55 protein-coding genes (1 of these 55 running past the window's edge) are annotated in these 57,671 nt (G+C 39.2%); 42 read left to right on the forward strand and 13 right to left on the reverse strand.

Going from position 1 to position 57,671, the window contains the following annotated elements; translation table 11 throughout:
* The first annotated feature begins 31 nt into the window (after positions 1-31).
* The 4 genes from AC3WR0_RS21065 (at position 32) to AC3WR0_RS21080 (ending at position 2,685) form a co-directional block, all read left to right on the forward strand.
* A complete protein-coding gene (locus AC3WR0_RS21065) occupies positions 32-400 on the forward strand; it encodes a group II intron maturase-specific domain-containing protein (RefSeq protein WP_492554181.1) in 369 nt (122 codons plus the stop codon).
* 285 nt (positions 401-685) lie between these two features.
* Positions 686-1,168, forward strand: a complete 483-nt coding sequence (locus tag AC3WR0_RS21070) for a DUF2975 domain-containing protein (RefSeq protein ID WP_492554126.1) — start codon at positions 686-688, stop codon at positions 1,166-1,168.
* Positions 1,169-1,179: 11 nt separating this feature from the next.
* The gene (locus AC3WR0_RS21075; protein WP_492554127.1) at positions 1,180-1,410 is read left to right on the forward strand and encodes a helix-turn-helix domain-containing protein; all 231 of its coding nucleotides are present in this window, start codon (positions 1,180-1,182) and stop codon (positions 1,408-1,410) included.
* A gap of 27 nt (positions 1,411-1,437) precedes the next feature.
* Positions 1,438-2,685, forward strand: a complete 1,248-nt coding sequence (locus AC3WR0_RS21080) for a DUF4153 domain-containing protein (protein ID WP_492554128.1) — start codon at positions 1,438-1,440, stop codon at positions 2,683-2,685.
* 821 nt (positions 2,686-3,506) lie between these two features.
* Here AC3WR0_RS21080 and AC3WR0_RS21085 read toward each other — a convergent pair.
* Positions 3,507-5,204 carry a M3 family oligoendopeptidase gene (locus tag AC3WR0_RS21085; RefSeq protein WP_492554129.1) on the reverse strand — a complete coding sequence of 566 codons (1,698 nt, stop codon included), beginning with the start codon at positions 5,202-5,204 and terminating at the stop codon, positions 3,507-3,509.
* A 627-nt stretch (positions 5,205-5,831) separates the two neighbouring features.
* Here AC3WR0_RS21085 and AC3WR0_RS21090 point away from each other — a divergent pair.
* Positions 5,832-6,392 carry a class I SAM-dependent methyltransferase gene (locus AC3WR0_RS21090; protein ID WP_492554130.1) on the forward strand — a complete coding sequence of 187 codons (561 nt, stop codon included), beginning with the start codon at positions 5,832-5,834 and terminating at the stop codon, positions 6,390-6,392.
* Between the two features lie 24 nt (positions 6,393-6,416).
* Here the strand turns inward: AC3WR0_RS21090 and AC3WR0_RS21095 are convergent, their stop codons facing one another.
* Positions 6,417-7,112 (reverse strand): response regulator transcription factor, encoded by a 696-nt coding sequence (locus AC3WR0_RS21095; RefSeq protein ID WP_492554131.1) that lies wholly within the window; start codon positions 7,110-7,112, stop codon positions 6,417-6,419.
* A 329-nt stretch (positions 7,113-7,441) separates the two neighbouring features.
* Here AC3WR0_RS21095 and AC3WR0_RS21100 point away from each other — a divergent pair, with 329 nt between their 5' ends.
* The 4 genes from AC3WR0_RS21100 (at position 7,442) to AC3WR0_RS21115 (ending at position 16,730) form a co-directional block, all read left to right on the forward strand.
* Positions 7,442-9,070: a flavin-containing monooxygenase gene (locus AC3WR0_RS21100; RefSeq protein WP_492554132.1), complete on the forward strand. Its 1,629-nt coding sequence runs from the start codon at positions 7,442-7,444 to the stop codon at positions 9,068-9,070.
* Between the two features lie 70 nt (positions 9,071-9,140).
* Entirely contained in the window at positions 9,141-10,085 is a 945-nt protein-coding gene (gene lipP1 / locus AC3WR0_RS21105; protein ID WP_492554133.1) for a LipP1 family hormone-sensitive lipase, read from the forward strand.
* A 587-nt stretch (positions 10,086-10,672) separates the two neighbouring features.
* A complete protein-coding gene (locus AC3WR0_RS21110) occupies positions 10,673-13,426 on the forward strand; it encodes an alkaline phosphatase family protein (RefSeq protein ID WP_492554134.1) in 2,754 nt (917 codons plus the stop codon).
* Positions 13,427-13,631: 205 nt separating this feature from the next.
* The gene (locus AC3WR0_RS21115) at positions 13,632-16,730 is read left to right on the forward strand and encodes an efflux RND transporter permease subunit (protein ID WP_492554135.1); all 3,099 of its coding nucleotides are present in this window, start codon (positions 13,632-13,634) and stop codon (positions 16,728-16,730) included.
* Between the two features lie 131 nt (positions 16,731-16,861).
* Here the strand turns inward: AC3WR0_RS21115 and AC3WR0_RS21120 are convergent, their stop codons facing one another.
* A complete protein-coding gene (locus AC3WR0_RS21120; protein WP_492554136.1) occupies positions 16,862-17,698 on the reverse strand; it encodes an RMD1 family protein in 837 nt (278 codons plus the stop codon).
* 152 nt (positions 17,699-17,850) lie between these two features.
* Between AC3WR0_RS21120 and AC3WR0_RS21125 the strand changes: the two genes are divergently transcribed.
* The 9 genes from AC3WR0_RS21125 to AC3WR0_RS21165 all read left to right on the forward strand — a co-directional run bounded on the left by AC3WR0_RS21125 (position 17,851) and on the right by AC3WR0_RS21165 (position 28,082).
* On the forward strand, positions 17,851-18,171 hold the full coding sequence (locus AC3WR0_RS21125) for a ribonuclease E inhibitor RraB (protein ID WP_492554137.1): 321 nt from the start codon (positions 17,851-17,853) through the stop codon (positions 18,169-18,171).
* 220 nt (positions 18,172-18,391) lie between these two features.
* Positions 18,392-19,525, forward strand: coding sequence for an MGDG synthase family glycosyltransferase (locus AC3WR0_RS21130; RefSeq protein ID WP_492554138.1), 1,134 nt, complete (start codon positions 18,392-18,394; stop codon positions 19,523-19,525).
* Positions 19,526-19,617: 92 nt separating this feature from the next.
* Complete coding sequence (locus AC3WR0_RS21135; RefSeq protein WP_492554139.1) at positions 19,618-21,036, forward strand: MFS transporter; 1,419 nt, start codon at positions 19,618-19,620, stop codon at positions 21,034-21,036.
* Positions 21,029-22,966 carry a lipoteichoic acid synthase gene (ltaS, locus tag AC3WR0_RS21140; RefSeq protein WP_492554140.1) on the forward strand — a complete coding sequence of 646 codons (1,938 nt, stop codon included), beginning with the start codon at positions 21,029-21,031 and terminating at the stop codon, positions 22,964-22,966. The genes AC3WR0_RS21135 and ltaS overlap by 8 nt, the downstream gene beginning before the upstream one ends.
* A 268-nt stretch (positions 22,967-23,234) precedes the next feature.
* A complete protein-coding gene (locus AC3WR0_RS21145; protein WP_492554141.1) occupies positions 23,235-24,446 on the forward strand; it encodes an MFS transporter in 1,212 nt (403 codons plus the stop codon).
* A 204-nt stretch (positions 24,447-24,650) separates the two neighbouring features.
* The gene (locus tag AC3WR0_RS21150) at positions 24,651-25,835 is read left to right on the forward strand and encodes an aminotransferase-like domain-containing protein (RefSeq protein ID WP_492554142.1); all 1,185 of its coding nucleotides are present in this window, start codon (positions 24,651-24,653) and stop codon (positions 25,833-25,835) included.
* 118 nt (positions 25,836-25,953) lie between these two features.
* Positions 25,954-27,336 carry a chloride channel protein gene (locus tag AC3WR0_RS21155; RefSeq protein ID WP_492554143.1) on the forward strand — a complete coding sequence of 461 codons (1,383 nt, stop codon included), beginning with the start codon at positions 25,954-25,956 and terminating at the stop codon, positions 27,334-27,336.
* A gap of 138 nt (positions 27,337-27,474) precedes the next feature.
* Positions 27,475-27,801, forward strand: a complete 327-nt coding sequence (locus AC3WR0_RS21160) for a PadR family transcriptional regulator (protein WP_492554144.1) — start codon at positions 27,475-27,477, stop codon at positions 27,799-27,801.
* The gene (locus tag AC3WR0_RS21165) at positions 27,798-28,082 is read left to right on the forward strand and encodes a permease prefix domain 1-containing protein (RefSeq protein WP_492554145.1); all 285 of its coding nucleotides are present in this window, start codon (positions 27,798-27,800) and stop codon (positions 28,080-28,082) included. Before AC3WR0_RS21160 ends, AC3WR0_RS21165 begins: the two co-directional genes overlap by 4 nt.
* A gap of 22 nt (positions 28,083-28,104) precedes the next feature.
* Here AC3WR0_RS21165 and AC3WR0_RS21170 read toward each other — a convergent pair whose 3' ends face one another.
* On the reverse strand, positions 28,105-28,305 hold the full coding sequence (locus tag AC3WR0_RS21170) for a hypothetical protein (RefSeq protein WP_492554146.1): 201 nt from the start codon (positions 28,303-28,305) through the stop codon (positions 28,105-28,107).
* A gap of 144 nt (positions 28,306-28,449) precedes the next feature.
* On the opposite strand from AC3WR0_RS21170, the gene AC3WR0_RS21175 reads away from it, so the two are divergent.
* The 10 genes from AC3WR0_RS21175 to pcp all read left to right on the forward strand — a co-directional run bounded on the left by AC3WR0_RS21175 (position 28,450) and on the right by pcp (position 38,519).
* A complete protein-coding gene (locus AC3WR0_RS21175) occupies positions 28,450-29,766 on the forward strand; it encodes a TolB family protein (protein WP_492554147.1) in 1,317 nt (438 codons plus the stop codon).
* A gap of 75 nt (positions 29,767-29,841) precedes the next feature.
* Positions 29,842-30,078 carry a hypothetical protein gene (locus AC3WR0_RS21180; protein WP_492554148.1) on the forward strand — a complete coding sequence of 79 codons (237 nt, stop codon included), beginning with the start codon at positions 29,842-29,844 and terminating at the stop codon, positions 30,076-30,078.
* 145 nt (positions 30,079-30,223) lie between these two features.
* Positions 30,224-32,383 carry an outer membrane protein assembly factor BamB family protein gene (locus AC3WR0_RS21185; RefSeq protein WP_492554149.1) on the forward strand — a complete coding sequence of 720 codons (2,160 nt, stop codon included), beginning with the start codon at positions 30,224-30,226 and terminating at the stop codon, positions 32,381-32,383.
* Between the two features lie 155 nt (positions 32,384-32,538).
* Complete coding sequence (locus AC3WR0_RS21190; protein WP_492554150.1) at positions 32,539-33,255, forward strand: hypothetical protein; 717 nt, start codon at positions 32,539-32,541, stop codon at positions 33,253-33,255.
* A gap of 425 nt (positions 33,256-33,680) precedes the next feature.
* Positions 33,681-34,361, forward strand: a complete 681-nt coding sequence (gene pxpB, locus AC3WR0_RS21195; RefSeq protein ID WP_492554151.1) for a 5-oxoprolinase subunit PxpB — start codon at positions 33,681-33,683, stop codon at positions 34,359-34,361.
* Entirely contained in the window at positions 34,358-35,359 is a 1,002-nt protein-coding gene (locus AC3WR0_RS21200; protein ID WP_492554152.1) for a 5-oxoprolinase subunit C family protein, read from the forward strand. The genes pxpB and AC3WR0_RS21200 overlap by 4 nt, the downstream gene beginning before the upstream one ends.
* A gap of 18 nt (positions 35,360-35,377) precedes the next feature.
* Positions 35,378-36,139 carry a 5-oxoprolinase subunit PxpA gene (gene pxpA / locus AC3WR0_RS21205; protein WP_492554153.1) on the forward strand — a complete coding sequence of 254 codons (762 nt, stop codon included), beginning with the start codon at positions 35,378-35,380 and terminating at the stop codon, positions 36,137-36,139.
* A gap of 40 nt (positions 36,140-36,179) precedes the next feature.
* Positions 36,180-36,869 carry a DUF969 domain-containing protein gene (locus AC3WR0_RS21210; protein ID WP_492554154.1) on the forward strand — a complete coding sequence of 230 codons (690 nt, stop codon included), beginning with the start codon at positions 36,180-36,182 and terminating at the stop codon, positions 36,867-36,869.
* A gap of 15 nt (positions 36,870-36,884) precedes the next feature.
* Positions 36,885-37,847 (forward strand): DUF979 domain-containing protein, encoded by a 963-nt coding sequence (locus AC3WR0_RS21215; RefSeq protein ID WP_492554155.1) that lies wholly within the window; start codon positions 36,885-36,887, stop codon positions 37,845-37,847.
* Positions 37,848-37,871: 24 nt separating this feature from the next.
* On the forward strand, positions 37,872-38,519 hold the full coding sequence (pcp, locus tag AC3WR0_RS21220; protein WP_492554156.1) for a pyroglutamyl-peptidase I: 648 nt from the start codon (positions 37,872-37,874) through the stop codon (positions 38,517-38,519).
* A 204-nt stretch (positions 38,520-38,723) separates the two neighbouring features.
* On the opposite strand, the gene AC3WR0_RS21225 is transcribed toward pcp, so the two are convergent.
* A complete protein-coding gene (locus AC3WR0_RS21225; protein WP_492554157.1) occupies positions 38,724-39,662 on the reverse strand; it encodes a sigma-70 family RNA polymerase sigma factor in 939 nt (312 codons plus the stop codon).
* 447 nt (positions 39,663-40,109) lie between these two features.
* On the opposite strand from AC3WR0_RS21225, the gene AC3WR0_RS21230 reads away from it, so the two are divergent.
* Positions 40,110-40,703, forward strand: coding sequence for a YdeI/OmpD-associated family protein (locus AC3WR0_RS21230; protein WP_492554158.1), 594 nt, complete (start codon positions 40,110-40,112; stop codon positions 40,701-40,703).
* Between the two features lie 126 nt (positions 40,704-40,829).
* Here AC3WR0_RS21230 and AC3WR0_RS21235 read toward each other — a convergent pair whose 3' ends face one another.
* Positions 40,830-41,657, reverse strand: coding sequence for an endonuclease I family protein (locus AC3WR0_RS21235; protein WP_492554159.1), 828 nt, complete (start codon positions 41,655-41,657; stop codon positions 40,830-40,832).
* On the reverse strand, positions 41,657-42,619 hold the full coding sequence (locus AC3WR0_RS21240; RefSeq protein ID WP_492554160.1) for a S8 family peptidase: 963 nt from the start codon (positions 42,617-42,619) through the stop codon (positions 41,657-41,659). The genes AC3WR0_RS21235 and AC3WR0_RS21240 overlap by 1 nt, the downstream gene beginning before the upstream one ends.
* A 538-nt stretch (positions 42,620-43,157) precedes the next feature.
* On the opposite strand from AC3WR0_RS21240, the gene AC3WR0_RS21245 reads away from it, so the two are divergent.
* A complete protein-coding gene (locus AC3WR0_RS21245; protein WP_492554161.1) occupies positions 43,158-45,212 on the forward strand; it encodes a Na+/H+ antiporter in 2,055 nt (684 codons plus the stop codon).
* A gap of 416 nt (positions 45,213-45,628) precedes the next feature.
* On the opposite strand, the gene AC3WR0_RS21250 is transcribed toward AC3WR0_RS21245, so the two are convergent.
* A complete protein-coding gene (locus AC3WR0_RS21250) occupies positions 45,629-46,081 on the reverse strand; it encodes a hypothetical protein (protein ID WP_492554162.1) in 453 nt (150 codons plus the stop codon).
* A gap of 504 nt (positions 46,082-46,585) precedes the next feature.
* On the opposite strand from AC3WR0_RS21250, the gene AC3WR0_RS21255 reads away from it, so the two are divergent.
* From AC3WR0_RS21255 to AC3WR0_RS21285, 7 genes are all read left to right on the forward strand, one after another.
* Positions 46,586-47,344: a DeoR/GlpR family DNA-binding transcription regulator gene (locus AC3WR0_RS21255; protein ID WP_492554163.1), complete on the forward strand. Its 759-nt coding sequence runs from the start codon at positions 46,586-46,588 to the stop codon at positions 47,342-47,344.
* A gap of 19 nt (positions 47,345-47,363) precedes the next feature.
* The gene (locus AC3WR0_RS21260; protein WP_492554164.1) at positions 47,364-48,074 is read left to right on the forward strand and encodes a glucosamine-6-phosphate deaminase; all 711 of its coding nucleotides are present in this window, start codon (positions 47,364-47,366) and stop codon (positions 48,072-48,074) included.
* A gap of 37 nt (positions 48,075-48,111) precedes the next feature.
* Positions 48,112-48,585 (forward strand): PTS galactosamine transporter subunit IIB, encoded by a 474-nt coding sequence (gene agaB, locus AC3WR0_RS21265; protein ID WP_492554165.1) that lies wholly within the window; start codon positions 48,112-48,114, stop codon positions 48,583-48,585.
* A gap of 59 nt (positions 48,586-48,644) precedes the next feature.
* On the forward strand, positions 48,645-49,442 hold the full coding sequence (gene agaC, locus AC3WR0_RS21270; RefSeq protein ID WP_027322351.1) for a PTS galactosamine transporter subunit IIC: 798 nt from the start codon (positions 48,645-48,647) through the stop codon (positions 49,440-49,442).
* Positions 49,432-50,235: a PTS galactosamine transporter subunit IID gene (agaD, locus tag AC3WR0_RS21275; RefSeq protein WP_492554166.1), complete on the forward strand. Its 804-nt coding sequence runs from the start codon at positions 49,432-49,434 to the stop codon at positions 50,233-50,235. The genes agaC and agaD overlap by 11 nt, the downstream gene beginning before the upstream one ends.
* A 4-nt stretch (positions 50,236-50,239) precedes the next feature.
* A complete protein-coding gene (locus AC3WR0_RS21280; protein WP_492554167.1) occupies positions 50,240-50,680 on the forward strand; it encodes a PTS sugar transporter subunit IIA in 441 nt (146 codons plus the stop codon).
* Between the two features lie 251 nt (positions 50,681-50,931).
* Positions 50,932-51,714 carry a Cof-type HAD-IIB family hydrolase gene (locus tag AC3WR0_RS21285; protein ID WP_492554168.1) on the forward strand — a complete coding sequence of 261 codons (783 nt, stop codon included), beginning with the start codon at positions 50,932-50,934 and terminating at the stop codon, positions 51,712-51,714.
* 358 nt (positions 51,715-52,072) lie between these two features.
* Here the strand turns inward: AC3WR0_RS21285 and AC3WR0_RS21290 are convergent, their stop codons facing one another.
* On the reverse strand, positions 52,073-52,594 hold the full coding sequence (locus tag AC3WR0_RS21290) for a hypothetical protein (protein ID WP_492554169.1): 522 nt from the start codon (positions 52,592-52,594) through the stop codon (positions 52,073-52,075).
* 234 nt (positions 52,595-52,828) lie between these two features.
* Here AC3WR0_RS21290 and AC3WR0_RS21295 point away from each other — a divergent pair, with 234 nt between their 5' ends.
* From AC3WR0_RS21295 to AC3WR0_RS21305, 3 genes are all read left to right on the forward strand, one after another.
* Complete coding sequence (locus AC3WR0_RS21295; RefSeq protein ID WP_492554170.1) at positions 52,829-53,185, forward strand: hypothetical protein; 357 nt, start codon at positions 52,829-52,831, stop codon at positions 53,183-53,185.
* A gap of 286 nt (positions 53,186-53,471) precedes the next feature.
* The gene (locus AC3WR0_RS21300; RefSeq protein WP_492554171.1) at positions 53,472-53,687 is read left to right on the forward strand and encodes a hypothetical protein; all 216 of its coding nucleotides are present in this window, start codon (positions 53,472-53,474) and stop codon (positions 53,685-53,687) included.
* 103 nt (positions 53,688-53,790) lie between these two features.
* Positions 53,791-54,372 carry a DUF4256 domain-containing protein gene (locus tag AC3WR0_RS21305; RefSeq protein ID WP_492554172.1) on the forward strand — a complete coding sequence of 194 codons (582 nt, stop codon included), beginning with the start codon at positions 53,791-53,793 and terminating at the stop codon, positions 54,370-54,372.
* A gap of 356 nt (positions 54,373-54,728) precedes the next feature.
* On the opposite strand, the gene AC3WR0_RS21310 is transcribed toward AC3WR0_RS21305, so the two are convergent.
* From AC3WR0_RS21310 to AC3WR0_RS21320, 3 genes are read right to left on the reverse strand one after another with little or no spacing between them, the layout of a single operon-like run.
* Positions 54,729-55,127, reverse strand: a complete 399-nt coding sequence (locus AC3WR0_RS21310; RefSeq protein WP_492554173.1) for a cupin domain-containing protein — start codon at positions 55,125-55,127, stop codon at positions 54,729-54,731.
* A gap of 24 nt (positions 55,128-55,151) precedes the next feature.
* Complete coding sequence (locus AC3WR0_RS21315; protein WP_492554174.1) at positions 55,152-55,292, reverse strand: hypothetical protein; 141 nt, start codon at positions 55,290-55,292, stop codon at positions 55,152-55,154.
* On the reverse strand, positions 55,270-56,025 hold the full coding sequence (locus tag AC3WR0_RS21320; RefSeq protein WP_492554175.1) for a carboxymuconolactone decarboxylase family protein: 756 nt from the start codon (positions 56,023-56,025) through the stop codon (positions 55,270-55,272). The genes AC3WR0_RS21315 and AC3WR0_RS21320 overlap by 23 nt, the downstream gene beginning before the upstream one ends.
* Before the next feature lie 167 nt (positions 56,026-56,192).
* Here AC3WR0_RS21320 and AC3WR0_RS21325 point away from each other — a divergent pair, with 167 nt between their 5' ends.
* Entirely contained in the window at positions 56,193-56,741 is a 549-nt protein-coding gene (locus AC3WR0_RS21325; protein WP_492554176.1) for a TetR/AcrR family transcriptional regulator, read from the forward strand.
* Positions 56,742-56,944: 203 nt separating this feature from the next.
* Here AC3WR0_RS21325 and AC3WR0_RS21330 read toward each other — a convergent pair whose 3' ends face one another.
* A complete protein-coding gene (locus AC3WR0_RS21330) occupies positions 56,945-57,361 on the reverse strand; it encodes a MerR family transcriptional regulator (RefSeq protein WP_492554177.1) in 417 nt (138 codons plus the stop codon).
* Between the two features lie 299 nt (positions 57,362-57,660).
* Between AC3WR0_RS21330 and AC3WR0_RS21335 the strand changes: the two genes are divergently transcribed.
* Positions 57,661-57,671 carry the 5' end (the start) of an NAD(P)-dependent alcohol dehydrogenase gene (locus tag AC3WR0_RS21335; protein WP_492554178.1) on the forward strand. 1,030 nt of this gene lie beyond the right edge of the window, so the window shows 11 of its 1,041 coding nt (coding positions 1-11); it begins with the start codon at positions 57,661-57,663; its stop codon lies off the right edge, out of view.

Consider the following 57,671-nt stretch of genomic DNA (forward strand, 5'->3'; position numbering starts at 1 on the left):
TGATTTCCTCGGGTTTACACACTATTGTGGGATAAGTAAACACGGGAAGTTCCGAGTAAAGAGGAAAACCAGCAGGAGGAAAGTCCAAGGCAAACTAAGAGAAACTAAAGAATGGCTGAAGAATAATAGGAATAAAGATATTCATATGATTATGGATAGATTTAAACGCTCACTAATAGGTTATTACAACTATTATTGCATCACAGATAATACCCAAACTGTTAACAACTTTAAAGAGAAAATTGAGAGCTTACTATTTAAATGGCTAAACAGAAGAAGCCAAAGGAAATCCTTTACTTGGGATAAATTCAGGCTCTTTCTTAATAAATATCCACTACCTTCACCGAGAATCAAAGTGAATATTTATGATTTAAGAAAAGAGATTAGCTACATTCTGTAAATGATAATTTGGAGGAGCCGTGTGCGTTAATAGCGCAAGCACGGTTCTGTGAGGGGGGAGGAGTACAATTTACCGCAAGGTAGAAAGGCTCCCTTCTACTCGACTAGCTGTAGAAGTTATAAATTTAATACTTAAGTTATAGAGCATTTCTTTGAATGAGGAATGCTTTTTATTTTTGTTAAACAATAAACAATAAAAATGTTATCTAATTTAATAAAAATTTATTGAAAAACGATAAAATATATATTAAAATCAAAATCAGAATAAATAGGTGAGGTGCTTTTTATGGAGAAAGTAACAACGTTGTTTTTAAAAATAGCTGTTATTCTTTTAGGAGTCCCAGTTCTTGCTCTGTGCATCTTTTTGGTGCCTGAGATGGCAAATCTTGCAGCAAAATTGCTTCCAGAGTTTGCTTTTATAAAATATCTCGTTTTTATCGCTTTTGATGCATCGGCGATCCCTTTTTACTTTGCTTTGTTTCAGGCTTTCAAACTCTTATGCTATATTGACAAAAATAAAGCTTTCTCCAATTTATCTGTAAAAGCTTTAAAGAAAATCAAATACTGTGCCGTCACAATCAGTATTTTGCATGTGCTAGTTTGGCCGCTCTTCTATATCTTTGCGGAAGTAGACGATGCACCAGGAGTTATATTTGTCGGAGTGGTTGTTCCTTTTGCTTCGATGATTATCGCAGTCTTTGCGGCTGTTCTCCAAAAACTTTTACAAGAAGCAATTAATATCAAATCAGAAAATGATTTAACGGTCTGAGGTGAATAACAATGGCAATTATAATCAATATTGATGTGATGTTAGCCAAAAGGAAAATGAGCGTAACAGAACTTTCGGAGAAGGTTGGAATAACAATGGCGAACCTTTCTATATTGAAAAATGGAAAGGCAAAAGCGATTCGATTCTCCACTTTAGAGGCAATTTGTAAGGCTTTAGAATGTCAGCCTGGAGATATTTTAGAATATAAAAGTGACGAGTTAAACATTGTGGAGGAAACTTAATATAATAATTACTAGGGGAGGATAACTATGGACATTAACAATTTGATTATTGAAAATATTGCTAACCCATATGAACTGGAGAGAATGTATAGAAAAGACCCGATGGCTTTTAAAAAGTCATTCTTATACGCATGGGAACAAAATCCTGATTCTCAGGTTCTTGGCGTTTGGTATGAAAGATTGCATTTCAAGGAGACGGCAAATCCAGAAAAATCTCCCATTCTTCAAAAAGGTTTCTTATTCATGGGCATTTTAGCCATTCTGGCCGGGATAAGCACCAGGATCATTTTTTATTTTGTCGAACAGAAAGCCATTGCTCCAATTAACCTGGCTTTTGGTATCATTCCCTTTATTGCTGCCTTTTTTGTTTACAATAATACTCCGAAGAAAAGTGTTATTTATTCCCTTGCAGCATTGTTCATAATTTCCGGGTTTTATCTTAATATGCTGCCATTAAATTATAAAGACAGTATGATCCTTGCTTATTTACACCTTCCAATATTCTTATGGGTATTGCTAGGGCTTGCATTTACAGGAAATGAATACTCAAAAGGAAGTACAAGATTAGCCTATATTAAATTTAATTTGGAATTTTGTATTCTCTACGCCAGCATGGCAGTTAGCGGGATGGTGCTAGCAGCATTAACCATGCGGTTATTTAGCTTTGTTGGCTTGGATATAGAAGACTTCTATTTCAGTAATGTCGTTTTATTTGGTGCAGCCGTTCTTTCTATTGTAGCTGCATACTTGGTTTCAATGAATCTTAAACTTGCTAAGAATATTATACCATATATAGCTAAAATTTTTAGCCCGCTTGTCCTGGTCACATTGGTGGTCTATCTTATAACGGTTATATGGATCGGGAAAAATCCATTCTTGGATCGCAATTTCCTGATAGCCTTTAACGGAATACTCCTTGGTGTATTGGCCGTTACCATATTTTCCATTACCGAAAGCGACTCTGACGAAAAAAAGAATATTTCAGATTATATCAATTTTGCCTTAATTGTTCTTGCGCTTATCATTGACAGTGTGGCTTTGTCAGCCATCGTGTTCAGACTTTCTTCTTATGGGATTACGCCTAATAGACTTGCCGTTTTAGGAGTAAACATACTTATCTGGACGAATCTAATCTGGATTATGCTCTCCTATATGCGTTTTCTGCAAAACAAATCCGGACCTTCAACAATTCAAAATGCTGTTACGAAGTATTTGCCGGTTTACGGAATATGGGCAGCTTTCGTTACATTTACTTTTCCTATAATTTTTAATTAGAAAGGATATGTTAATGTAACGAAAAGCTAATCTTCTATAACGCAAAATCCTTTGAGCCGATATTATGCAGCTTTTTATACAGAGTTGTGTAGTTTTGGCTTATTTTCATTACTTAAGTAAAAAAGAAGAGGGTATTCATACTAGAAGACATAATATATTGCTGCAACTGGATTCTTTAAAATATGTCCAGTTACATGTGCCCAACGAAAAGGATTTCATGAAACGTATTTGATAAGCTAAACTTGAAGTTTGAGTTGATATTGATTAAATGTGAAAAGATGTACTTACACTAAAGGGGGCTTATGTAAAAATGGGATGGCTGCGGCTATCCCGTTTTCTAATTGTTCAGCGGGGCTGGTTAATGGAATAAGTAAGTTTCATTTTTATTTTTTAGTAGATTTTAAACTGTCCAAAAATATTTACCCAAGAGAGAAAGCGTTCGGACTTTATCAAAAATATTAAGGGGAAAAAAGAATTGATTAGCCTCTCTAAAGGACCTGTTGCAGAAGGCAATCCCATGACTATATCAAATTTTATAAATTAAAGGGCGGAGGGGGAAGGTGTACCAAAATGTGTTTTTCATAAAATTAGACTATTAATTGGAAGGATTGAGGGAAAAAAGAAACATGGAAAATCAAAATATTGAAACCCCATAGGCTGGGGAACGTGACTTCATTTTTCTCTGGCAAACGAAAATTTGCAGATAGATCTTTTGACGAGTAAAGAAAAAGGCACAACTAGTTAATCTCACTAGTTATGCCTTTTTGCGTTCAAAACTTCCGAAGGTCCCCTATAAGAACGGTCCCCATATTCCCACTTTTTTAATGAATGTCTTGAATAACTTTTTCTAAGAATTCACCCATTCGCTTAACGGCTGGCTCCGAAAAATCAAAACTGACCCCAGTTTCTTCATAAATTGCTGCGATGGATTGATTGTAGTCTGCACTTGCACCTTTTTTAAAGGATTCGACAGCTTGCTCTGGGTTTTTTCGATAATTCTCAAGTAATTGCAGAGCACCAAGCATCGAGATAGAGTACTCAATATTATAAAAAGGAACTTGGAAATAATGAAGGGTGCCTGCCCAGCTCATTCCGATTTCTTCCTCAAGCCCATTGGTATCGACAGGGTTTAAGCCATAACGTTTTGAGATTTCAAAGAATTTTTCATCACGCTCTTTGGCAGTGTGTTTAGGATTCGTATACATCCAATGCTGGAAGAGATCTCCTGCCAATGGACCGTATAACATTGTAAATGCCCGTCTTAGCTCTTCACGCTGTGCGCTCTTAAAATCTTCTTCTTCTGGATAAAAACGATCCAATTTATCCAATAAGAGCAATTCCATCCCATGAGAATAAAGTTCAGCAACTTCCATACGGTGTTGATAGTCTTCAATAGGTCCGTGCTCGGAAAACTCGAGGTATCCATTCACCGCATGGCCCATTTCATGAATTAATGCGATAAGAGAGAAAAAGGATGGGCTAAAGTTTGCAAAAACAAAGGTATCCCCTGAAACAGGTAAGGAGGTACAAAAACCACCTGGGCTTTTTCCTTTTCGATCTCCAAGATCTAATAACCCATGCTCTCTCATGTAATCGAAACGATCTGCAAAATATGGGTCTGTCTTCCCTAACATTTCAGAAACGCCATCCATAAGAGCCGATACCTCGGAGTATGGTGGGTTTTTCATCAATTTAGCGGTGTTATCCCAAGGGCGATAGGTATCGACACCAAGCTTGTACTTGAAAACCTCTGCGAGTCGATTCCAAGCAGGGATAATATGCTTCTCAACATTTTCATGAAAGTCATAACAATCTTGAACACTATACTCACGATTTTTGGCTACAAACATATAATCTCGATAATTTTCAAAACCTGCATTTAAAGCGATTTGATGGCGCAGCTGAACGAGCTCGTCCATGATGGCATCCATATCGGGCTTAATTTGACGATGGGCTGACATCATCGCGTGATAAGCTTTTTCTCGCACGGTTCTATCTAGATGATCAAGTTGGGATTGGATAAATGGATAAGGCTTTTCTTCGCCATCCCATTCAACAGTTAATCCTCCCATAATTTCACTATACTTTGTATTAAGCTCTTGTTCTTTTACCATTAATGGAATGTTTTCTTCTCTGAACAGTTTCACCTTGGATTCGCGAAAGCGTCGCATTAAGCCATAACGGTTTTCATCTAATTTATTGAAATAAGGAGACTCACAGACTTTCTCATTCAGTTTTGCTTCATATTTCATTAAAAGCGGCTGGATGACTTGCTGGTCATGTAGATACGTAGACTTGATATCCGCATCCTCTGTGTTCCGGTAGAAATCGACTTGGTGACCCGTCATTACCTCCGCGATTTTCATCATTAAATCCTTTTCAGCTTGTAACCATTTTTCTAGGTCAGAAACGGATTCAATTTGAACATCAAGTAAACTTTGAATTTGAGCTTCGACCCCATCTACATCTTGTAAATCAATTAATTTTTTATAATAATTATCGCTTAAATCTTGTGTCATGAATAATTCTCCTTCTTTTTTAAAAATTTTCTCAATATTTATAATACTGAATCCTAGTTCTTAAATCTAGCTTTTTAAAAAAGAGTCAAGTTCTTTATGCTACTTCAACTAAAACCCGCGTTAGTTGAAGTTTAATGTTTCACAATTTCATTTAAAATAAGTTCTGTTTAACAGGAGGGCTGTTTTTACTGCAGAGCGTTTTGTAGATTTTGCCTTTCAACAACTCGTTTTTGCAGAAGTAGTCCTTAAAAATGTAGAAAGGATTCTATATTGTAGCATTAGCTGATATTTTTGTAGAATAGCCTCATCATTTTGTAGAAGCAGCATCCATTTTTGTAGAAGGGGCTCTTAAAATTGTAGAAAGGATTTTATATTGTAGAATTAACTGATATTTTTGTAGAATAGCCCCAACATTTTATAGAAGAAGCATCCATTTTTGTAGAAGGATATCTTAAAATGGTAGAAACGATGGTAGATTGTAAAAAGAGTTATTGTGTTTGTTGATGGAAATCTTATTTTTGCAGTAGGACCCCGTCTATAAAGTATCTAGGACGAAAGAACTTTTATTTTTTTAGGAAAAATAGTTACAATTGAAGAGTAGTATCAACAAAAAAGGGGTGTGCTCCAATGAACCATCAGGATAAATGGAACAAGAAACATGAAGATAGACTTGAGGATATTAAAGAGCTAAACCCGAATGATAGACTTAAGAACCTTTCGCAATACATGAAGGGCGGAAAGGCTCTCGATATTGCCTGTGGCCTGGGCCGAAACAGCATGTTCCTGGCCCAATTGGGTTATGAGGTGGTGGCAGTGGATTTCTCAAAGGTTGCGACTGATTTTATTCAAAAAGAAGCATCTGAGAAGAGCCTCAAGATTACCACTTTGATAGCAGACCTCACAAACTTCGAAAGTCTGCCATTAGAAAAACACTCCTGCGATTTCGTGAATATGACGTATTATCTGGACAGGTCACTCTTTCCTTTTATTAAGAAGCTCATAAAACCGAACGGGTACTTTTTTATGGAAACTTATTACCTTACCCCAAATGCTCAGAAAGTGTCCGATCAGTACAAACTTCAATCAAATGAATTGCTAGCCGAATTCCGCGACTGGAAAATTCTCTTTTTTGAAGAAAATGAACAGGAAGGCAGGCAGACCATCTTTTGCCAAAAGCAGGCCGAATAAACCAGCTCTTATCCGGAGCTGGTTTTAAGAAATAACCCCTTTCCGAAATAATTCTGCGACAGCCTGCACCCGGTTTTGTGCACCAAGTTTTTTGATAGCTGATTTGACGTATTGATTGATCGTTACCTCGCTAATCGATAACGCAGCCGCTACTTCTTTTGTACTTTCTCCCCAGGATATCCTTTTCATCACTTCGAGCTCTCTTCGGCTTAATAATTGTGTATCCTCAGCTCCGCTATTTTGCTCTAAAACTTTTCCCACCTGGCGTCCATAGTTAGTGAAGGAGGACAGTAATTGATCTGTCATAACAGTCCCTTTTTTAAAATCGTAGGTACAGATATATCCAATGGAAACGGAGCCAAAGCAAATCGGCACGGCTAAGAAGGAATTCACAGTTGAAGGAAGTACGTATTTACTGGTTATTTGTCTAAGAAACCCAATCCCAGAACAGTATTTAGCTTTTCTTTCATAAAGAGCCGAATAAATAACCGGCAGGGATCGAATATCATCCCTAATATCCCGGATGTGAGATAGTCCATCTTGGTTTATTGAAATAATACCTTCTCCAAGGTAGCCTAAATGGGAGTATCTGAATAAGAAGGAGTTTTTAACAGGAAAGAGTTTCATATAAATGTCCAATAGTTTATATAGCTTGTCTTCGTGGCTGCCTGCATCTTCAAGTTCTCGAATATTATCAAAAACGGGATAGTTCCGTGGCATATTAACACCTTCTTTATAGGGATGCAATACATAGAAAATTAGGAATATTCAAAATTCAAAAAACGTATTAAACTTAAGATAGACATACTCAGAAATCTGCTGAAGATAAATTTTTAAGAGAGGAAAGGGGTTGGAATGGTAGTATCTTTCTAGTTTGTTGATGCTTATGGAGAATATGTAACTACTATTGTAATCGCTTACACTAAGGGATGGCAAGTTTGTAGTTCATATGAATTTTACCTAAAAAGGCAATTAGGTATCAAATGCTAAAATGCCTAAAAACATGAGATTTTTAAAAAGTCTTACTAAAAAAATGGGGAGGTAGAAAAATGACATCAACTCAACCAAATCTGGATGCAGTGATCGTAGGGGCAGGTTTTTCAGGATTATATTTGCTTCACAAGCTGCGCGAGGCTGGTTTTTCAACAAGTGTTTTCGAGGCAGGGGAAAATGTCGGAGGAACCTGGTATTGGAATCGCTACCCGGGAGCACGGTGTGACGTTGAAAGTATCTATTATAACTACACTTTCTCTGAAGAACTTTTGAATGAATGGACATGGTCCGCTAAATATGCAGAGCAGCCGGAAATACTTCGATACATTAATTTTGTGGCAGATAAATTTGATCTGCGCCGGGACATTCAGTTTAAGACACGAGTAAATGCTGCGCATTACGATGAAGAAAAAAACAGATGGGATATTCAGTTAGATAACGGCCAATCGGTAACGGCCAAGTTTTTTATAACAGCTGTGGGCTGTCTTTCGGCTTCCAATGTCCCGAAAATGAAGGGATTGGAAAACTTTAAGGGCGAGTGGTACCATACCGGACACTGGCCACATGAAAAAGTAGAATTTAATGGAAAAAGAGTAGGGGTGATTGGTACAGGATCAAGCGGAATTCAGTCTATTCCTGTTATCGCTCAGGAGGCAGAACATCTTACTGTTTTCCAGAGGACCCCTCAATATAGTTCACCTGCAAGAAACACTGCTCTCGACCCTGAATACTTAAAAGAAATAAGAGCGAATTACAACGAAATAAAAACTCAAATGCAGCAATCGGCTGTTGGTATTCCGGTTGTACAAGGGGAACGGTCTGCTCTGGATGATCCACCGGAGGAACGCCAAAGGTTATTTGAAGCCGCCTGGGAGAAAGGCGGGCTTATGACTCTATCAAATACTTATAACGACTTAAGCATTAACCCGGAGGCTAATGAAACTGCCCAGGAATTTATCCGCTCCAAAATACGGGAAGTGGTAAAAAATCCTGAGGTGGCAGAAAAACTCCTGCCAAACTTCTACTATGGGACTAAGCGGACAATCATTGATACGAATTACTTCGAGACCTATAATCGTGACAATGTAACGCTCATTGATGTAAGAAAGGCCCCAATTCAGGAGATTACATCAAACGGCATTAGGACGGCAGATGGTGAATTTGAACTTGATATGATTGTATTTGCCACCGGCTTTGATGCCATGACCGGGCCATTATTTAAAATAGACATTCGCGGAAAAGACGGGGTGTCCTTAAAAGAGAAATGGGCTGGGGGATCGCAAACAAGGACATATCTTGGAATCGGGACAGCGGGATTTCCAAACATGTTCATGTTAACAGGGCCAGAAAGCCCATCTGTTTTGAGTAACATGATGGTTTCAATCGAACAGCATGTGGAGTGGGTTTCGGATTGCCTCAACTATCTTCGCGAAAACGGATTAGGGGTTATAGAGGCGAATGAGGAAGCCGAAATTAATTGGAGCCAGCATTGCCGTGAAGTGGCAGATATGACTCTATTTACAAAGACGGATTCCTGGTATATGGGGGCTAATATTGAAGGGAAGGCACGCGGATTCCAGATTTATCTTGGAGGAGTGGGAACCTACCGGCAGATTTGTGATGACGTAGCGGACAAAGGCTATGAAGGCTTTACCTTAATTCCTTCCAAGGAACCGGTCTTATAGTTCTAAATCTAATAAAACAAGCATAACAATAATTCTATCATTTTAATCTAATTTAAGGGGGAAATATAATATGGCATTAGACCCACAAGCAAAATTTCTATTAGAACAAATGGAGGCTGCAGGAGCTCCTCCAATGGATTCCCTATCACCAGAAGAAGCTAGGGCCACGACTGATTTTAGTGCTTTGGCCGGAGCGCCTGAAGAGGTAGGAAAGGTAGAAAACCGAAACATCCCTGGTCCAGGAGGAGAGATCCCGGTACGAATTTACACACCAAATGGAGAAGGCCCTTTTCCTGCATTAGTTTACTACCATGGCGGTGGCTGGGTTATTGGTAATCTCGAAACAGTGGATGTACCTTGCCGGCTTTTAGCCAATAGAGCAAGCTGTGTGGTAGTTTCGGTCGATTACAGGCTGGCACCTGAGCATAAATTCCCTGCAGCAGCAGATGATTCTTATGCTGCAGCCAAATGGGTCGTGGAAAATGCTGCTTCTATTCAAGTAGATGCGGAGCGCGTGGCTATCGGCGGTGACAGTGCAGGCGGAAACCTGGCAGCGGTAGTAGCATTAATGGCAAGAGACAAGGGTGAAATTTCACTAGCCTATCAAATGCTTGTTTATCCTGTTACTAATCATTCATACGCAACAGAATCCTACACGGAAAATGCGGATGGCTATCTGTTAACAAAGGACAGCATGGTCTGGTTCTGGAATCATTATTTACGGAATGAAGAGGACGGCAAAAATCCTTATGCGTCTCCATTGCAAGCAGAAGACTTAACCGGACTGCCGCCAGCATTAGTTTTAACAGGGGAGTTTGACCCGCTTCGGGATGAAGGAGAGGCTTATGCAGAACGTCTCAGAGAAGCAGGCGTTCAGGTAGAAGCAAAAAGATATGACGGCATGATCCACGGCTATTTCTGGATGCCAGGAGTACTCGAGCAGGGCAGACAATCCATTGAACATGCAGCGAAAGCATTGAAACAGGTATTTGAGGATAAAGTGGTTACCAGATAAGTCGAATACACAGTCCTTCTTGTTTTTACAGGTAATGTGGGGTTACAAGTTTAAAAGATTAGAGCAGCGGCCTTCCTTATAAGAAGGCCGTTGCTTTTGTTTTTATGTCATAAAGGCAGAGTATCATCTAGTTTAGTAGATTTATTTGGTAAGTGGTAATTACTACAAAATGCTTTATTATCAAGCATATCCAAGGCCTATTTCATGTTACTAGTGCGTCTAATATCAAATCGATACTATTCCAAAGCCATTTTGACGTTACTGCCATCTTCTAACTTCGAGTCGAAGCTATCCCCGAGTCATTTTGAGGTACACTGCAAACAATTACTGCAAACGCTGGGGTTTTAGGTTTAAAAATAAATTAAATGAGAGATTTCATCAACCATGCTAATAGAACCGCTATAGATAGACCATTAAAAAGGGTTGATTTGAAATATATTGAAAATGTCTGGGTTATACGGACTGTGACCGTGAAATGGAATAGATAAATAGACTGAAATTTCTTTATTTGTATTTTACAACTACTCAATAGAAGCTTAATAAATTAGTAGTATTCTAAAGTCACATACAGAAAGGGAGTGAAAATATTGTTAAAAAAACTTAAGAAAAAGAAAAGGCTGCTTGCTGGACTGACTTTAAGTTCCGTCCTATTGGGTTCAGCTGGAGCTTACGCTGCACAGGAAACCGGTTTTGGAAGTAATTTAGTTGGCAAACAAGCGAATGGTTCAGTGCAAACACCTGTTAACCAATTGATCACACCCGCTGGAAAGCAAATTGAGTTCGGTGGCAACCCGATTTCGGTTGCTGTTCATCCAAATGGGAAGACGGCGGTAACCATGGTTGGCCGGAACAATTACGGAGGCAAGGGCATCAATGTTGTAGATCTTGCAACAGGGAAGCTGGCACTCAAGGATTTAGATTTAGGTTTATCTTCTATGTGGGGTTTAGCTTATTCCAAGGATGGCAGCCAGCTTTATGCTACTGGCTCTAAGAGTGGTAAAGGTAAAGTGGTTGTTATGTCTGTAGGTGCAGACGGAACACCTGCAATCCAAAAATCTTATACTCTTCCAAATGCGGCAGCTGGCGGAAATATCAACCCTCTTGATTTAACGGTTGGACCACAAGGGCAGCTTTTGATAGCTTTAAACAGGGACAATAGCCTTGGGGTGATGGATCCGGAAACAGGAGCAATAACTTCCAAAATTGCAGTAGAAAATGCCCCTACAAGTGTTTTAGTAAATGGAAACACTGCATATGTAACAAACCAGGGCGGACGGGTAGCTAAAAATGGTGACACAACTGTAGACTCTTCTGGAACGAAAGTTGTCGTAGATCCTAAGACAGGTGCAACTTCAACAGGATCGGTTTCCGTTATTGACCTTACAACCAACACAGTGACAAAAACAATTGAAGTTGGTGTGCAGCCGGAAAGAATGGCTCAGTCAGGGCAATACATATTCGTAACCAACACTAATAGCGACACCGTTTCCGTTATTGACACAAAAACAAATGCTATCGTACAAACAATAGACATTAAACCATATCCTAATGCACCAAAAGGTTCTGCACCTAACGCAGTTAAGGTAGTCGATAATAAGCTTATGGTCAGCCTTGGACGCGATAATGCCATTGCTGTTTATGATTGGCAAGGACCGGATAAGACGCCTGAATTACAAGGCCTCTTGCCGACAGCCTGGTTCCCGGTTGATATCGCAGTAGATAACGAAAATAAAAATTTAGTAGTCGCCAACGCGGATGGAATTGGTTCTCGCGGACCTGCCCGTGACTTAACGATTCAAGGAATTAAGACTACAGGTCACTCTTCTTATGCGCAAATTGGATCTCTTTCATTGATCCCATTCCCTTCAGCGGAGGATCTTGCTATGGGAACAAAGCAGGTATTCGCTGACAACAACTGGTTTGGATTGAAGGATCTTAACGCTAAGCCTCGACATAATAAGAAACCAGTAGCAATGCCTGAACGTGTAGGGGAACCATCTACTATTAAACATGTATTCTATATTATCAAAGAGAACCGGACATATGACCAGGTGTTGGGTGATTTAGGGAAAGGAAACGGCGAACCAGCTTTAACACAGTTCCCTAAGGTAGTGACTCCAAACCTTCATAAGCTTGCCAATACTTTCCCGCTTCTGGATAATGTGTATACTTCAGGTATTCAATCTGCGAGCGGACACCAATGGGTAATGCAGGGAACCAATACAGACTATGAGGATAAAGAAACAGATACGGCTAATGTTAAAAGCTATCCTGGCGGTGCCGGTGATGCCATGGCATACGCACCTACAGGTCATTTATGGGACCAGGCCGCTAAATATGGTGTTTCTGTTGAGAACTTTGGAGAAGATACCACTGGATTCACAGGCTCAGCACCATTCGGCACATGGACAGATTGGTACAATGATTACAAAATCCTTTCAGGACAAAAGCAGGGAGATCTTCATGTACCGATCGGCAACTACTCGGCAACATATGATATTCCTTCTCTAGGACCTATTACGTATAAACCGTTCCCAACGTTTGATACGAATATTCCGGATCAATATCGCTTTGAAATCTTCAAGCAGCAGTTTGAAAAACACGTCAAAAATCATGATCTCCCAGCACTAAACACTATGTGGGTGATGGATGACCATACTGCAGGAAATGCAACTGGTTCCCCTACGCCACAGGCAATGGTTGCAGACAATGATTTGGCAGTAGGTAAAATTGTTGACCTGATTTCACACAGTCCATATTGGAAAGACTCTGTCATTTTTATTACAGAGGATGATGCACAGAATGGATTAGACCACGTGGACGGCCATCGCGAGCCTGCACATGTTATTAGTCCTTGGGTGAAGAAGGGTATTACCGACAGCCATTACTGGACTGTCATCAACATGGTCCGGAGTATTGAGCAAATTCTTGGTCTGCCTGCCATGAACCAAAATGATGCAGCAGCAGAGCCAATGAGTGAACTTTTTACCAACAAGCCAGACTTTACTCCTTATAACTTTGAAGCTAACCAGATTCCGCTTGACACCTTGAACGGCCAGCCGAATTCCAATACGGCTGCACTTGCTAATACAGAACAAGTGACACCAGAGGCAAAGGAACTGTCCAAAAAGTGGACAGAATGGTCTAACAAGAATAAGGACAAGTTTACTGGTAAACATGCTTCACCGGATGAAGTCAACGCCAACATGCTAAACCATGCGGTTTGGTATGCAACTGAAGGTTTCGATAAACCATATCCAGGTGATAAAAAGGCCCATACTCCAGAAGAGGTTGAAAGGCAGCCTGAAAGCTTTGCGCCAAATCCTGCAGACAACGATTAATAGCTCTCTGGATTCAGGCAGCATGGTTAAACGTGATTTAAACAATAGCTACCCAAGAGGGTAGCTATTGTTATAAGGGAATCATCACCGCTATTCTTAAGTCAAATCGGAGCAGCTTGAACAGAATACAGGGCAGGCGATTACACATACATATTCATGCGGAGGGGGGCATTTCGGGAATTAATTAAAATCCCGATAACCAGATATGAAACGATTGATAGATGAAACCATGAAACGTGCCGTTCTCATCGTAACCCTAATTATTCTCATCATAGTATGGAGCGGTATATCTGCTTTACATATTCAGAGGGATTATCTGCCGGAAATTAATAATCCAACTCTATCAATAACAGTAAGGGCAGAGGATTACCAGGCAGAACAAATCAAAGCAATGATTACAGAGCCGATTCAACAGTCGGTCCGGGTGGTGGACGGCCTTCAGGATGTAGAGACGAATGCATTTAACGGCGGGTCCTTGATTAGTCTTAACTTTCCAATGAATTTTGATATGAAGCAAGCAGAGGAACAAGTATCGAAAGCATTGGAAGGCATTGTCCTGCCCCCTGGTGTGGAAAAACCAATCATAACAAGACTTAGCACACACTCTCAGCCCATTATGAGAATGAGTTTGATGAGTTCTTCTGATCATATATCTGAAAATACTCTGAGAACTGCTGTTCAGGAAGACTTTGTCAATCGGCTTAAATCTATTCCCGGGGTAAAAGAGATACGTGTATCAGGAGGTGGAAATGCCGGGTATTCAGTCAGCGTTCGGACGAACGACTTAAAAAAAGCCGGTCTAACTATAAAGGACATAAAACGGTCGCTCGAACAGGATTATACAACTGGGCTTGAAGGAAAGGTATCGAATTCACAGAGCACGGTTCCAATACAGGTTTCTGGCTGGGGACTGACTCAGCAGGATTTAATGAATATTCCTATTACGGCACAAAATGGAAAAAAGGTTCCGCTGTCTGAGGTCGCAGACATCTCAAACTCAATCGTGAACCTGCAGACCATTTCAAGAACAAATGGGAAACCAAGTGTGATCCTGGATGTAATGAAAACACCTTCCTCTAATATTACGGATGTATCTGATCGAATCAAGAATAGTTTGCAAGAAGCCCCTGCCTTAAAAAATAAAGATGTGCATCTTTCTATTCTTTTTGATCAGGGACTACAGGTCAATTCCTCTTTAAAGGGACTTATTAAAGAAGGATTGCTTGGCTGCTTATTTTCAATGATATGTGTTTTTCTCTTTTTCAGGAAAGTGCGTTCTACATTATTGATAGCTATATCTCTGCCAATCTGCTTACTGGTGACTACCGGTTTATTAAAAATCATTGGGATTAGTCTCAATCTTCTTACCGTTTCAGGGCTGATCATAGCTATGGGAAGAGTAGTAGATGACTCCATTGTTATTCTCGATAATATGAATCGGAAAGTGCATGGCGCAAAAGAAAAAAATCACATTCATTTGATAACCAATGCGGTTTCAGAAATGATACCAGCTATTGCTTCATCTACGGCAGCAACCATCGCGGTGTACGTTCCCGTTGCCCTGATTGGCGGCATGGTGAGTTCAGCATTCTCGGGGTTTGCCTGGTCTGTTGTGATAGCACTAGTTATTTCACTCTTCGTTTCCATCTTGGTGGTACCAAGTCTTTATAACCTTTTTTGGAAGGGAAAACCTGCTGCTGCAGGTGATGATTTAGAACCTTTTGCCCTTAAAATTTTTACCTGGGTATTTGCTCGTAAAAAGCTAGTGGTTATGGCCACTCTTGGTTTATTTGTTCTTGCGTCAGCAGGCGCTGCGTTTCTACCGGTGAACTTTCTGCCAGCGGCCAATAATGCCGGCCAATTAGGAATTCAAGTTGAAATGCCTCAAAATACTTCCTTAGCAGAAGTTGATACTGAAGTTAAGAGATTAGAAAATTTATTGGAAAGCAACGCGAAAGTAGACTCTTTTTCTTCAGGATTGGGTTCATCCTTTACCCCTCAATCGGATGATGTTTTTGATGCAGGAGGAGGATGGATACAGAAGCCGAACATTGCCAATTTATCAATTGTGGTAAAGAATGGTGTTGATGTAAACAGGTTCATGGAGAATTTGCAGAATCAATTAAATTCGTTAACTGGCAAAGCTGTATATACTGTAACGAATCTTAACATCGCTGGTGATGATTCACAATTAAAAATAAATCTTACGGGTGCTGATAGCCAAACGCTGGAAGGTTTGGCCCAAACGATTCGGAACCAGCTAAAATTAGTTCCTGGCCTGTCAGTCCAGGGAGCTGCTGATGCTGAAGACCATATAACCGAATACCATATCACTCTCAATCGGAAGGCGATTGAACACCACGGTATTAAACTAAGTGAGGTTCTCGAAAGAATTCAGCAATATACTGTTGAAGGAACAAAAGGAACAATATTCATCAATAATAGCAAATTCCCAATCGTTATCCATTCCGATATCCAAAAGAGTGATTCAAAAGATCTCTTTACTCAAATGGGTCGAGAAACATTTCTGAATAAGGAGGGCCAAAAGATACCTTTAACTCAGCTTGCCCAACTTATACCATCAGGATCACCGGTTATCGGGGAAAAGGATGGGAAGCCTTATGCAGTGATAACAGCGAATATTGTTTCCCAGGACATTGGAAAAGTAACAAAACAAGTTAAAAGTAGCTTAAGCGCGATTCCGCTTCCAGAGGGGGTAAAGTACTCCTTTGCCGGTGCACCGCAGCAGGTTTATGAAATGATTTACGAAATGTCCATTGCATTATTCTTTTCCATCCTGTTGGTTCTTTTGATTGTAAGTGCAGTATTTCGGGGGTGGAAGGCGCCTGTGTCTGTCCTGATTTGTATTCCGATGGCTTTCATCGGATCGGTAATCGGAATGTTTATCTTTGGACTGGAATGGAATCTTGCGGCATTGGTAGGATTAATGATGTTAACAGGAATTGTCGTCACAAATGGAATTGTTCTTGTGGATAAAATAGAAAGGAATCTTTCAGAAGGAATGAAACTGGAGGAAGCGATCTTACATGGTACACTTACACGTGTCCGTCCCATCCTAACAACAGCTCTTACAACGATTTTAACCGTTCTTCCTCTGGCGCTTTCTTCCCGTGCGGATACGCTAATTTCGCAAACCCTTGGGATTGTCGTTGTAGGGGGAATGATTAGTTCAACATTGATAAGCTTGCTGATTGTTCCTATTTTTTATAAATGGATAAATACTGTTTCTATCTCAAAGGATTTAAAAAGGGAAAAATTAGTGGCAATGGATAGTGTGATTTAACACCATCCCCAAAAGGATACTAACCAAAACAATTTCCCACAGGAAGGAAAATGTGGGAGATTGTTTTTTATGGGGTACTTAGAGCATGTGAGTGACGAAAAGCTCTTATTTTACTTACGATAGAAACGTTTTTACGGCAGCCACCCTAGTATTCCAAACACCGTTAGGAGAATCTCAATAACAATCAATATAACCACTATCCATTCCACGAATAGTCCCCGAATGGAGTGGCTGATGGTGGAGAAGCCGTCCATGATGTTGTATAAAATTTCTGTTTTGCTTTTCATGATTTTATAACGATCATTTAATTCAAAAAAGTTAAGCATCTTATCATAAAATTCACCGGCTGCGCTGCTCGTCCATGTAATCTCCGGTTTATCCAGAATCATGATATACGCGAGGGTGTTATATTCATGTCGGATGATTTTTGCAGTCGTTCTAGCAAGCTCCTTGTTTCCAATCCTCAGCCTGCCTTTTTCCAGCCGGTCAATCATGGTTTCAAGACTATCATTGATTTTTCCGAGCTGTTCCTCTGTTTTTTCAAGTGCCACTGATTTCGCGAGCACCGTTGATATTAATTCGGGATAGAAGGTCTCATATTCAGGGACCACTACATATTCGTCGGTCAGCTCAATGTTCTCTGTTTCTTTAATGCGAAGAGTGTAATCATCCGTGTAATGGTCAGGATTTTTAATATTAATGTCCGGTTCGAATGAATGGATGAACTTCAAAATATGTTTGATCTCAAAGTATTGGGAGAAATTGATGAAGACAATGCTGCCAAAAGAAAAAACAAGTACAAGCTGTGAGTCATCCACATTTTTATGGAGGATGTTTTTTAAACTATCTTCCTTTAGAGTTAAAGGCTCTTCCCAGGTGAATTTCTTTGGAATACCACAATATATGGCAATTTTATTCAAATCAATTTCATTCGTGATAGCAAATGCTTTAAAGGTTATTTCCTTCATTTTTAAACACTCTTTTCATCATATTTGAGCAACTATCATTCTTTCCAAAAACATGAGGGGACAATCCCCCCATTACGGCAAATATGATTAGGAGAATGGAAATGAGTGAAGTATAATACAACAGTGAAAGTATGGATAATGGAGGAAAACCAATGAAATTTCCAAACGATGCTAATGGAGAAGCCTTACGAGGTTTATATAATGATGGAGTAAGTTTTAAAAAGCCGCAATCTGTGGAGTTCTTTGTTGCCGTGCCTGATAAACAGACGGGTGAGAAGCTATCCCAGATACTAAAAGAGGAAGGCTTCAACTCCTTTCTTTACCAGGACGATGAAACAGATGAGTGGACATGCTCCTGTTCTAAAAAAATGCTCTTAAATCATAGCGAATTGGTTAAAATACAGAAAAAATTAGATGAAATAAGCAAACCGCATGGCGGTTATTCAGATGGCTGGGGCGTTTTTGTAGATTAAAAAGGCCCCAATTGCTGTTTTGCTCTTCAAAAAAATTAATAGAAGTTTAATGTTTTTCTCTATTAAAATAAATATATTAGTTTTATATTTAAGGGTATTGGTTTTATTTTTAAATAATTAACTATTTAACAGTAGTATTCAATCCCTTAAAATAGTATATACGGGCGGCTGTTAGTTTTCATTTACCAAGGGATAATTGGAGTTAAGTGAGGTTGAAAGTATGGGGAAAAAAGTTTTAATCATTTCTTCTGATCACACAGGTCATGGCCATAAGAGCATAACTGAATCTTTGTATGAAAAGATGGAAATGGACCCTGATATTAGTGTACATGTAGTAGATGGTTTTTCGCTCGGAGGACATTCATTGATGGGAATAGGCAAGACCTATGGGCCAATAACAAGGCATTCGGAAAATTTATGGAAAATGGTTTTTAATTTTTCGGCTGAAAATCCCTCTTTGATTAATAAATTTATAGAAAAATTAATAAGGGTCAATTTCCTTGAATTATTGGATGAAGTAAAACCCGACATCATTTTATCTGTTCATCCTAATTTTAATGGGGCTATATTAAATATTTTAGACAAACTTCCTATTAAAATCCCTTTTGTTGTCCTTATAGCAGATCTTGTAAATATTTCACCGCTTTGGGCTGATCCAAGAGCAGATTACACCATCAGCCCAACGATTGAAGCAAGGGACAAATGTATTGGATACGGCGTACCAGCCGATAAATTAAAAGTTCTAGGATTCCCTGTCCGCTCTAGGTTTTTTAGGGAGAGTATTAATAAAAAGAGAATATTCAACGATGGGGAACCTTTAAAATGCCTTATAATGAGCGGGGGCGAGGGTGTGGGGAATATGAAGGAAATAGCCGAAATTCTCCTCGACCATTTTGATTGCCATGTGAAGATCGTGGCGGGACGAAATAAAAAACTGAAGTCAACGCTTGAGCAATCGCTTAAGAGCAGATATGGAAATAAGGTTGACATTTTTGGATTCACGAAAAATATTCAGGAACTTATGTTTGATTCAGATATCGCTTTTACGAGGGGCAGCCCCAATGTAATGTTTGAAGCCATTTCCTCTAATACACCTATCATCATAACGGGGGCTTTACCTGGCCAGGAAGAGGACAATCCCAGGTTTGCAGAAAAGCTGAATTTGGGCGTAATTTGTAAAGATACAAGTGAAATTAAATCTACCATCGATCAGCTGCTTGGAAGCAATGGAGAGAAATTAAAAAGTATAATAAACAGCCAAAGAAACTATATTAAGCCGCAAGTGGCTGAAGAAATCGTTCAATTCCTTCTGGAAGTGGAAAACGGTGTGGAAGGCAAGCTTCAACTTGCTTGATATGGGATTTAAAATGGATGGGTGAGAGAGAAATAGTTCCTTCCCTTTTCGGATTACATATAAAAGTTAAATAAATAGAATAAGGGGTTTTCATGTACTCGAAAAGCTCTAAAGCCAAAACTCTATTTACAATAAGTGTATTTATTGCCCTTGCGGCCTTTGATAATATTATTATTGGCTTATTTCCGCCGCTATTTAAGTTTATTGCAAAGGACTTAAATGTGGGAATAGCTAAATTAGGAACCATCTCTGCAGTAAATATTTTGATAACAGCTGTTTCTTCGGTTTATTGGGGCTATCTATCTGGGAAATTTAAAAGGAAGACGTTAATTATAATCGGCACTTTCATTTGGGTATTGTCTGTCTTTCTAACCGCCCTTAGTCAAAACTACACACAGCTGCTGCTATTTCAAATAGTAACGGGTATTGGTTTAGGCTGTATTGCCTCCATTGGGTTTAGTGTGTTAACCGATTATATTCCTTATGAAAAAAGAGGCATGGTTTTGAGCCTTTGGGGCATGGCGCAAGGCCTGGGGGGGATTTTAGGATCTCTTTTGGCTTCTTTGACTGCGACAAGTCATAGCTGGAGATGGCCTTTTGAAATAATTGGATTTATTGGTTTTTTCCTTATTTTTTTATATGTTTTTGTGGAAGAACCACCTAGAGGCCAGTCGGACCCTGAGCTGAGAAATCTCATGAAAAAGGGGCAGACCTACAATTATTTCATTAACACAAAGCAAATACTGCCTATTTTATTCAAAAAAAGTAATGTGTTTTTATTTTTTCAGGCATTTTTTATGAATATTGCAACAGGAAGCCTTATATGGATACCGACCTTATTTATTATCAAAATTCAGCAGCAGGGCTATAGTCTGGAAACAGCCATGATTGCTTCTGGGTACCTTTATGCCATTTTTCAGGTTGGCGGAATGACCTCAGCTTACTTTGGACATCTAGGAGACAGATTTCAAAAGAAAACGTATAAGGGAAGGGCTGTTTTTACTTCGTTTTTTGTATTTCTTACGATGCCCTTTTATATTTTGATGTTTAGCATTCCAATGGACAACCTGTTACTTCCTAAAGACAATAATCCTATATTTATTTTAATCGGTTTATTAAAATCACTTTTTATAAATCCATGGATGGCGTTACTGTTTGTTTTATCTTTCTTTGCTTCTGCAGCACAGTCCGCAAACACACCGAACTGGCTTGCCCTTATAACTGATGTGAACTTTCCAGAACATCGCGGAACAGCCTTTAGTGTGGCAAACCTTTTCAATAGTTTAGGCAGAACGATCGGGAACTTGGGAGTGGGTATACTGCTTGGCATTATTTCAATTCATTTTCATGAACCAAATTCGTATATTATTACCTTATCGGTTCTTCAGGTTTTTCTTCTACCTTCGGCTTTATGCTATTTATTAATGGCAAAAAACAATTTGTCCGATATACATAATATGAAAGAAACACTAAGGGTTAGATCGAACAAGATGGAGGAGGAGCATGAATAAATTCATTACTAATGGCCAAAATTTTTTTAGTAAATATACTCATTTTTTCCTTCTGGCTGTTATTCTTCTGTGGATCAAAACATATATAGCACAACTGACGCAATTCAAATTAGGGATAGAAGGCCCTTATCAGCATTTTCTGCTACTCATAAATCCATTGGGATCCGCCCTGCTTATTCTGGGACTTACCTTTCTGTCGAAAGGCCGGAAAAAATATTATTGGCTATTAGGCGGTTATCTCTTTTTATCTGTACTCTTATATAGCAATATTTTGTATTACCGGTTCTTTAATGATTTTATTACCATGCCAACATTAACCCAGACTCAAAATGCCGGAGATATAGGCGGCAGTGTAAAATCGTTATTAAAACCCTATGATTTTTTATTTTTCATAGATTTCATTCTTTTGGCTGGATTGTTTTTATCACGCTTAATAAAAACGGAGAATAGGAATTATAACCGCCACAGAATCTCTGCTTTCTATTCACTTACTTTAAGCATTTTGTGTGCGAATATCGGACTGGCTGAAATCGATCGTCCTGAATTATTAACAAGGGGCTTCGATCGTAATTACATTGTGAAATATATAGGGCTGTACAACTATTCCCTTTACGATATGGTTCAAAGCACCAGAGCATCCGCACAAAGAGCGCTGGCGGACAGCAATGATATCACCGAAGTATATAACTATACCAAGTCTAATTATGCTGAGCCGAATCCCGAGTACTTTTCAAAGGGAATGGGAATGAATGTTATCTATTATCATCTGGAATCCTTCCAGAACTTTCTAATCCATTACAAATTGCACGGTGAAGAAGTAACACCATTTTTAAATTCCTTAACGAAAGATCAAAATACCATATACTTTGATAATTTCTTTCATCAGACAGCACATGGTAAGACATCCGATGCAGAATTTATGCTGGAAAACTCTCTATATGGCCTTCCGCAGGGTGCCGCTTATATGTTAAAAGGCTTAAACACCTATCAGGCTGCTCCGGGAATTTTAGGACAGCAGGGTTATACCACAGCAGTCTTTCACGGGAATGCTGCAAGTTTTTGGAACCGGGAAGAAATATATAAATCATTTGGGTACGATAAGTTTTTTGATTCAAGTTATTTTAATATGAATCCAAAGGATCTTACGGATTACGGGCTTATGGATAAGCCGTTTTTAAAGCAATCATTTCCGATGCTTGAGTCCTTGCACCAGCCGTTTTATACCAAGTTAATAACACTGTCGAATCATTTTCCGTTTAACATGGATCAAAAAGAAACGACGATCAAGCCGGCTGACACAGGTGTCCCAACAGTGGATGATTACTTTCAGACAGCCCGTTATGCAGACGAAGCGGTAAAGCAGTTTTTTACCTATTTAAAAAAATCCGGGTTGGATGACCATACGATTGTTATATTGTATGGAGACCATTATGGCATTCCGAAAGATAATAATAATGAGATGTCCCAGATCATGGGGAAAGAAATTACTCCTTTTGAAAGTGCAGGACTGCAGAGAGTTCCTTTATTTATTCACGTTCCGGGTATAAAGGGTGGGGTGAACCATGAATATGGAGGGCAGGTGGATGTTCTGCCGACACTTCTTCATCTTCTGGGGATTGATTCGAAAAAATACATTCAATTTGGAACCGACTTGTTATCCAAAGAGCATGATGATTTGATTCCTTTTAGAAATGGAGACTTCGTAAGTCCGACTATTACAGCGGTGGAAGGGAAATATTACGATTCTAAAACAGGAATGGAAATAGGGGAAGACAAAATGGCGGAAGTTCAGAGGGACCAGGATATCGTTCAGGAAAAACTCTCTTTATCAGATAAAGTGGTTAATGGCGATTTACTGCGTTTCTACACTCCCAAAGATTTTGTTCCAGTTGACCGTACCAAATATAACTATACTAAAAAAGAAGAATAATTTTTAAAAAATCCCGAGCATATAACAATGCCGGGATTTTTTTTGTCAAGTACCGGAATGGCAACGAAATCGGACCGGGAGGTGATTCTTTTTGCCATAACTGTTTCAATGTATCGCCAGTTCAAATACGAAGGTCCTCTAATTCGCTTATTTCATTAATCGGATATTTCGGGAGTGAAAATAATTACTTTTTGTGGTAATATAAAAAAACAAAATGGTTTCATGATGAAACTAATTAACTTTTTCTCTAACTGGGAGATGGAACAGCGTGCTAACTTGGAAACGTAATTTGTGGGTACTTTGGATCGGGGTCTTTTTTACAGCAGCAAGTTTTTCCATGGTCATTCCCTTTTTGCCTTTATTTCTTCTGCAAATAGGCGTGCACCAGCACACAGAAATGTGGTCGGGCCTTATCTTTAGTTCTGCATTTTTTGCCGGTGCAATTGCTTCGCCATTTTGGGGAAGGATGGCCGATAAGTACGGCAGGAAGCCAATGATCGTTAGGGCGGGAATTGCCCTGTTTGTCATCTATACCTTGATGGCTTTTGTAACAAATCCTTATGAAATATTAGCATTAAGAATATTGCAGGGGTTATTGAGCGGTTTTATCCCTGGAGCCATTGCTTTAATCGGTACGAACACGCCTACGAATCAAGTAGGATATGCTCTTTCTCTAATCTCATCAGCCTCAGCGGCAGGGCAGATTGTCGGTCCGCTTTTTGGGGGAGGAATTGCTCAATTAGTGGGAAACAGGTGGGCTTTTGCCACTGGCGGGATTATTGTCGGTCTGGCAACGTTATTAATTATTTTCTGGGTGAAAGAAGAAAACTTTAAACCTAGTAAGGAAAAGGGTTCGGTTAAAAAGGACTTAAAGGTGGCCCTCGCAAACCACTCTTTCTTACTGGTGCTTATCCTGACGCTGGTTGTCAGCTGTTCAATTATGACGATTGAACCGGTTCTTCCTCTATATATTGTGAAGCTCGGGGGTTCTTCTGATAAAGCTGCGCTAATTGCAGGAATTGTATTTTCACTTCCTGGTATTGCAAGTACTCTATTCGCTCCGATTTGGGGTAAATGGGCAGACAAAGTGGGATTCCAGCGAGTCTTATTTATTGGACTCCTGGGAGGCGGACTTGGTATGTTATCGCAAGTTATGTTCTCTCATATTTGGGGATTTTCTATGATTCGTTTCGTGTTCGGCATTTTCTTCTGTGCGGTTTATCCAGCTTTAAACGGCTTGGTCGTAAAATCTACGCCGGAGGATTTCCGTGGAAGAGCGTTCAGCTTGAATCAAACTGCAAACCAGCTAGGCGGGATGGTTGGCCCCATGATTGGGGGATTCCTTGGCGGTATCTTCCCTGTGCAAAGCGTTTTTATTGTGACAGGAATTCTGCTTTTAGTCGCTACGGGAACAGCCTATTGGAATGCTAATGAACTTAGCAGTACCACTTTAAAAAGAAAATTAGCGCATGGGAAGTAGAGTTTTATAGAATTTTAGATTATGGTTTTAGAAGGTTTTCCATAAAAGTTGGAGAACCTTTTTTTGATAAAAAAACTTACAAGCTGAATACCATTTCGTTAATTGAATTTACAAAGTAATAAAATAATATTAGTTACCTATTGAGGCAGAAAGTTTATAATTAAGAATATATATAGATGAGGTCGAAAGGGGCGTATGGCCGCAGTGAAGGCTGAGAAGTTTATTTCTGAAAAAATTAAATTAGCTTTAAGGAACGATCCGCCTGGTGCATGGATGCCCAATCTGCCCAAGGAATGCATCCGACTGAGTTCAGGATATCCGGATCCTGCTTTAGTTCCTTCTGATGAAATAAAGAAGGCTGTCGCTGTACTTCTTGATGAGGAACAGGATTTGCCACTCCATTATATAGGCAGTCCGCGAATTGATAGATTAAAAGAGCAAATCACGAAGAGATTGGAAGAGAGGGGCGTCCTTGTCTCAGACTCCGAGCTTTTGATCACTTCTGGGGCCTGCCAGGCGATTGATCTTATTGCCCGGATTTTTCTTGATCAAGAGGCTGTAGTGGCTGTGGAAGCTCCAACCTATATGGAAGCTTTGGAGATTTTTCAAAACTATACGAAACAAATAATCAGTGTTCCAATTGATGAAGAGGGACTAAGGACCGATGAACTGGAAGCAATGTTGGCTGAAAGAAAACGGAAGGGTCTTACTCTTCCACGGTTCTTCTATACTATTCCAACCTTTCAAAATCCAACAGGAACGACTATGTCATTTGAGCGCCGGAAGCATTTATTTAAGCTTGCTGAAGAGTTTGATTTCCTTATTGTAGAGGACGACGCGTACGGTGAGCTAGCTTTTAAAAATAGTCCAGTACCTATTAAAGCATTGGATAAGAGCGGGAGAGTTCTGCATGTTGGATCATTATCCAAGATTGTGGCACCAGGAATGCGGATTGGATGGATAGCTGGAGCAAGCGAATTCATTTCTGCCGCCTCATGGTTTAAAAAAGACTTAGACCATCCATTTGCACAAGCGACAATGGCTTCTTACCTGGAAAATATCAATCTTGATAAAAGCCTGACGAATCTTAGAGAAGCTTACCAAGCCAAATGTTCGACGTTAATTCAGTCACTGGAACAATATCTTCCAGTGTCCGTTTCCTGGTATGTACCGGAAGGGGGATACTTTGTCTGGGTGAAAGTCCCCGGAGTTGATACGGCCCAATTGCTGCCACAAGCTCTCGCTGAAGGAGTTTCCTATGTTCCGGGTAAATACTTTTTCATGGACCAGAAGGAGGGGACAGAATTTTTACGTCTTTCCTTTAGCTATGCCAGTGAGAAAGACATCGTAGAAGGCGTTCGGAAATTAGGGGAATTAATAGATTTATAATACACATAAAAGGGCCAGTAATCGTTAAGGTTGCTGGCCTAAATCGTTTCACGCATTAGACATTGAACTTCTATAGTGCTATCTTTTTAAAGGTAAGGTTTGGTTAGGAGTGTTTACATTGTTTCGTCGCATCTATTATATCGAGCCGCTTGTAATGCTTGTTACTCTTTTAAGATGGTTTATTTTATCTTCTATAACTGGTGCAATTGTTGGTACAGGTACTAGTCTATTTTTACACCTTTTACGCTTCTCTATGAATAGAACCGCGCATATCCCTCTCTGGGTTCAAATGATTCTTTTACCTATTGGAGGAATCATAAACGGCATTATTATTCATTATGGTTATCGGAATGCTTCTGAGCGAAAAAAAGATTCAGTTATTGCAGCAGTGCATGAACAGTCGGGTATTATGCCTTACATTACCCTGCCTTTAAAACCGATCGCAGCTATTATTACTCTCAGTTTCGGCGGATCGGCAGGTAAGGAAGGTCCATGCTCCCATATTGGAGGGACACTGGCTTCATGGTTCGGCCATATCATTCGTTTAAATCCTGAGCTTCAGAAGAGGATTGTTGCGTGTGGGGTTAGTGCAGGTTTTGCCAGTGTGTTTGGAACCCCTATTGCAGGTGCGATTTATGGAGTAGAAGTATTAACGATTGGACGGCTCCGTTATGATTTTATTTTTCCGACCATTATTGCCGGAGTATCTTCCTTTGAGGTAAGTAAACTATGGGGCATTACATATGATTATTTTCCAATTTCTATTTCCGGTTTTTCAGAAGCTCTATTTATTAAGATTATTATCATTGGGCTAATTTGTGGCCTTATTTCATGGTTATTTATTGAGCTGTTTGAACAGGTTCGGACTTTTTTTAGGTTTATTCAGCAAAAGGCTAACATTTGGCCTCCACTGATGCCGTTTTTAGGCGGTGCCGTTTTATCGGTTCTTATCCTATTAGTCCCAAGAGATTATCTTGGCTTGAGTCTTCCATTAATGAATCAGGCCTTAAACGGGGATCATTTGCCTTACCTGAGCTTTTTTTGGAAAGCTCTGTTTGTAGCAATTACATTAGGATCAGGCTTCTATGGCGGGATTGTCACACCCCAATTCGTGATCGGAGCGTTGTCCGGAAATATCTTTGCTAACATGCTGAATGTGGACCCTGCTTTAGGTGCTGCAGTAGGAATGGTATCTGTGGTAGCTTCCGCATCTAACACTCCTGTAGCTGCTATTTTCATGGGATTTGAATTATTCGGAAGTTCAATAGGAATGTATGTCGTGGGTGCCTGTATGACAGCCTATATCATTATCGGACACCGCAGCGTCTATCCAGACCAGCTTGTTGCCTACTCAAAATCCTTATGGATGCGTTTAGAGCCAAATATACAATTGGAAAAAGAAAAAATTCATGTGTCATATGGATTGTTAAGAAAAATCAGGCGCTGGCAATACCGTCAAAAATATTGGAATGCTCACCATTTGAAACGTACAAAGAAATAGAATTTGTTAAAAAGCAGCCAGAGGGTTGCTTTTTATTTTGGATTAATAATGGTTAATATGGGATATTTTTGTAAAAATACATTGTTATACAAGGTGTGTTGTTATACAATGTAACTAGAAAAATTTGGAGGTTATCATATGGATAGAGAGCTGCTAAAGGGAAGTATTGAGATTTTATTGCTTTCTTTACTGGTGGAAAATGATTGTTATGGTTATGAAATGACAAAGAAGCTGCGTATCCTTAGCAATGAAGCCTACCATATGAACGAGGGCACGCTTTATCCGGCATTGAAAAGATTAGAGACCAAAGACTGCGTCTCCTCCTATTGGAGCCAGGAACAGGATGGAAATAGACGCAAATATTACTCCATTACAGATACTGGCCGCAAGGTCCTTGAAGAAAAACTGAAGAACTGGAAACAAATAAATCAGTTAATTGACAAGACGCTGGAGGGCTTCTCATGAATGAAAAATTAGAAAGGTTTTTAAATAGTATTGTATCTGATTTACCGATGAATGAGGATGAAATGTGTGATTTTAAAGAAGAAATATATTCTCACTTGAACGAGCATGTTAACGAATTAATAATAAAGGGGTTTAAACAAGAAGAAGCCCTTGATATAGCCATTGAGTGTTTTGGCAATGAAAGAAAACTGAACCGTGAATTAAAAAGATCGATGTTTCCATTTTACAAGATTTTTCGTTACCATGGAATGTCGTCTTTGTTACCGGTTTTTTATGTCTAGTTTCCTTTTCCGCTATGGAATATTACCATCCAGAGTTTGATAATGCCTTATCAATAGATACTGTCATAACAGGGATGTTTTTAGTAGCTATTATTTCAGGAGTGGCAGAGGTAATGTATGAAGCGGTAGCTGCAGAGTATAAATCGAAATGGCTAAGAAATCCTTGGTTCTTCTTTTTGGTGCCCTCTCTGTTTATAGGAGCAATAACTACATTTTCACTCATTCAGCATCCCGATCAGTACCAGGAAGGTGTATGGCTGGATTTATATGGAATCCCAATAGGTGCAGTGGCCCACCTCTTTTCGAGACATCTGTTTACACTGGTATTTTTAAGAAATCGAAACAATTTTAAGAGGGGGAGGATCAATTGAAAAAGAAACGTACGTTAGGAAGCTTAATTGCTGTTACCTCAATTTTGCTAGTAGTTTCCCTGATTTTTAATTTTTTACTAGAGAAAGACACCTACCGATATTTTAATGGGTTGGACAGCCATTTTGATTTGTCCCCTGTTGACCGGAATATTCTTTTTTCTTATTTTACAGGCGGGGATGAAGCTATATATGAAGCGAATTCAGATGGCAAAAAGGTAAGGAAGCTGGCGGAATCACAAGAGGAAAGGCTACATGATCCCAGATACTCGTCCAATGGGGAAAAAATTTTATACTTATCACAGGATTCACAACGCATAAATTCTTTGGTTGTTGCTGACCGTGATGGAGGCAATCCGATTACACTTACAACAAAGAAACTCCATGTTTCAGAAGCTGTTTTTTCACATTCGGGAGATACCATTTACTTTATTGCCATTCCGGCAAAGGATTTTAAAAAAGCGGAGGGCGAAACAAAGGAAGGTAGTGATTTATACTCAATCGGTGTGACAGGTGGGGAACCCGAACAATTAACTAATTTAGATCATTTTAGCATGAGCAGTCTATCCCTTTCTCCTAATGGGAAAGAACTGTATTATGCCTTAGATGATACCGGCATGGGAAAATTAACTTCTTATTCAATTGAAGATGAAGAGGAAAAAGCTGTCAACATACCTGGGGAAATGCCGAGTGAAGCCTATACTGTACGCATGGCTCCTGATGGAAAAAATATAGCTTACACGGCTATTGCCAAGGAATCCAAAAATAGTTCATTATTCGAGTATGAGCTTTTTGTAATGAATATGGAAACCGGTAAAATAAAAAGGATGACTGATTTAAATACGTCGGTTACTAATCCGCAATTCTTCCATAATAAAAACAAAATTGCTTTTCTGCAGCAAACTAACTGGGCGGACACACCTGAAAAATATAAATTTTTTACACAGGATCTTGAAACTAAAAAATTAAAACCGATTTCTTTCTCTATTCCAGATCAAAAACCCATCCCATGGTTTTTATACGGACTGGCTCAGCTCGCAAATGGAACAACTGCCGCCTTTTTGTACTTACTCTTAATTTGTTTTATCACCATCTATCTGTATTTAATTCAGCCTAAGAAAGTGTACTTGCCGGCCAAAATAAATTTAGTTCTAGCCATTGTTGGTATAGTCAGCAGTTTTATTGTAGCGTTTGTTACGAACCCTTGGTTTGGAATAGCGCTTGGAGACGTCTCTGCCTTTCTATTAGGGGCAGCGATTCTGGCTTTTGCCTTTGCGTTTTTGCTTAAGCGGATAGGAGAGAGAAAGAGGAAGTAATCTGAAATAGAAAAGTTCCAAATTTTAAGGGATGCCTTAAAGGACAGTGACTTTTGATAAAATGGAGGCGATTGAATGAAGTTAAAGAGCTTTATTGTTACTTTTGGATCATTCGTATTATCGACAGGTCTACTTTACCTAATTGGGCATCTATTTACTATTCCCTGGTTACTGTTTCATTATGAGTATATTAATAACTCTAAAGGCTTTTTAATATCGGGTGGTTCGTTTACCCCTTTGCTAATCGGGCTGGCTGTAAGCTTCTTTGCAGAAAAGATTTATATTTATAAACACGATCAAAAACTTGGTTAAAAGCCAAGTTTTTTATTTTACGTTAAAAAGAATCAATTTAAAGATATACAAGTTTTGTTATTTCGCCTTTCCAAAGATTTAGGTAATATCTACCTAATTATCAAAATATATTGAATTAAAAGTTAATTCTGTTAGGAGGATGAGGATGGAAAGTCAGCCAAAAAATTGGAAAGTTATTTTTTGGGTAATTGGACTGGTAGTACTTTCGGTTCTGTTCTACCTTTTTCTAGAGTCAGCACAAGAGAAAAGGGAAACAGTCGAGAAACCTATAGTGAAGGAAAAACCTGCTATTACTGAAGTGGCAAAACCAAAGGATCCAATCATTCCAGCTTTTACAAGTGAACAACTGAAAACGCTGCCAAAAGAAGATTGGATAACAAATGGAGGCACAATTTATAATCAGCGCTATTCATCTCTAGACGAAATTAACGCATCTAATGTCAAAAGCCTGAAAGGAAAATGGGTAACTCACCTGGGTTCGGGACAGGAGTTTAAGTTTTCAGGAGAAGCATCACCCACCGTTTATAATGGGGTAATGTATATTATTACTGGCGCAGATGAGGTCTCTGCTATTGATGTAAAAAACAGTGAAAATATTTGGACATACAAACCAGAAATTGGCCAACTTACAACTGTTTGCTGTGGCTGGACCAGCAGAGGTGTAGGACTTGGGGATGGTTTAGTATACGTCGGTCTGCTAGATGCCAGGCTTGTGGCTTTGGATCAGAAAACCGGCAAAGAGGTGTGGTCAACTGTCGTAGATGATTGGAAAAAAGGTTATACAATTACAAGTGCACCTCTATACTATAACGGGAAAATTTACACGGGTATATCCGGTGGTGAGTATGGAACAAGGGGAAGGGTGACCGCCTTCGATGCGAAAACTGGTAAGGAGTTATGGCGCTTCTATACAATTCCGGCACCAGGTGAATCAGGACATGAAACCTGGCCGAGTGATAACGATTCCTGGAAACGCGGAGGTGCACCGGTTTGGCAAACACCGGCTGTTGATCCTGAATTAGGATTACTTTATTTTTCAACAGGTAATGCAGGACCGGATTTGGATGGCAGTGGCAGGAAAGGTGACAACTTATTCTCTGCTTCCATAGTAGCGATTGATGCTGAAACAGGTAAATACAAATGGCATTTCCAGGAGGTTCATCACGATATATGGGATTTAGATGCACCAAACCCAGTCATATTATTTGATACTGAAATTGATGGACAAATGAGAAAGGGTCTTGCCCAAGCAGGTAAAACAGGCTGGGTATATATCTTAGATCGGACGAATGGTAAACCATTAGTTGGAATTGATGAAGTTCCTGTACCACAGGATCCCCGTCAGCATACAGCTGCAACACAGCCGATTCCTAAAGGAGATGCTTTTACACCTCAGTCATTTACGAAAGAAGAACTTGCAAAGGATGCACCAAATTTTAAAGGGAAGTTTGGAAAGATCTTTGATCCTTTCTGGGAGGAGCCTCTCCTCGTAAAACCATCACCAGCAGGAGGGGCTAACTGGCCGCCATCGGCCTACAATCCTGATACGGGATACTTTTATGTAGTTGCTACAGACCAGTATATGGCCTTTACGCGAAGCGAGGAGGAGTACAAGGAAGGAAGCACTTATTTTGGCAGTGTTTTCGGTCCGCTTGAAGAAGCACCTAGAAGAGGTACCGTTACCGCAATTGATGTAAAAACAAATAAAATTGCCTGGCAGAAAAAATGGGATGACAGTGCTTATAGTGGTGTGTTAACCACAAAGGGAGGCCTTGTATTCGTCGGTCATAATGATGGAAGGATCTTTGCCTATGATGCGAAAACAGGAGACCAGGTTTGGGAATTTCAGACCGATGCCGGTGCAAATGCAGCTCCAGTCGCTTATGAAGTGGATGGAAAAGAATATATTAGTATTCTTGTAGCTGGAAATTCCTTAGCAGGTACCAAGCATGGTGATTCACTATGGACCTTCTCTCTAGACGGAACAATAGAGTCAGGAGCAGATGTGTCAGCAGCAGGAACTAAGACTGAAACCAGTGGCGATTCAGGTGCGACGGCAAGTGCCATTGAGGGTCAAAAAGTCTTTGAAGGAAATTGCTTGTCCTGTCATGGAAGAGAAGGAACGGGGGGGCATAATGGACCGGATCTTCAACTTAGCCAAGTAGCAAAGGATCCTAATAAGGTGCTGACACAAGTCCAAAAAGGCGGGAATATGATGCCTGCCTTTGGAGAATTATTGAATGAGCAGCAGATAAAAGATGTCACTGCCTACGTTACTGAAATTATTGCCAAAAAACGAAAGTAGAAGGTTAAAGGCCAACCAGAAATTTAGCTGGTTGGCTTTTTATTTATGGTTAAAAAGACTCAAAAATAATCTATACCCCCTTTTAGATTTATTAAACCCCGTAGTATTTACGTAGTGCGATAAATATAGAGAGAGAATTAGCAATGGGAGGATGGATGATGGAAAGAATGAATGATTTTAGTAAACTCTTTAACGATCCACTTTTATTATTTAATATTTTTTCACCATTAATAGGATTATTGCTAGGCAGTTTTATCACTTATAAAGTCGTACAGGGCAGATTAAAAAGGACAGCAGCTAATGATTCTTTTAAAAAAGTGTATGGATTGATTTATATAAAATTATTTAACACTAGGGTCAACTTAGAAATAAAGAAAAAGGAACTTGGGAATAAAAAATTCAGAAAATTCAATAAAGAATGCAAAAAAAGGAAAAGCATTAATTTAACCACGCAGCAAATTATTGGTGTTGCTGATGATATTCTCAAAATGGTGAAGAAAGAGGATAAGGAGAGACTAAGTTTAATAGCCACTTCCAAATACTTTGCGATAGAACAAATCAGAAATCACATAAGTCTTGCAGAAATAAGCGTTTTAGGGATTAGTGAAGATTATAATTTTAGAGAGAAAAGAATAGGCCGGTTATATTATGAACTCGCTTGTGCCAAAATCTCTTTTATCCAAGCGATATTAGTAGATATACATAAAATTTTGCAAGCGGCAAGTATACAAGATAAGGAAATCAAAACAACTGTCAGGTTTCTCTTAAAGACATGCAGGAATGCCAAGAAAAAAGGTGTGTCAAAATTGTATGGGATTGAGCTGCCGAATCATTTGAAGTTATTTGATAAAGAAAATAAATCCGTAGGTTAAAAATTGGTTCGCATACAGGGTATTGGCATTACGAAGGGATTGCGCCAGCTCGGACAGCAACTCAAAATGGGAAGGAAAAGGGGTAACAAAAGACACCATTTAGTGACCTAAATGAGTGAGCAAAGCTCACCTAAAGACTAAAAAATAAAAATGGAACGTTTATGCAGATGAGTGATTTTTACTGGTCTGTTTTTTGTTGAGTAAAAAAATTTTTTTGAAAAAATTTCGCCTTTAGAAATGCTTTTATTTAAAGGCTTTCGAACGCTAAAGTAATAAATTGCCACCTGAAAAACTACAAATTGAATTTGCAAAAATATGCATCGGCATTTAAAATTTATTAATATATAAAATTATCAAAATATAATTTATAATCAATGTCTTTGAAAAATTAAATACATAAAACGTAAGGAGGCATCAAGAAACCTATGCTAATAACACCATTTGGAGATTCAGCAATTATTATTCAATTTGACACCATTATTACACTTGATGCCCATCGTAAGGTAAGAGTTTTAACGGAGCATCTGGAAAGGAACTCATTTACTGGAATGGTGGAATACGTTCCGGCTTTTACTACTGTGACTGTTTATTATGATCCCATACAGCTCTCGTACAAAGAAGCCACTACAGCAATAGAGCGAATTGTTTCGGAACTGGAGGATGCCTCAGAATTAAACCCAAGAACGGTTGAGATTCCCGTCTGTTATGGTGGCGAGTTTGGACCAGACCTTGAATTTGTTGCTGAGCATAATGGATTAACTCCGGATGAAGTGATTCAAATTCACTCTGGGAATGAGTACCTTGTCTATATGATAGGCTTTGCACCGGGTTTTCCTTATCTTGGAGGCATGTCCGAACGGATTCAGGCTCCGCGCCGCTCTACTCCCCGGTTAACAATTCCGGCGGGATCGGTAGGAATCGCTGGAATGCAGACGGGTGTTTATCCAATTGAAACTCCAGGAGGATGGCAGTTAATCGGAAGGACACCGGAGGCACTTTTTCGTCCAAACGATAGCACTCCAAGTTTACTCCAGGCCGGAGATATTGTCCGATTTAGACCGATATCCAGAGAGGAATACGAACAATGGAAGGGTGAGGTTAAATGAGCATCCGTGTAATACGTTCTGGATTACTCTCTTCCATTCAGGATCTTGGCAGGTATGGCATGCAAAAGCATGGAGTGATCGTCAGTGGGGCGATGGATCCTATTGCACTTCGAATTGCCAATATTTTAGTTGGAAACGAAGAGGGCGAAGCAGCCATAGAAATTACCATGCTTGGCCCAAAGCTGCAGTTTGAAGAGGATTCGCTGATTGCTATATGCGGAGGCGATTTATCACCTGCTGTTGATGGACAGGCTATTCCGGAATGGCGCCCTGTTTATGTGAAAAAAGATAGCGTGTTATCGTTCGGAGGAGTAAAAACAGGCTGCAGAGCTTATCTGGCAGTGGCAGGCGGTTTTAATCTGCCAAAGGTCATGGATAGCCGGAGTACTTATCTTCGGGCCGGAATTGGCGGATATCAAGGGCGGTCCCTCCTGGAAGGTGATGTTTTACAAGTAAGGGATCCTTCTTATTTGGCAGTCCGCAGAATGGGACGGCTTTCTGATAAAGCTGGATCAAATGCAGCTTCCTATACTGATTGGGTGGTTAGTAAAGAAGTTTTACAAGCCTATCAGGAAAAACCAGTTATCCGTGCTATTATTGGCGGTCAATTTGATTGGTTTACAGAAGAAAGCAGAAAACAATTCTTCAAAGACGAGTTTTTAATAACTCCTCAATCGGATCGCATGGGCTACCGGTTAGCGGGACCGAGACTTGAGCTATCCGAACCTCAAGAACTTATTTCGGAGGCAGTTACGGCAGGAACAGTTCAAGTACCTTCTGATGGGAATCCAATTGTGTTAATGGCGGATCGTCAGACAACGGGAGGCTATCCAAAGATTGCTCAGGTGGCAACAGTAGACCTTCCCGTCCTAGCACAGATTAAGCCTGGGGAAAAAATACGTTTCAGGGAAATCCGTCTGGAAGAAGCACAGGTATTGCTAAGGACTAGGGAAATTGAAATCCAATTATTAAAACAAGGAGTTAGTTTAAAAGATTAGGAGTATGGGGGGATTACAATGTATCGAGTAGATTTGAACTGCGATATGGGAGAGAGCTTTGGAGCATATAACATGGGAACAGATGAAGACATTCTCGAGTTTGTTACTTCAGCCAATATTGCCTGCGGTTTTCATGCGGGTGACCCGGAAGTTATGCGTAAAACAGTTGCTATGGCTCTGGAAAAGGGGATTGGGATTGGAGCACATCCCGGCTTGCCTGATTTGACGGGTTTTGGCCGCCGGAATATAGATATTTCTCCGCAGGAAGCCTACGATATGGTCGTTTATCAAATCGGTGCTCTATATGGATTTGTTAAAGCAGCAGGCGGAAAAATGCAGCATGTAAAACCTCACGGTGCACTTTACAATATGGCAGCTAAAAGCAAAGAGCTCTCAGATGCGATTGCAAAAGCTGTTTATAAAGTGGATTCGGAATTGGTTTTATTCGGTCTTTCTGGCAGTGAACTAGTGAAAAGCGGAGAAGCAATCGGGCTGCGCACCGCAAGCGAAGTATTTGCGGACAGAACCTATCAGCAGGATGGCTCACTGACACCAAGACGGCAATCGGATGCAATGATTACGGATGATCAAAAAGCGATTGACCAGGTGATTCGTATGGTCAAGGAAGGAAAAGTGCTTTCACAGCAAGGAACGGATATTACTATTAAAGCGGATACCATTTGTATCCATGGGGACGGAGCGCACGCTTTAACGTTTGCCAGGAAGATCAGGGAACATCTGGCAAATTCAGAAGTAACCGTCCAGGCACCAGGAAAGTAAAATTTCCTTAAACGCAACCCATTAAAAAGGAGATGACAACATGATTAAACTGATTGGAATTTTAATAGTAGCAGTTGGCTTTGGTTTTCGACTGAACACTCTGCTGGTTGTATTGGCAGCCGGCGTCGTAACAGGATTGGTTTCTGACATGTCCTTTAACGAGGTCATGACACAGTTTGGCCAGGTCTTTATAGATAACCGTTATATGTCTTTGCCTATTATTCTTAGCTTACCCGTCATTGGACTATTGGAACGCCATGGACTGAAGGAAAGAGCCGAGGTACTGATTAAAAAAGCAAAGGGCGCAACCGCCGGGAAAGTGTTAATGTCGTATTTGCTGATTCGCGAATTAAGTGCTTCGCTAGGGCTTAATATCGGCGGACATCCTCAAACAGTCAGGCCGCTTGTAGCACCGATGGCAGAAGGGGCGGCAACAGCGAAACACGGAGAACTGCCGGAAGAAATAAAGGATGACATTAAAGCTCATGCCGCAGCATCAGAAAATGTGGGCTGGTTTTTCGGCGAAGATATCTTTATTGCTACTGGAGCCATTCTTTTGATGAAAGGGTATTACGATTCAGTTGGAATGCATGTTGGCGTCTGGGATATGGCCCTTTGGGGAATTCCGACCGCCATTTGTGCCTTCTTCCTTTCTTACTGGAGATTTAAAAGGATGGATAAGCGTATTGAACGTGCTATGAATAAGAAAAAGAACAGCAAGATTGCATAGGGGAGGCGAACCAGCATGAATATCATCACGATCGAATATATTTACTATTTACTCGGTATTATTACTGCATTTGTTGCAATTAGGGTGGCAATGGACAAGCACCATCCGAGCCGTATTGGTTCTACCTTGTTCTGGGGAATCTTTGCGTTCACCTTCTTATTCGGAAAGGTTGTTCCTCCTATAGCAATAGGTTATCTGGTACTTGCTATGGTGGTTATTGCTGCGATAGGCAAGGTGAAAAGCGGGAATCAGGATGAGACTCCAAAAGAGGAAAGAGACAGACATGCAGACCGTTTAAAGGGAAAAGTTTTCATTCCTGCTCTCGTTATTCCCGTATTTACCATCATTGGATCCTTAACACTTGGTAAAATCCACTTTGGAAAAGTTCATTTGGTTGACCCGGCAATGGTAACGTTAATCGCACTTGGACTTGCAACCATTCTTGCCTATATCGTTGCTCAGGTTCTAACAAAAGCAAAGCCTTCAGCAGCCGCGCATGAGGGAAGCCGGTTAATGCAGGCTGTTGGCTGGGCCATTATTTTACCGCAAATGCTCGCTGCACTTGGAGCTATTTTTTCAAAAGCAGGAGTTGGCGATGTTGTGTCGAAAATGGTAGGAGATGTACTTCCAACCAATATTCCATTCGTAGCAGTAGCGGCGTATTGTATTGGAATGGCTTTGTTTACCGTTATTATGGGGAATGCGTTCGCAGCGTTTGCAGTTATTACGGGCGGGATCGGTTTGCCATTGATTGTGCATTTGCATGGAGGAAATCCAGCGATCATGGCTGCGATTGGTATGTTCGCAGGATATTGCGGAACCTTAATGACACCGATGGCTGCAAACTTCAATATTGTACCAGCAATGCTCCTAGAGCTAAAGGATAAAAATGCCGTTATTAAAGCACAGCTGCCAATTGCCTTTATCCTTTTGGGAATCAACATTCTATTAATGTATTTCTTGGTGTATAACTTTTAATAAATAATAGAAAGGGAGATTGTTATGAAGAAAATACTTGTTACTGGTTTTAACCCATTTGGAGGAGAGCCAGTCAATCCAGCCCTTGAAGCTGTAAAGCTATTAGATGGAAAAGTAATTACAGGTTACGAAGTTATCACAAAGGAAATACCAACCGTTTTCGGAAAGGCGATTGCTAGTTTGAAAGAGGCAATTGAAGAAATTCATCCAGACATGGTCATTTGTGTAGGCCAGGCAGGCGGTCGTTCAACCATTACACCTGAACGTGTTGCCATCAATATGGATGATGCAAGAATCCCGGATAACGAGAAAAATCAGCCAATCGACGCTGAAATTGTACAAGGCGGACCTGCTGCATACTTTACAAAGCTCCCCGTTAAAGCAATGGTACAAAAAATGAATGAGAACGGAATTCCAGCATCTGTTTCTAATACTGCAGGAACCTTTGTCTGCAACCATATTTTCTATGGTCTGATGAATTATCTGGATACCAGCGGCAGGGACATCCGGGGAGGATTTATTCATATTCCTTTCATTCCTGAACAAATCGTACGCAACCCTGGCCATCCAAGCATGAGCCTGGAATTGATCGTAAAAGGGTTGGAGCTTTCCATCGAAGCTTCGGTATCAAATGAGACAGATATTGTTGCGGTTGGCGGAGAGATTAGTTAATTTAACTGAAGTATTCTCTTTTGAAAAAGCAAATATAAAAATAGTAATGAAGCAGTTGATTTCACAAGTGAAAATCAACTGCTTTTTGCTATTGTAGCGTGAAAATATGGTGAAACTATCAATATACTTTTATTAAGGGAGTATAGTGAATAAAAAATGGTAAAGTATAAACAAAAAACTTATGGATTCTAAGAAACCACCACCTCATGTCCATTTCACTGGTGGTTTTTCTAACTGTGCTTTTATTCCAAGCTCTTCAGCAGCTGCCAGAATAAATTCTTTTCTAAAGAAATAACTTTTATGACTTACTATTTTCCCGTTTTCAACTTCTTGTAATTGTATATCATGAATCTCAGGATCATGATCCCCATTTGCAAACACAATGATAACTGGTTTGTCCCACAGAATAATCTCCTGAGCTCTATGACCTGGTAGACCAAATCTTAAGGATCCTTTTACCATTTCATCTTTAGAAAACTCTTGAAAACCAAAATAGGCTTCATTTTGTGCTTGAACACTAAATAGTTTTAACATACCATCCAAATCTCCATTATTAAATGCTTCTAAATATGCCTGGATGGTTACGTTAGTTTTATGGGTGTACAACCCAGATTGTGATTGAGTAAAATTAAGAGAAGCAATTTTTCTTCTCGCTCGTTGTATGGAAGAATAGACGCCTCCTGGAGTGCTATGGACGATGCCGGCTACTTCTTCTGCACTAAATTGGAAAACATCCATTAAAAGAAATGCCGCAATTTGTTTAGGTGTCAAATTAGAATTTAATGATATTAGAATTTCTTCCAATAATAGAGAACTTGAGAAATCTTCGTTAGGCCAAGCTGCTTCAGCTAAAGTTCCTACTTCCCGTTTTAACTTTCTGCAATGGTCAATCCAGGTGTTTGTTGCAACCCTAAATAAATAATATTTTTTGTCCGTAATTTCACTCCACCGTTGTGGGAGAAAGCCAAACGATTTTATAATTGTTTCTTGATAAAGATCTTCACCATCCCACGGGGAACCGGTGACATATTTACAATAATTCCATAAATCGGTTGAATAATCAGAGATCATTTCAAAAAATTCATTTCGAACCTTTCTAGTTTCGTCTACAAAATCCTTAGTAATTTTATCAATTGGTTTCATCAATATTCCTCCTATTGTCACTATACTAAATAGACGTTTGTATGTTGAAGGATTATACGGCTTAGGAGAAAAAATTTTAAAAAATTAAATTTACTAGAACTATTGTTAATTAAGAAGAAATAAAATAATGTTTTTTACGGGAGCTGCTTGTAGAACAAACATGGCAGTTTAGCGCATAGCTATCAGTAACTTTCCAAGCCAGTTCTGCTTGTTACGACACCCATTAATGTCCTATTATAATCGGGCAGCAATCAGAGTCTTTTCATAGCTCGAAAGTTAGGGGGGAGGGTGATTTTGAACGATACAAATAAAATGAGGGATGAGATAATGATTCAAGGTGGATGAATATCATGTAAAGCCATTAAAGTGACAGAAAGAGTGGGGGAACTTGAGAATCATCATTCTTTATTGTCAGCTGATCGAAAACTTGAAGTGGGGTGTTCCTTGGTGACAAATAGTAAAATGAATCCAAAGGTTGATGAATTTTTAAGTAAAGCGAAAAAGTGGAAGGAAGAATATGAAAAGTTGAGAAATATCGTTCTTGACTGTGAGCTGACCGAAGAATTTAAGTGGATGCATCCTTGTTACACGTATGAGAAAAAAAACATCGTTTTAATCCATGGATTTAAAGAATATTGTGCGCTTCTGTTTCACAAAGGTGCCTTGTTACAGGATTCCCATGGGATTCTCATCCGACAGTCGGAGAATGTACAGGCGGCACGCCAGATACGGTTCACCAATGTTCAAGAAATAATTGAAATGGAACCCTTCTTGAAAGCCTATATTTATGAAGCCATTGACGTTGAAAAAGCCGGTTTGGATGTGAAATTTAAAGAGACTACAGAATACATAATTCCTGAAGAACTTCAACATAAATTCAATGAAATTCCTGCCTTGAAAACTGCCTTTGAAGAATTGACGCCTGGACGGCAAAGAGCATACCTTCTTTATTTTTCTCAACCTAAACAATCCAAAACTCGGGAGTCTAGGGTTGAAAAGTATATGCAGCAAATTCTCAATGGCAAGGGATTAAATGATTAGTCGAAAAGAAAGATGGGTGGGGAGTGAACCCGAAGTCCCTAAATGAAACGGGTCAGCAGTAAAGAGCTTTAAGATTTTTAAGACTGGATAAAGTTGAGTTATAAAAAAACCCTCTGGAATTTGCTATCAGAGGGTTTTAACGCTGTATTGTGGCACTATTATGTCCGACACTAGATGTGGAAAGTCGATAAAAGGATTTCGATTTCCCTGCAGCTCGTATATAGCTGCATTTCTATGTTTTTCATAAAGGCTCACGGGAAATTCTGTATGCCATTTTTTTAGAATATTAAAGTCCATCTTATCTTCTATGGTTACAACGTCTTTATATCTTATATAAAAGTAAAAAACGGCTCTAGCTGCGATTCCTTTTCCATATTCCGGCTCGAATTTCCCGTCCTCTGCCAATCCACAGCCTGTTCGAATGCTCAAAGTAGAAGGTGAATAAGAAGGAAAATCATAATAGGGAGAATTACCCCTGCTTGAGTTGCATGAAGGCTCACAGGCGAATAGATGATGCAAATCGCCTCTCATGGGCTCCTTCTTTTGAAACCAGGACTGAGGGACAACATGCTCGCAGTTAAACTTCATTTCCTGTGATAAAAGCGAGGCATCGCCCTTTTCCATTAAAGCAAGTAATTTTAAATCAGCTTCTATCACACGGAGGGGGTCCATAGCCTGTCCTGAGTAAAGGCTTTTTAACTGCCTGTTCTCTTGGATATCTACCCATGGATACACATAGTGGTGGGGTGAGTAGGACAGAGGATGTGTATGTGTATCGAGAAGTAATCGATGGAGTGTAACAGCTAAATCTTTGTCTTCAAAACAGAGTTGCTGATAGTAAGCTTCCCTTGCTTTCTCATCAATGTGTTCGTCGTAATATATTTGTCCGCTGGAGGCGGAAAGGAGTGTCTTTGCTGCCAGCCATTCTTTATGGTCAAATTCTTCACCGTTCATTAGATACTTACCTGCAGCATAGTGACTTTCTCTTTGAAAATATCCTTTAAGTAATCCTGTGCAGTTAAATAAACCAGCCCGTTTCCTTCAAGCTTTGGCGTACGGTCAAGAGGAATTGTTCGTTTGATTAGCTGAGCATAGAGTTCCGGTTCAGTTAGGTTTCTGCCGAAGCTTTCATTTGCAATAACCTTAATAAGTGCAAGCGCCCCAGAAACATGAGGTGCTGCCATGGAAGTACCGCTAAGCTTAGCATATTTCCCCTTCAGAAATGTGGATAATATTTCTTCTCCCGGAGCAACCAGGTCTACTTCATTATTGGAATTGGTAAAATCAGAGGATCTTCGTTCAAAATTAATGGCCCCCACACTGATTACCTCATTATAACAGGCCGGATAGCTAAGCTCGTCTGTCTTATCGTCTCCATCGCCTTCGTTGCCTGCAGCGCAGACGACTAGAATATTGTTCTGAACCGCCGATTTAATCGCTTCATGCAAACCAGGATCATCTGAAGGACCCCCAAGAGACATGGAGATTATATCTGCTTTCTGCTCGATCGCATACAGAATACCATTCTTAATCCATTCATACTGGCCCGAGCCGTTTTTATCCAAAACTTTTACAATTAACAGTTCCGCTTCAGGGGCCACGCCTATCACACCGGTTTGATTCAGTGACGCAGCTATGGTACCTGACACATGAGTACCGTGGCCATTGTAATCTTGATATATATTCTGGCTGCCACCATCATCCTGAGTAAAATTTCTGCCGCCCTTGATTCTGTCTTTTAAGTCGGGATGAGAAAGATCACAGCCTGTATCCAGCACAGCAACCGTTATGCCTTTGCCTTTCGTCTTCTCCCAAATTTTAGGCGCCTGGATGAGTTCAATTCCTTCAGGTATCTCGCCAACCTCTTCCACATGCTCCACAACTTTGTACGGAATGACTCGGACAACTTGCTCCATTATATTTCCTCCTTTAGAGTAAATGGTCCTTCAAGATACAGCTTTGAAGGCCGGGCTAAGAGTGGCGGAAATAACCGCCAGGGGAAAGTCAGAGCGGATTCTGGATGTGTTAACTGAATTTTAACGATATTCAATAAATTTTAACAGTTCCATAAGACGGATACTTTCTACAAATCTTATGCTAAAGATAATTCAAAAGGATGGGTTTTTTGAAAAAGATGTCTATTTTTGACTAAATAGCTTAATAATTTACACTGTAATTTCGAAGGGAATATTTTCTGACATATTTGCTATTTAAGATTTATGAGGAAAAGTAATATGGAAATAGTAGAAGTTAGGAAAAATTTGCGGAAAATTGGGAAAGAAATAAAAGTAGGATGCAGATTTAAGCTGGCCATAAAAGAAGCTTCCTTTTTTGGCGAAAAGAGAGTTTAGATTGATTCAGTTGCCCTTTATATTAGGAATTATGATGTTTTAGTTTTTGTACGCTATTTTTTCTTGTGTGATGTAAATGATAGGATAATGGGGTATATGAGTTTTGACCGTTTTTTTAGAAAGAAGTGTGCTGATGGATATTTTAATGACGTGTTTGTTGCTGATAGTCGCTTTACTTATATCAAATATTGTAAGCCATTATATTCCAATCATCCCTACGGCGCTGACGCAGATTGGTTTTGGAATTTTGATTTCATTTTTGTTCCGGGGCTTTTCGTTTGAGATTGAAACAGAGTGGTTTTTGCTCCTTTTTATTGCTCCGCTTTTATATAATGACGGCAGGCATTTCCCACGGGAAGAATTGTGGAAGATGAAAGCGCCGATTTTTGGTAATGCTATTGTTCTTGTCCTGCTTACGGCATTAGGCGGAGGGTGGTTCATCCACTTGATGATTCCGAATGTACCGTTTTCAGCGGCTTTTGCTCTAGCTGCCATTTTGTCTCCGACTGATCCCGTGGCTGTGAATGGTATTGCAAAACGGGTCCATATTCCTGAAAAGATTTTAAATCTCGTTAGAGGGGAGTCACTTATTAACGACGCATCGGGACTAGTGGCATTTAATTATGCCGTGGCAGCAGTTGTTACAGGCTATTTTTCAGTTCAAGAGGCACTGGTAGACTTCACTTACATGTTTATCGTTGGTGCTTTATTGGGATTACTTCTTGGCCTCTTTATTGCCTGGATCCGGTTTTCTTTGCGCCGGGAAGGAATCCACGATGCTGCATTCCATTCTCTCCTTCAGATTATGACGCCCTTTATTATTTTTATTATTGCCGAAGATCTCCTACATGCTTCTGGAGTCATTGCGGTGGTGGTTGGCGGAATCGTCCATACTCTTATAAGAGAGAGAACAGAAACACTTATCGCCGAGGAACATGTACTTACAGAAAATATTTGGTCTGTCTTTACGTTTATCTTGAATGGAATTGTCTTTATTTTGCTTGGATTGAACATCCCTTCATCCATGAAGGCTACTGTAGAAAGCCCGAATATAAGTAATGGGATTGCCATTATTTATGTTGTAGCGATTGGCACCGTTATTCTGGGGATTCGATTGGTTTGGGCCTACTTCTTTGGACAATTCCAATACCGTTCAAGCCAGTTTCGAGAAGAGGAGAAACCAAATGCTGTGTCGGTCTTATTGCAGACACTGACAGGTGTGCGTGGTGCCGTCACTATGGCGGGTGTCTTGTCGATCCCCTATGTCGTCGATAGCGGTGATGAATTTCCGGAACGGTCTTTACTCCTTTTTTTAGCGGCTGGGGTCATTCTGTTTACCCTTCTGGCTGCTACAATCTTGCTCCCGCTTCTTAGCAGGGATAAGTCATTTGAGGGAAATGAACTTGATACGATCGATTTGAGTGAAGCAAAAAGGAAGCTATTGCTTACAGGAATTGATGCCATCAGGCATGAAATGAATGATGAAAATGAAGCGGCTGCTTTTGAACTGATCGGAGATTACAGGAGGCTGTTCCATCAAATCAACCCAGGAACTCCGGGTGCGAGTTCTATCGCATTTATGGATAATTTCATTGAGGTAAGGCATGTCGGGCTCAAGGCAGAAAGAAATTACATTATGAAGGCTCTTGACCTTAACGAAATGGATATAGCAACCTTTGATTCCTTTGAAAAAGCTCTAGACTTTCGTGAGGAGGCGCTGTCCCAAACGGCCCATGCCGGAATGCTTTACCTAATCGGGAGAATGAAGAGAGGCTTCTACCGCCTAAGGAGAAGGAAGCAGAAAAATGAAGAGGGGCAAATAGTAAGGCGCAGACTAGCGGATTTTCAAATAAAATCTAGTCAGGAAGCCATTGAGGCACTCAATGAGTTTTCATTATCCTATAAACGTCCCGATATCGTAAAAATCGTAATATCGGATTATGAAAGGATGATCAGGAGCCTCAAGCGGCCAATGTTCACTTATCACGGGAATCAGGAAGAACACAAAGAGCTCTTAAGGATTAAAGCCATGGATAGGGAAAGGGCAAAAATTCGGGAATTGTTCGAAGGGGATGAAATTACCAGGGACCAGGTAAAAGAACTGCGGATGTTTATTAATAATATTGAAAGTGTTATTTTGCAGGGAACAACGGAGTAGAAAAGCCTGAGCTGCCAACATGCGGAAGCTCAGGCTTTTTTTATATTATCTATTGGTTTATAGCAAAGTTTTGACAAGATGTTTAAAAAAAGAATGCTGATGAAAGCAGATAAACGCTACAAAGTCATGTTAAGGAATGTACTAGGAATAGGAGCTGCTTAGTTGAATATGAAAAAGCACCTGGTGTCGTCGGTAGGGGAAGGAGTGGTCGGCACCAAGTGCTTGAATAGTTATGTAATAACCTTTTAAAAAGTTAATAAACGCGAAATTAGGATTTCGATAAAATGGTACTAGCTTCTAATTACCTTTGTCCTATATTTCAATTTGCTCTGATAAGTATTTATTCCCTATCCCGTTTTATCAAATATTTTAGAGATTATTAAGCTGCCGGGAAAGGTTAGCAGAAGAATATGCTTTCACTGATTAACTTTTTCGATCAGGTTTTTATATGATACAGCTTCTTTATCTGTTGACTTAAGGCTCTTGGAATAACCTTTTTTAAAAGCTTTTATGTATGCTTTGACATAAGATTTTCCTAACTTATTTTCTGCAGTTTGAATGTTCATAAATTTAGTCGAACTTCTTTGGCTTAACACTTTAATAATTAAATTATTGGTAATCTCGTCAACATTGTTAGTTTCGAATATGGTGTTTTTTTCACCTAACATAGCTTTAGAAAAATTAAATTGATCTCTATCCACTAATCCACAGTACATTCCATCATATAGCCCATGATTATCACTCTTAGTTTGCGGTGAAGGCTTCTCCACAGCATTTTTATTTTCTTTCTCCTGTGTCGAACTAGAATTTAATAAATTAACGGCAATGAATAACAGCAATAGACATATTAATTTTCCTTTGATATGCATTGAATTCCTCTCCAGATTCTTTGTTTTCAAAGAATTATTATCCTTATACATTTGATAAACCCTATTAAAAATAATGATTTGTTATTTTCATTCTTTTAATACACCTTTTATTAAGTGTGCTAAAGGGGACAGCTCCATTTTCTTGTTGTCCTAATGGGACAATTAAGTTGAGGAGGAAAAAATACTTTTGAATCTCCCTTCACCGTGTTAAAAGGATTTTTACTATTAACAAAAAAAGTTAATTGACATTTTGATTGAAAGCGGTCACAATAGTGATTGTAAACGGTCACAAAATTGATTGAAAACAGTCTCTCTGTGGAGTGGTAAAGTCATAATGACCGTTTTGGAATGAGGGTGAAAGAGTTTATACAAAAAGTTCGGATGATGAAGTCTTATCAATAATCATCTTAAACAGCAGTAACCCCTAAAATGATAAATCAAAATCTCAAACGATAGCAATAGTTGTAACCGCTCACAACTTTGTCGTTTATGGGGGAAATGGTCTTGAGCAAAAATCTTGATGATAAAGTGTTAGAAAGAATTAATCTTAAAAAAACGGTTACCCTTGAATTGATTTGTTCTGAGTTTGCAATCAGTGAAAGTACGTGCAGACGAGTTTTTAAAAGACTTGAAGAAAAGGGTCTTATATTAAGGTTTCATGGCGGAGCCAATAGTCTGGACATGAAACAGGACAGCATTGGTGTTTACGATCGTTTTTACACGAAAGCAGATTTGAAGGATCTGATCGCACAAGAAGCGGCAAAAATGGTAAGACCCTTTAATACTATTTTTCTTATGGGTGGAACAACCGTATCTCGAATGTGCAAATTTATCAAAGACCTTCCATTGAAGGTGATTACGAATTCTCTTCTTGTATTTAATGAGTTATCGATGGTAAAGAACATTGATTTGGTGTTGCTGGGCGGAAACTTTAATCGCGATGAATCGGATTTTAGAGGACCATTAACCACAATCAACTCAAAGCTTTTTACATGTGACCATATTTTCATGGGGGCTGATGGATACATTCGCAATGCTGGATTTTCTACAGAAGATGAAGGTGTAATAGATTTGTATCGTTCGAGTATGCTGCTAGCAAATAATTCATACTTGCTAACGGATAGTTCGAAATTTACAAATCGCGGAAAGGCAGTCATTGCTCCATTTAAGGATGTAACACATGTTTTTACGGATTATCTGGTTCCTGCTGAAATTGTGGAAGAGCTAAGGGGATCATCGATCAACGTAGTGATTGCAAAGTGATAAACGGGAGGAAATTAAAATGGCAGTTCAGTATATTGATACAAAAAGTTATGATGAATTATCGGATCAAGCAGCAAGGAAAATCTTTGAACAGGTACAGAATAAGCCAGATTCCCTTCTTTGTTTAGCTGGTGGGGACACACCCATCGGTACGTATGAAAGAATGGTTGAGGCAGCCAAAAGCGGAAAAATAGATTTCTCTCAATGCCGTTTTTTAGGACTTGACGAGTGGGTTGGGTTAGGTGAAGAAAATCCTGGAAGCTGCCTTTCCTATTTAAATAGGCATCTGTTTGAGCCACTTGGTATCAAAAAAGAACAGATTGTTTTCTTTGATGCAAAGGCAGAGGATTTAACGGCAGAACTTACACGAATTAATGAGTTTGTTAGGATGAATGGTCCAATCGACTTAAGCCTGCTTGGTGTTGGTGTAAATGGACATTTAGGATTCAATGAACCATATTCCAGTCTTGAAAACGAGGCGCACATCGTTGAGTTGGATGAAACCACTCAAGAAGTTGGAAAGAAATACTTTAACGGTGGTAGTACGACATCAAAGGGGATTTCACTTGGATTGAAACAACTCTTGGAATCTAAGACGGTGATTGTGATCGCGAATGGGCCAACCAAGGTGGAAGCAATCGACGCACTTAAGATTGGTAAATATGATCCAAGTAAGCCTGTAACCGCTATAAATCATCATTCAAACGGATATGCGATTTTGAACATTTAAATCCATTTACTCACAAACCTAGGAAAAGAGGAGAACAATGAATACACCTAATATCTTATTAACACGCATTGATAACCGTTTAATCCATGGACAAGTTGGTGTTTCTTGGACGACTGGTATTGGAGCAAACCTGCTTCTTGTAGTCGATGACATAGTTGCACAAGATGCTTTACAGCAACAACTGATGACAGCAACGGCTGCTTCTTCAGGAGCGGGTGTTCGATTCTGGACGATCCAAAAAACGATTGACACGATTCATAAAGCAGCTCCACACCAAAAGATCTTTATTATATGCCGCACACCTGAAACGGTAAAAAAACTTGTTGATGGCGGTGTACCAATTAAAGAAGTCAATATTGGAAATATGCACTTTTCAGTAGGAAAAACCTCAATTAGTTCCAAAGTGTATGTGGATGCGAAGGATATCGAAGACTTGAAGTACATTGCTTCAAAAGGAATTGATACTTACATTCAAGACGTACCTGGGGAAGCAAAAGAATCATATAAATAAGACGCCTCCTGGGTTTTTAAAAAAGCCCAGGAAGCTAACCACATGGGAGGAGACTGGATATGCATGAAGTAACGTTGATTCAAGGAATTTTACTATTTATTATGGCTGTTATTTGCGGTATAGATATGTGGTTAGAGGGAACTTATATATTCCGTCCAATTATCGTTGGTACCTTAACAGGACTTATTTTGGGCGATGTAAAAACAGGTGTTATGGCGGGAGGATTGGCAGAACTTGCATTTGCTGGTTTGACAGCTGTAGGTGGAACACAACCGCCAAACTCCGTACTTGCAGGGGTTATGACTTCAGCGATTGCGATAACGACTGGTAAGGATCCAAAATTAGCACTAGCACTAGCATTACCATTTAGTTTGCTCATGCAATACGTAATTCTATTTTTCTACTCTTCATTCGCGTTCTTTATGGCTAAATTGGACAAGTATGCTGAAGAAGGAGATACGAAAGGGTTCGCAAGAATTAACTGGCTCACTATTTCAATTGTTGGTCTAACGTACGGCATTATCGTGTTCCTATGTACGTATGCTGCTCAAGGCCCAATGAGGGATATTGTTGAAAGAATGCCAGAATGGCTGACAACTGGATTTAGTGTAGCGGGCGGTATCTTACCTGCCATCGGTTTTGCCATGCTGCTGCGCATTATGATGAAAGTAGAACTAATTCCATACTTCATCTTCGGATTCGTATTTGTTTGCTTTATTCCTTTTGGAAACGTTTTACCTGTTGCGGCACTTGGAACAGCCTTTGCCTTGTTCGAATTCTTTAAACAAAAAAATTCAGTTCAAGCTCAACCTGCAGCTGCCATCAAAGATGAGGAGGACTACAGCGATGGAATCTAACAACAAAGTATTAACAAAAAAAGATATTAACAAATTAGCGCTAAGATCGGTTTTCCTGCAAGCAAGCTTCAGTTTTGAACGGATGCAGGCGGGCGGCTGGACATATGCGATGCTGCCATTCTTGAAAAAAATCCACAAGAATGATAAAAAGGCATTGTCTGAATCAATGCAATACAATATGGAATTCCTGAATACAAATCCATGGACATCAGGATTTTTAATGGGACTTGTGCTCTCTTTAGAAGAAAATAAAGAAGATCGAAACTTAATCAAGAACTTGAAAGCAGGATTGTTTGGGCCACTAGCTGGATTAGGAGATGCCATCTTCTGGTTTACAGTGCTTCCAATTGTTGCGGGTATTTCAGCGTCTTTTGCAAAGAGCGGAAATATTTTAGGGCCAATATTCTTCTTCCTATGTTATTGTTTGGTATTTGCAAGCCGTTTCTTATGGACCAATATGGGCTATAAACTAGGAACTAGCGCAATCGACACTATCCAAAAAGGTTCACAGCTTATTTCAAAATCAGCATCTATTCTGGGTATCACAGTACTCGGCGGCTTAATTCCTTCATACGTTAACTTGCACATTGTAAAAGAATTTACAATTACAGCAGGGCACAAGTTTTCGATTCAAAAGGATTTCTTAGATCACGTATTCCCGAACATCTTGCCATTAGCCTACACATTATTTATTTTCTACTTGTTAAAAAAGAAGAAGATGAACCCTGTATTGTTAATCTGCTTAACCATCGTTTTTGCTATCGTTGGTTCATACTTCGGAATCTTGGGGTGACAATATGAAAAAGATTATATTAACGGGACATGGGGAAATATCAACCGGTATAAAGGGATCTTTAGAATTACTTGCAGGTCAGAATGAAGATGTGATGGCAATAGATTTTACACTTGATATGAGTGACAGCGATTTAGCGGCAAAATTACAAGATGTTATATCTTCATTTCCGGATACGCCATTTTTATTTGTGTGTGACATTCTTGGTGGAACACCTTATAAAGAGGCTGCAAAAATTGCAAATGACAATCATCACATGGAAGTGGTTGCCGGCTGTAATCTAGGGGCAATTCTTGAAGCGTCTCTTATGAAGGATACGATGGAACTATCTGATCTAGCAAATTTCATTGTGGACCAGACAAAGAACTTTGCTGCAAAATTTGAAAAGGTCGACACACAAGCAGCGAGAGAAGATATAGAAGAAGACTTTTCAGACGGGATTTAATGGAATGAAAGAAACTCTAGCCTGAATGGGTTGGAGTTTTTTTCTAATATAATGGCACGAAGGTTTGGGTATTACTTACACAACCTGTTTGCCAACTATAATGAATTTAGTTCGTTCTCAAAATCTATAAAGATTGGTTTAAATCATACATGTTGTTTTAACTCAGCCAACGTTTACATTCTATAACATTATGAATTAACTAATTAAGTTTAGTTATAGCAAAACCAAACTCTAGTACAAGGAGATTTTTTATGGTCCGTGCTATTTTTTTTGACATTGATGGTACTTTAGTTTCAGGTAAGAGTAAGACATATACTGAATCTACAAAGTTAGCATTAGAAAAACTCCATAAAAAGGGTATACACCTTTTCGTGGCTACTGGAAGACATGTGTTAGAGATTGAAGAAGAGCATTTGATAGATGGACTTTATTTTGATGGCTACATTACTTTAAATGGGCAGTATTGCTTTAACGAAAAAGAATTAATCTATCATAATGAAATCAACAAGGAAGATATAAAAAATATAATAAAACAAATTGATTCACATCCGTATCCATGCATGTTCTTAGAAAAGGATAGAATGTACATTAATATGATCAACCAGGAAGTGATAGAGGCACAAAAAGCAATCCACTCAGCCTTACCTCCCGTAATGGATATCCATCGTGCTTTGGAAAATCCCGTTTATCAAATTGTTCCCTATGTTGATAGTGCAAAAGCTAAAACTTATCCCCTAAGTGTCCTTAAATATTCTAAAGCGACACGTTGGAATGCTTTAGCGATTGATATTATTCCGGAAAGTGGAAGTAAAAAGGAAGGGATTAAAAGTATCTTGGAGCATTATCAGATTCCCCTAGAAAGTACAATGGCATTTGGAGATGGAGAAAATGATATAGAAATGCTGGAATATGTAGCATTAGGTGTAGCTATGGGGAATGCTGGGGAAAAGGTGAAAAAAGCAGCGGACTACATCACGGATGATGTAGATAATGACGGGATAATGCGTGCATTAGAACATTTTCATTTAATTTAGTCGATACAAAAGGGAATCGGAATTCGTATGGAAGATAAAGAATAGAGCTCCGAATTGAAAAAGATTCTTTAAACGCCAATATGGCTATTTTTGATATTTGAAATAATAATATTCAGGTAAGGCTTGTGAAAAGTTGTTTAATTGCTGATGTTTTTCATAAGTTTTTTCATTCAAAATTTGTCATCCTTTACAATCAATCCTTAATATAAAAAAAAGACAGCCACAATTATCTGGCTAACCATTACGGGTGCTTATTAGTAAAGGAATTGCTGCAACAAACCTTTTTTGTTATTGAACTTCGAATAAGATCATTTAAAAAGCCTCGATTCGAGGCTTTTTTGTACTTCAATAGAATTATTTATTTAGAATTAGCCCAATAATCGTTTTGAACTGTGTTTACCGGCTCACTATATCCTACGACATTTTCAATAATGTAAATAAATTCCTCCATTATTTCTTCTACCTTGTTTGTCAAAATAGTTTTTCCTCTGCAATCAAGCTTCATTTTAGATTCATTATATGTCAGTTCCCAAGTTTCTAAAATACCATTCTCATTATAAAATTTTATACTCTTTTCGCCTTCTTTTATTAACTCATAGCAAATGCGAGTCATTTTTTGTCCGTTATGAATGCCGACTATTTCATTAAAACATTCTCTAAATCCCAACCGCTCAAAAGAATTAATAATATCCTCCGCGGACCATTCTTCGTACATTTTTACGAGGACTAAAAGATCATCAGCAAAATGGCTTGTGTAACTATCCAGTATTTCAACTAAGCTTACTTTTTTAATAGTACCTTTTATATCGTAAGTAAACTTATGAGTTAAAGGTATTTCCTTTTCCCTTAAAAGCTTCATTAAACTTCTATGAACGATCATTAAATTCCCTCTCTTTCCTTAAATACTTGGATAGACTCCCACTATTTGAGGATTTTTATTCCTTATTGAGGACATCACTAGTTTTATTGTGCTATAGGGAGGTTTGTTTAGGTATTTTAAATTTAGTTCCTCAGCGAGAAGTTTGTTTCAAAATAATCGTTAAATTCTTAGAAGGATAAAACAACCTTGTTAATGAATAAAAAAATAGAATCAATCCTTAGGAGGGTGCCAGTAATGATAAAACATTTATTATCAGTAGCAATCATTCTTTTGAGTATTTCTATAATATACTGTGGATTTCAGGTAGGTAATTACAACAAAAGACAGAACAGTAAGAGTATAGTTATTTCTAATACTAGTATGGATAAAGGATTATTAACTTTTGGGGAAACGGCGAAATATCTAAGTATGTCTGTGGAGCAACTCAAATTAATTGTAAACGCACAAGATGAACAAAGAGTCCAATTATCTTCTTTTGAAACATATAAATTTCTTCCCTATATTGAAGTTTCTGGTGAAAAGTATTTTAATAAAGTCCAAGTGAACGAATGGATAAAATATAATTCAACCAATTGGGAAGAAATTAATTAGCAGTTGTGCATCTAACGTGTGTTTGAGTACGAGAAGGGGGTGCAGAGGCAGCTCCTTTTCTTTTGTGTGCCAGGCATGTTCATCAACTTGGCGGTGAATGTCCGTTAGGGACGTCGTGATATACGAATCTTTAGCTGAAGCCAAGGGTGCCCACGGTGATCAAAGATGAACGGAGTACCAAGTTTCTTAAACAAAAGGGCACTGTGACCTATCAGTTTAGCATAACTGGCCTCCGCCCCTTTTTAATGTTCAAAATATTATTGAAGAGGAGAACTCGTATAAGTTAGTGCTTAATTGTGCTGATTATGCTCATTATTTACATCCTGTTAGAAACCAAATTACCGATGAAGAAGGTTGTAAAGTTGTGTTTGAAGCTGGATTAGCTACTAAAAATGAACCAAAACTTGACAGTAGGATTCTGAAATTTTTAACAGAGGAGGAAATTGAGTTACTACGTGAAGCCTGTGAAACTACTTTGGAGAAATATCATAATCAGCAATAAGATCATGATTCTTCCAACTAGTTTCAGAAAACGATTTATTTTAAAACAAATATTTATATATACTTAAACCATTATGATTAAAAACTTTAAGGAGGAACCTAACATGACAAAGAGCAATAAAGACAGCCATAAAAAAGAGTTGTCACATGAACAACGTGAAGAATTACTGAGAGCATTGAAAGCCCGTTTTGAGAAAAACATGAACCGCCATAAAGGCCTTGAATGGGATAAAGTCCAAGTAAAACTGGAAGCTAATACTGAAAAACTGTGGTCGCTCAATGAAATGGAAAGAACTAGCGGTGAACCGGATGTTGTGGGTTATGATAAACAGAAAGAAGAATACATCTTTTATGATTGTTCATCGGAAAGTCCTAAAGGTCGCAGAAGTGTTTGTTACGACCTTGAAGCGCTGGAGTCAAGGAAAAATCATAAACCAGAAAATAACGCTATTGATATGGCAACTGCCATGGGCATTGAACTTTTAACGGAAGAAGAATATCGATCGTTGCAGAAACTTGCAAATTTCGATTTGAAAACGTCGAGCTGGGTGCAAACACCCTCTGATATTAGAGAACTCGGCGGTGCACTTTTTTGCGATCGTCGCTTCGGGCACGTCTTCGTGTATCACAACGGTGCTGACTCTTACTATGCTGCCAGAGGGTTCCGTGGCTCACTAAGGGTCTAAATTTTCATATATAGATGAAGTTGATGAGCTTGCCTTAAGGGTCCGCCCAGCCGGCGGTACTGTATTCAGCAAGCCAGGCGAACGTGGCGGCTGAATGTACGGCTGCGGTTTTGCTGATCCGGACGGTCATAGGTGGAACATGTTGTATATGGATATATGCAAAATGCCGCAAGTCTGAACGCCCGACACTCCGGTGTTTTAACAAAAAAGCGAATAAAGGTACATAACCAAACTTGTAGTTTACTTCAATATGGAGTGAAGCATTTTTTTATTCAAGTAACGAGGCAGTTTCCTTCACAAGGTTATAGAAAAAAGCCGACCTTCACATATGGAAGACCGGCTTTTCTTACTTGAAATTATAATTTATTATACGTTTCATCATCGACAGCTTCCAACCAGTCTGTTTCTCCCGGTGTAAGTGCTAAGTGTACAAACCAACTGTCTTTCGTCGCGCCGTGCCAATGTTTTACATTCGCTGGGATATTTACCACATCACCTGTTTTGAGTAATTGAGCTGATTTTCCTTCTTCTTGATACCAGCCTTCACCTCCGGTAACTAATAAAACTTGCCCAACTTTATGAGAGTGCCAGTTATTGCGGGAACCTGGTGCAAAGGTGACATTCCCGATTGATGTGTTTAGAGGAGCTGGATCGGTAAACACCATTTGTAAGTATGCATCACCGATAAAGTAGTTTGCATCAACTTTTTGTCCCAGAGGGAAGATTGTACTGTTTTTTAATTGTTCATTTTTCATCTTTTATTCCCACTTTCTTTGATTTTAACCAACTTGTACAGTTGGACGGATAATCATTTCATTGAAACCAACAGCTGATGGCTGCTCATGGGCAAATGCGATTGCACGAGCAATGCTGTCACCATCAATTGCCACTCCTAACTTAAGTTCCAGGAATAATCTCATTTACACAGCTTAGAGCATTCAGCGTTCTTGGAAATCCCATATAAGGAAGACAATGGGTGAGGGCGGTAATCATAGTTTCCTTATCATTGCCCACATTTAGGTTTCCTTGCACATGTGCCTTCACTTGGCCTTCAGCACCGCCTAGGCTGCTTACGATGCATAGTGTCAGTATTTCCCGTGTCTTCAAATCGAGTCCGCCACGGGTATAGAAGTCTCCAAAACAAAAAGAGGAGAGATAATCCTGAATATGCTTTTGATTTGAGGGGGCACCCTCTCGCATTTTTGCTATGACTTCACCGAATATTTCTACTTGTACAGCAAGTCCCTTTTCAAAACGATTATCTTCTTCAACCTTATTTTGGCTTTCAATCGGTAATGCGATGTTCTTTGATTTGAAAACCTCATTTATCTCTGATATGGCATTCAGCGTTTTGGGGAATCCAATGTAGGGAGCACACTGGTAAACTGCCTCTTTTATTTCTATAGGTGTCAATCCGACGTTAAGAGCCGCAACAACATGTGCCTTGAGTTGAGGCAACGTCTGGTTAGCAGTAAGCACTGCCAGAGTAATAAGCTCCCGCTGCTTGTCATCCAGATTACCTTGATAAAATACTTCCCCAAATATGAAACGGCTCAGGATGTCCTGAAAATCAGGATCGGTAGCATATGCGGCAGGTACTTGATCGCCAAATAGATGCTTGTATTTTTCCTTGCTCTTTTCAACACGGTTCATTCTTACACCTCCAGCTTCAAAAATGAATATTGATTGATTAATCAACACCTGTTTATAATTATAAAAAGAAACTGGACGCTTTCAATGGTTAAAATAACGCATTTCGTTGATTACTCAACAAATCAATTAAAATTGTTGATTATCTTTAGAAAGATAGGTGAATTAAAATGTCTAAAGTAGATAGAAGAATAGCCAAAAGCCAAGAAGCTATAAAAAATGCTGTAACTGAACTGATGTCTGAAAAAAGTTTTGACGACATTACTATTCAGGATATTGCAGACAGAGCAAATGTTAATCGAGGAACCATCTATCTTCATTACACGGATAAATATGATCTGCTGGATAAGATGATTGAAGAACATATAAATAATCTACGAGAACTTTGCCAATCGGCATATGATCTGACATTTCAAGAAGGGAACTATGTCTGGTTCGAATACTTTGAAAATAACTTTTTATTCTTCTCAACAATGTTGGCGAGTAAAGGTGCCCCTTATTTCCGGAGTCGATTTCTTGATTTGGTCATTGAAGAGTATAAAGCTGATGTGGATGTAACAGAAGGAAAAAATGACGGTTTAAATGAAGATGTTATTCTTCAATTTTTTGGCTCAGCAATCGTAGGTGCAGTGGAATGGTGGTTCAAGAAGAGAAAGCCCTTGCCAGCTCGTGTTATGGCAGAACAAACAGGGGCATTGTTAGATAGGAATTTTGAATAATTTAACAAACGTTTCTAATAGAAATATAACCTGAGTCCATATCTATTACAGGACTCAGGTCGTTTATTTACTAGTAAAATAATTTTGCCCAACGATTCGTTGGGCTTCGCTCGCAGTATAACGTGGTGTTCCTCTCACTCATATTGCAACAGAGGCACCTGAATTTTTAATAGACATAATGAAATACACTGGTTTTCTACTTATTAGTAAGGATTGGAAACCGCTATTTTATCATTTTTATGAATATCTTCCGTTCCGGCATCCAATGCAGTTTGGTAATAGCTGCACTTATGCTCGATCACTTCCATTGTTTTTTTTAGTTCTTCTATCTGAGCTTCTACAATAGCTTTTCGCTCTATAAACATGTCATATCTTTGTTGCAACGTGGAATCCCCATCAGCACACCAATCAAAGAAATTTTTAATTTCCTTAATGGGCATTCCGGTGGATTTCAGACATTCAATTACTTTTAAACCGCCGATATCGGATTCTTTAAAGCGACGGGTTCCGTTGGTTGTCCGTTCTACAAAAGGCAAAAGCCCTTCCTTATCGTAGTAACGCAAGGTATATACTGTAAGATTCAATTCTTTTGCAACTTCGCTTATAGTGTATGTCTTCATCATTTATCTCCTATTCTTAATGATATAGACTTCGAGTTAACTCTATGAATGAAGAGAATTTAACATGTGATATGCTAAATGTCAATGTTACTTTAACATTCCAGGGACAGCAGAATTAATAATATCAATTTTTTTTAAATAAGGTATTGACCTAGAGTTAACTATAACCATTAATATGGTTTTGCAAGAGAAAAAAAGCAGGGTAGAAATGAAAGAGAGGGAAGTTCAACTTAAGTTTTGCCTTTATAGCCGTACAAGCGCATTCTCTTGAAAAATAGATATTATTGGAGGTTTTATTAATGATAACTGC

The organism is Neobacillus sp. FW104-15D2 (assembly GCF_058790155.1).

Bases quoted from the DNA above. Each gene is read 5' to 3' on its own strand.
- AC3WR0_RS21325 (WP_492554176.1), top strand. From the start codon at position 56,193: ATGTCTAAAGTAGATAGAAGAATAGCCAAAAGCCAAGAAGCTATAAAA.
- AC3WR0_RS21125 (WP_492554137.1), top strand. From the start codon at position 17,851: ATGAAATTTCCAAACGATGCTAATGGAGAAGCCTTACGAGGTTTATAT.
- agaD (WP_492554166.1), top strand. From the start codon at position 49,432: ATGGAATCTAACAACAAAGTATTAACAAAAAAAGATATTAACAAATTA.
- AC3WR0_RS21075 (WP_492554127.1), top strand. From the start codon at position 1,180: ATGGCAATTATAATCAATATTGATGTGATGTTAGCCAAAAGGAAAATG.
- AC3WR0_RS21170 (WP_492554146.1), bottom strand. From the start codon at position 28,305: ATGAGTGAAAATGTAGTTATTGCTCCTATAAACAGAGAGGGCACCAAA.
- AC3WR0_RS21100 (WP_492554132.1), top strand. From the start codon at position 7,442: ATGACATCAACTCAACCAAATCTGGATGCAGTGATCGTAGGGGCAGGT.
- agaB (WP_492554165.1), top strand. From the start codon at position 48,112: ATGAATACACCTAATATCTTATTAACACGCATTGATAACCGTTTAATC.
- AC3WR0_RS21215 (WP_492554155.1), top strand. From the start codon at position 36,885: ATGAATATCATCACGATCGAATATATTTACTATTTACTCGGTATTATT.
- AC3WR0_RS21165 (WP_492554145.1), top strand. From the start codon at position 27,798: ATGAATGAAAAATTAGAAAGGTTTTTAAATAGTATTGTATCTGATTTA.
- AC3WR0_RS21280 (WP_492554167.1), top strand. From the start codon at position 50,240: ATGAAAAAGATTATATTAACGGGACATGGGGAAATATCAACCGGTATA.
- AC3WR0_RS21085 (WP_492554129.1), bottom strand. From the start codon at position 5,204: ATGACACAAGATTTAAGCGATAATTATTATAAAAAATTAATTGATTTA.
- AC3WR0_RS21120 (WP_492554136.1), bottom strand. From the start codon at position 17,698: ATGAAGGAAATAACCTTTAAAGCATTTGCTATCACGAATGAAATTGAT.
- agaC (WP_027322351.1), top strand. From the start codon at position 48,645: ATGCATGAAGTAACGTTGATTCAAGGAATTTTACTATTTATTATGGCT.
- AC3WR0_RS21310 (WP_492554173.1), bottom strand. From the start codon at position 55,127: ATGAAAAATGAACAATTAAAAAACAGTACAATCTTCCCTCTGGGACAA.
- AC3WR0_RS21320 (WP_492554175.1), bottom strand. From the start codon at position 56,025: ATGAACCGTGTTGAAAAGAGCAAGGAAAAATACAAGCATCTATTTGGC.
- pxpA (WP_492554153.1), top strand. From the start codon at position 35,378: ATGTATCGAGTAGATTTGAACTGCGATATGGGAGAGAGCTTTGGAGCA.
- AC3WR0_RS21235 (WP_492554159.1), bottom strand. From the start codon at position 41,657: ATGAACGGTGAAGAATTTGACCATAAAGAATGGCTGGCAGCAAAGACA.
- AC3WR0_RS21240 (WP_492554160.1), bottom strand. From the start codon at position 42,619: ATGGAGCAAGTTGTCCGAGTCATTCCGTACAAAGTTGTGGAGCATGTG.
- AC3WR0_RS21305 (WP_492554172.1), top strand. From the start codon at position 53,791: ATGACAAAGAGCAATAAAGACAGCCATAAAAAAGAGTTGTCACATGAA.
- AC3WR0_RS21115 (WP_492554135.1), top strand. From the start codon at position 13,632: ATGAAACGATTGATAGATGAAACCATGAAACGTGCCGTTCTCATCGTA.
- AC3WR0_RS21290 (WP_492554169.1), bottom strand. From the start codon at position 52,594: ATGATCGTTCATAGAAGTTTAATGAAGCTTTTAAGGGAAAAGGAAATA.
- AC3WR0_RS21190 (WP_492554150.1), top strand. From the start codon at position 32,539: ATGATGGAAAGAATGAATGATTTTAGTAAACTCTTTAACGATCCACTT.
- pxpB (WP_492554151.1), top strand. From the start codon at position 33,681: ATGCTAATAACACCATTTGGAGATTCAGCAATTATTATTCAATTTGAC.
- AC3WR0_RS21225 (WP_492554157.1), bottom strand. From the start codon at position 39,662: ATGAAACCAATTGATAAAATTACTAAGGATTTTGTAGACGAAACTAGA.
- pcp (WP_492554156.1), top strand. From the start codon at position 37,872: ATGAAGAAAATACTTGTTACTGGTTTTAACCCATTTGGAGGAGAGCCA.
- AC3WR0_RS21130 (WP_492554138.1), top strand. From the start codon at position 18,392: ATGGGGAAAAAAGTTTTAATCATTTCTTCTGATCACACAGGTCATGGC.
- AC3WR0_RS21210 (WP_492554154.1), top strand. From the start codon at position 36,180: ATGATTAAACTGATTGGAATTTTAATAGTAGCAGTTGGCTTTGGTTTT.
- AC3WR0_RS21185 (WP_492554149.1), top strand. From the start codon at position 30,224: ATGGAAAGTCAGCCAAAAAATTGGAAAGTTATTTTTTGGGTAATTGGA.
- AC3WR0_RS21095 (WP_492554131.1), bottom strand. From the start codon at position 7,112: ATGCCACGGAACTATCCCGTTTTTGATAATATTCGAGAACTTGAAGAT.
- AC3WR0_RS21295 (WP_492554170.1), top strand. From the start codon at position 52,829: ATGATAAAACATTTATTATCAGTAGCAATCATTCTTTTGAGTATTTCT.
- ltaS (WP_492554140.1), top strand. From the start codon at position 21,029: ATGAATAAATTCATTACTAATGGCCAAAATTTTTTTAGTAAATATACT.
- AC3WR0_RS21160 (WP_492554144.1), top strand. From the start codon at position 27,475: ATGGATAGAGAGCTGCTAAAGGGAAGTATTGAGATTTTATTGCTTTCT.
- AC3WR0_RS21330 (WP_492554177.1), bottom strand. From the start codon at position 57,361: ATGAAGACATACACTATAAGCGAAGTTGCAAAAGAATTGAATCTTACA.
- lipP1 (WP_492554133.1), top strand. From the start codon at position 9,141: ATGGCATTAGACCCACAAGCAAAATTTCTATTAGAACAAATGGAGGCT.
- AC3WR0_RS21180 (WP_492554148.1), top strand. From the start codon at position 29,842: ATGAAGTTAAAGAGCTTTATTGTTACTTTTGGATCATTCGTATTATCG.
- AC3WR0_RS21070 (WP_492554126.1), top strand. From the start codon at position 686: ATGGAGAAAGTAACAACGTTGTTTTTAAAAATAGCTGTTATTCTTTTA.
- AC3WR0_RS21080 (WP_492554128.1), top strand. From the start codon at position 1,438: ATGGACATTAACAATTTGATTATTGAAAATATTGCTAACCCATATGAA.
- AC3WR0_RS21090 (WP_492554130.1), top strand. From the start codon at position 5,832: ATGAACCATCAGGATAAATGGAACAAGAAACATGAAGATAGACTTGAG.
- AC3WR0_RS21135 (WP_492554139.1), top strand. From the start codon at position 19,618: ATGTACTCGAAAAGCTCTAAAGCCAAAACTCTATTTACAATAAGTGTA.
- AC3WR0_RS21200 (WP_492554152.1), top strand. From the start codon at position 34,358: ATGAGCATCCGTGTAATACGTTCTGGATTACTCTCTTCCATTCAGGAT.
- AC3WR0_RS21315 (WP_492554174.1), bottom strand. From the start codon at position 55,292: ATGAGATTATTCCTGGAACTTAAGTTAGGAGTGGCAATTGATGGTGAC.
- AC3WR0_RS21285 (WP_492554168.1), top strand. From the start codon at position 50,932: ATGGTCCGTGCTATTTTTTTTGACATTGATGGTACTTTAGTTTCAGGT.
- AC3WR0_RS21260 (WP_492554164.1), top strand. From the start codon at position 47,364: ATGGCAGTTCAGTATATTGATACAAAAAGTTATGATGAATTATCGGAT.
- AC3WR0_RS21250 (WP_492554162.1), bottom strand. From the start codon at position 46,081: ATGCATATCAAAGGAAAATTAATATGTCTATTGCTGTTATTCATTGCC.